Below are 57,671 nucleotides of genomic sequence, written 5' to 3' on the forward strand. Positions count from 1 at the left end.
ACCCTCTATGTTGCCAACACTGCGGGCAACTCGATCAGCGCGATTTCCCTGAGCGACCCCCAACATCCTGTCACGCAGATCGGATTGACCGACCCGCCGGGGGCCTTGGCAACCATCTCTTTGCCAACCGGCCTGGCTGTTTCGCTCGATGGCAAAACCCTGTACGTGGCAAGTTGGGATGGTGAAATTGACTCCATATCCCTCAGCAGCGGGAGTGGTGGCGCTATTGACGGTGTTGTCAAGCCGCTAGCCGTTAACCCAACCCTTGGCCCGACTCCCACATCCATCGACCTCCCTGCAAACTTCCCGCTGGACAATCCAGACGGCATCGCCCTTTCTCCTGATGGCAAGTCGCTTTTCGTTGCCAATCGCGCCAATGGGAACGTTCTCCAAATCTCGACGGATCCCTCGGCCTCACAAAATGTCCTCATCGCAGCGTATGAGTACCCTTTAGGTGAGACCAACAATCCTGTGAGCGTCTATGCGGATGCCAAATGCAACTGCGTCTACGCGAGCAGTTCAAACGGCGTCTTTGGCGAGTGGCCCATCGTAAGCAGCGCGCAGAGCCCCACCTCATCGTTCAGCCAGATCCTGCCCAACAGCTTCAGTTACCCGAGCGGTATCACGAGTGCGGGTGGGTACATTTACGTGGCCGACTATCAAGCCGAAACCATCAGCAAGATCGACACGGCGACCGGTTCGATCGTCTCGACGGTTAGCGTAAGCCCTGACCAACCGTTCTACCTGGCGCAGGACGGCACCAATCTCTATTTCACGGACGGGAATAACGGCGCCGTGAACGCAATCCCACTGCCGTAACCTTGAATCCGCGCTTGAATTTGTCGAGCGTGGATCGGGGCCCGCGGCGTGCGAAGCGGAGAGCACACACAAGCGCAGCCGGGAATCAATCGGCACCGCGAGTCTTGCCGACACTGCCATCTGCGTAGCGCCGCCGAAGGCCTAGTCTGTTGGGGTACGCCCAATCGCGCTGACGCAGCCCTGCCACGTCAGCGTAAAGCGGACGCCCTGCGCCGCCTATGCCTTTGGCCGGGGTTTTTGCACCCACGACCAAGAGCGCTAATGTGCAGGTCTTTCCTGGACGGTACGTCATGCCCGCTCAAGATCATGCGTCGGACGGCCAAAGGCGAAGGACAAGTCGAATGGCCGGTCAACGTCGACGTTCAGCCAGTCCGCTCTGATGTTCAGCGTGAAGTGCGGCCTTCATCACGATCCATTCTCCGTGCCGGCATTCAAAAACCCAGCAAGGGACCCCGTTTCTGGGGCAGGGCTCAGTGCGTGCCCCTAATGGTCCGGGTGTCTCGGGTGTGCTCTGCTATACTTTTCGCTTACAGTTCGATTCAAATTTGTGGTTTCGGAATTTCATCCGTGCGCGCACAGATGGCACCGGCCACCTTGGACGGGCTAGAGCGATCGTGCAAACAAGGCAGTGTGATGTGGAACTCTTCCACCTCCGCAACTCGCCGGCTCACGCAGCATCCTTGGGGGGATGGAAGCAGTCATTTTTTTGCAATTTTCGGAGAACACCCCCATGAAGCATTCGCGCCGCCGTTTTATCCAGCATTCCCTGCTTAGCCTTCCCGCCATTGGCGCGTTGGCGTCTTGTGGCGGCGGAGGTGGATCGACAGCATTGAACGGATTGCCGTCCTCATCCACGCAGAACAATACGGCGTTGCCGAGCGAACTAAAGAATTATGGCAAAACACTGGTTCCCTACTCTCCACTGGCGAAGCAGCCGAAGCTGAAATATTTTGCCGACCCCGACTTCGGCACCAGAATGCTCCGTATCACGGATGCCAAGGCAGACTGGAATTCGCAGATCGCCATACCTGTCTATCCCACGACCCAGGCGTGGAATGCTGACGAGACGCTTTTGATTCTTTATGTTTCTCAGCCTTTAAGTTCAAGCGGTGTTGCGGGAAGTTGGGGACTATTCGATGGAAAGTCGTACGCGTTCATCCAATTCCTTCCAATCAACCCAGCTGACGTTGAGCAATTCTATTGGTCCACGACCAACCCACAGGTTCTTTTTTACGTCAACAATGGGCAACCCAATGGCACTTGGGTCAACCAACTCACCCAGGCCAATATAGTTCCAAGTGCGAAGGCATCCAATGGCACGATCACAGCAGTGCAGGTCACTCAGACCGTGATCCACGACTTCGCCAACGATTTCAAAAGTGGTGGGTTGTTGGCAGGTGCGGTTTCGGGCGCAGGGACGATCACCGTGGTTTCAGGCGGCGAAGACCCGTTTGCGATGAGTGAAGACAATGATCTCATCGGCCTTGGTGCCTATCTGAATAAGAATGGTCCTACCGGTTCAGCAGCTTACGCCGCATTCAGCTACAGAATTTCAAGCAACACCATAGGGGCTCCCTTCACCGTAGAGGCCGACGTGCCTCAAGCACTTCCCTCGGGGCGTGGAAGTTATTTTTATAAGGACACAAGTGGGGTCCAAGTCCTTGACGCGGTGACGAACAAGGTGCTGCTCACCCTTCCATTCGACGGAAGCCAGCACAGCGACTTGCTTCGCAACGCGGCAGGCGATGACATTATTGTGGGGGTGCAGTTCGATGTGCCGTCGGGGGGCGCGACCGGAACCCTAGTATGGACCAATCTCACAAAAGGTGGAACAGTCAATACCCTTATAGGGCCTGCGGCGGGTGACCCCTACCCCCCGGGTGGCACGTTGGTTAGTGGCCGCGCCTACAAGAACCCAGGTTGGCTAGCCGCGGGAATCGTCGGATGCCCAAGCGGATCAACTGGCAACTGCAATGGGCCAAATCCGTCCGTCGTGGGAAGCCCGATGACCTATCTCGACCAAGAAGTCCTTGTTGCCAATGTCGATAACGGCGGCATCTTCCGTGTGGCCCATCACCGCTCAACTGGCAATTACAGCAATGCGTCGAACTCCAATTACTGGGCGCAGCCAAACGTGACCATCAGCCCTAGCGGTACACGCGTTCTGTTCCAAAGCGATTGGGGCAGCGCAAACCCAAGCAGCCCAGTCATCAATCCGAATGCCATTGTGGATACTTATGTGATCGAATTGCCAACCTATAAGGGGTAGCCGCAATCAAGCTGTTGGATGTCCCGCCACGCATTTTTTCGTGATGGCACGCGAGGATTGGCAACGCAATGTCGAACAAAGCGGGGTCAATTCTCATTATGGCTCAAGGCGCAGAAGGAATGGTAGGAAACGGTTTGGCGCACATGAGTCATCCCGCACGATGCCGCACACAAAGGGGCTCGCGTAGAGTTGCAGATTAAGGCATCGACCTTAAGCGAAGCGAAGTTCAGAGGTGATCGTCATGTTTACCGCGTGTCAGGGACGCTGATGTAGCCTCACTCGTGTTTTGATCATGGGCGTCCGGCCCGGCTCAACAGTTGTAACGGCTGACGGCAACGCGGCACCTGAGCGCGCTCGCTCTACCTCTAGATCGCCAAATTTGAAATTCGTGTTCTCCGGATTTCTCATGCCGCTTCGCTCTGCCGCGAGAACGCTGCATGCGTACTTCCGATGCCTCTGCATTTGGCAAGGCCCTTTCTGTCCACTTGGCAGCCAATCTGCTCAAGGTCTTGGCTGCATGGTGAGCAGCACACAGCCCCGGCGCGCACCGAACTCGGAGCAATCCGTTCGCCAGGCATATCGGGCATCGAACGACGATGGTTGACTCGACCGCGTTTACACATCGACATTGTGTTCCATCAGCTTGTTCAGCAAGCGTTACCCGTTGGATCTCTTTACTCGCGATGATCAGTGTTCGGGGAGCCCTTCGGCCTCCCGCTGCTGCACATACCACGGCATTGACTCATGCAAACCCTGACGCACGCTGTGGGTTGGAGCGTAGCCCAAGCGCATGCGGGCCTTCGTGATGTCGGCCAGCGAATGTCGAACATCACCCTTGCGAAAGTCACGGTATCGGGGTGGAAGGACGGCAAGGCCCGGTATCAAGCCCTGCAGTTCTTGGCCGAGTAACGTGTGGAGCTCATTAAGAGTGATTTGCTCGCCGAATGCGACGTTGAACACATCATGGCACTCCTTCTCGGCTGGAACGAGGGCAGCGCGCAAATTAGCTTGCACCACATTGGTGACATAGCAAAAATCACGGGTCGTGTCGCCGTCGCCATTAATGAAACAGGACTCGCCGCGCGCGATGCGGCTCGCCCAATTGGGAATGACAGCAGCATAGGCACCATTCGGATCTTGCCGAGGTCCGAATACATTGAAATAACGCAGACCCACGGTCTGCATCCGGTAGGTGCGCGTAAACACACCGGCATACAGCTCGTCCAGATATTTGGTGACGGCATAAGGCGAAAGCGGATTGCCAATGCGATCTTCAACTTTGGGCAAACCTGGATGATCACCGTAGGTGGAGCTGGACGCAGCAAACACAAATCGAGCGCAGCGGGCGTCGCGCGCGGCGACGAGCATATTGAGAAAACCCGTGGCATTAACTGCGTGAGTGCGCAGTGGGTCTTCGATCGAACGCGGCACTGAACCGAGTGCCGCCTGATGCAGCACAATATCCACGCCCTCGCACGCATCGCGGCAGCTTTGCGGGTCGACGATGTCGCCCTCGATAAAGCGATGGCGTGCCCATGCGGTTTGACCCACAATGCGGCGCACCTCATCCAGATTGCATTGGTAACCCGTGGCGAAGTTATCGAGGCTCACGACCTCCTGCCCAGCGCGCAGCAAGTGTTCGAGAAGGTGCGAACCAATGAAACCCGCGGACCCAGTGATGAGCCACCGCCTGGGCGTAGCTAAGGATTCCCGTAGATCGAAGGCCGGCGGGATTTCGGGCAGAGCGAATTCGCGCATGTCCATGGCCCTCAGAGCCGCCACACGTACAGACCGTGGCTGCGCAATTGACCTGCGTCGAACGCAGCCTTGACATCCATGAACACACCTCGCGGTTCGAGCTTGTCTAGAAATTCCTGCAATGGTTTCTGCCGGTAGGGGTCGTGAGCTACCGCAGCGACGATGGCGGCTGCGCGCGGCAGCTTTTCCCAGGGAACGAGGTCGATGCCATACTCGTGCTGGGCTTCGTCCGGCGCTGCCATGGGATCATGCACGAAAACTTCCACACCGTACGAGCGAAGCTCATGGATGACGTCAATGACTTTGGAGTTGCGCAGATCAGGGCAGTTTTCCTTGAAAGTCAGCCCCAGCACAATGACCTTGGCACCCCGAATCGGATACCCGGCCTGACTCATTTGCTTGACAGTTTGCTCAGCAATGTACGTCCCCATGCTGTCGTTGATGCGTCGTCCAGCCAGGATGACCTGAGGGTGGTACCCGACCGTGTCAGCCTTGTGCGTGAGGTAGTAGGGATCGACGCCGATGCAGTGCCCACCGACCAGCCCAGGGCGGAAAGGCATGAAGTTCCATTTCGTGCCCGCCGCCTGGAGCACCTCGGTGGTGTCGATGCCAATGCGGTGGAAGATCAGCGACAGTTCATTCATAAGCGCAATATTCAGGTCACGCTGCGTATTCTCAATGACCTTGGCAGCCTCAGCCACCTTAATGCTTGACGCTCTGTGCACCCCGGCCGCAATCACATTGCCGTACATCGTCGCGACGTGCTCCAACGTCTCGGGCGAGTCACCCGAGACGACCTTGACGATGCGCGTGAGCGTGTGCTCCCGGTCGCCGGGATTGATGCGCTCCGGCGAGTAACCGACGAAAAAACCCTGCTTCCAGCGCAGGCCGGAATAACGTTCGATGATCGGAACACATACGTCCTCGGTGGCCCCCGGGTAAACGGTGGACTCGAACACGACCGTTGCGCCCTTTTTCAGATTGCGCCCAACCGCTTCACTGGCCGATTCCAGCGGCGATAGATCCGGGTTATGCGCGGCATCCACCGGCGTGGGTACGGCGACGATAACAAAGTCGGCTTCACGCAATTGACTGGCATCGCATGTGGGTTCGAGCAGCTTGGACGCCTGAAGCTCGCTACTTGGTACCTCACCGGTCGGATCGATGCACTTGAGATAGGCATCGATCTTGTGTTTTGACAAATCAAATCCGATCGTGCGGTATTTTTTGCCAAACTCAACGGCGAGCGGCAAACCAACATAACCCAGACCCACGACTGCAACGACGGTCATACATCACCTTAAGAATTTGTTGAACGCACTAAACCCGGGCTCGCCCGCTTTGCATGAACCTCATATGGTGGCGCACCCATTCAGCGTGCACCTTCGCCGAGAATTACCACGCGCACTGTCTCCAGGATGATCTGCACATCGAGAAGAAGCGAGTGATTCTTGACGTAATACAGATCGAACTGCAGCTTGCGCCGCGCCTCGGCAAGCGATGCCCCATAGGAAAAGCGTACCTGCGCCCATCCGCTCACACCAGGCTTGACGCTGTGGCGAATTGCGTAATAGGGTATCGCTTCGGTAAGCTGCTCGACAAAGGACGGCCGTTCTGGCCTCGGCCCGACGAGGCTCATCTCACCTTTGAGTACGTTGATGAGCTGCGGGAGTTCGTCGATTCGGGTTTTGCGGATGAAGCGCCCCACGCGTGTGATGCGATTGTCATTCGCCTGCGCCCAGCGCGCAACGCCGTCCATCTCAGCATCCTTGCGCATGCTTCGGAATTTCAGCACCATAAACGGCTTGCCGAACCGACCCACGCGCTCCTGCCGGAAGACCACCGGCGCGCCATCTTCGAGCCAAATGGCCAACGTCGCCAGCAACATGACCGGCCATAACATCAGCAAGAGCGAGAGCGAGACCATGATGTCGAACAGGCGCTTGACCGTCGTCCGCACGACCCCCTGCGAAAATCCATGGCCGTAGATCATCCAACTAGCCTTCAGGCTGTCAAGCGGCACCTCGCCCTTCAGTCGCTCACTGAAAGTGGCCAGCGAATGCACAGGGATCCCCTGTGTGCGGCATTCAAGCAATTGGCGGAGCGGGATTGCACCCCCGCGCTGTTCGCGCACCGCCACAACGATCTCGTCAATGCCAAGTTGCCTTACGAGATCGTCGAGCGGGCTCTCCCGACGGAATAGCGGGGCGGGTAATGTGCCTGCGGGCTCGGGGTCGTGGCCTGAAGGGTAGAAGCCCGCAACCCGATAGACACCTGAAGCCTGGCTCGCGATGTCAACCGCCACGCTGATGGCATCCGGTCCGCTGCCCACCACCAGTACTGCGCGGGTCCATAGTTGTCGGGCCTTTCCTCCCAGAACCGGCTGCCGAACGAGCACAAGAAGCACGAACTGGTAGCAGTACGCCAAGCCAAGAAAGCGAAGCGCGTAGCGGTGGGGGAAAAAAAGCTTGAAATAGATGAAGAACAAGGGGCCGACGCTGACCATGCTGGCAATTAGCGCGCAAAGCAAAAGCATGCGCAGCGAATTCACGCGATCACGCTGGTAAGCACCAAACGTGATGTAGAGCAGCAGCATCACCCCAGCGAAAATCGCCGAAGGCAAGACCGTCAACTGCACACCGGGAAGATTCGGATCGTGTAGCCCGGCGGCCAGCGTGAGCGTGACGCCGGCCAATACACCAGAGAATGTCAACACGATGAGATCAGTCGACAACTCCAGCAACGTCCGGGTCGGGACATACTGGTCAAATACGCGGATCATGACGTGAGTCCCCCATTGACAACCTGTCGGTGTGCGAAAGCCTCGCTCAGGCGGATCCCGCCGTTGGTGCGGCTGCCCGATCGGTTTCTCCGCCAATAAGCCGCGGGAATACCGCGATGCACTATTTCAGCTTCACATCCGGCATTTCACGGATGCTGATCTGTGCATGATGTTTCCACAGAGCCCCAGCCCTCGTAACCCCCTGATAGAGGGTGATCGGCGCCCGATCACGTGTCATAGACTGCACCGACAATTAGGCATCCTCCGTCGCTCATCAGTGCCAGCCCGTTGCGTTTTCCTCTTTATTGGAGAAGTTCATGTGCACCACTTCCCTCCCCCGGCACGCAGGCCGACTGCCACGACTGTTTGCGGCATTCATGGCTTTTCTTCTGTCGGCTTGCGCGAGCAATAACTTTCCGCCGGCACCCAGCCAAGTCGCCACATCGGACTACCACTACATCATTGGCTCGGGCGACACCCTGCACATCACCGTATGGCAGAACCCTGACCTGTCGTCCACGGTACAGGTGCGCCCCGACGGTCGCATTTCCTCGCCATTAGTCAGTGGCATGCAAGCCGCCGGTCTTACGCCTGATCAACTCGCCACCGAGATCTCCAAGCACATCGCCAAGTACGTGCGCGACCCCGTTGTCACGGTTGTCGTGAGCAATTTCCACGGCGCATTAAGCCAGCAAGTAAGCATCGTCGGTGCCGCTGCCAAACCCCAGAGCATTCCCTACCGTGACCGGATGACGCTGCTTGATGCGATGATCGTCGCTGGCGGCCTCAGCCCTTACGCCAACGGCAACGCCGCCGTGCTGATTCGGAACGGCAAGTCCTATAGCGTGCGCCTCGATGGCTTGCTGCGTCGCGGCAACATGGCTGATAACGTGCCGTTGTTGCCCGGCGACACGATCGTGATCCCGCAAGGGTGGTTCTGACGGATCGCGGCGCCTATCGTGTTTGAATAGGGCTCAAAACTCCGAAGACCCAGGGGAAACCTCGCCATGAACTATCGTCGCGCGACGCTCCCGAGCGCCATCCTCATCGCATGCGCAGCTGCACCCGTTGTGCATGCCCAAGCCCTTCCGGCCTTGCCGGTCTTGCCGGCCAACACCGCTTCTGGCGCCGAGCCGCAAGCCGTTGAAGCGCCACCCACCACCTATCTCGCTCCATCAGTGGCGGTACTGGGCATGTCCACTAGCAATGCAAATTTTGGCAACGGTAGCCCACCGCGCAGCGATACGATCCTCAATATCGTGCCGCGCCTGGTGGTCGCATCGGACCACGCGCATTGGCATCTGCGCGGCGATTTCAGCTTGTACGGCCTGTATTACCTGCGCGGCACCCTGGGCAACGAGATCCTGCCCAGTGGCAGCGTAAATCTCCGAAGCGAGCTCGTCGATCGATTCGTGTACTTTGATGCCGGCATTCAGTCACAGCAGAACGTCATCAACCCTTACGTCGGCCAGTTCAGTGGCCCCTCGTCGAACCAGTACACGACCACACAATATCGCGTCAGTCCCTACATCGACAGGCTCATCACCCCAGACTTGCGCTTCATCGCGCGGAGCGACGACACCTGGACCAAAACCAACAACATCCCAATCAATACCGGCATTTACGGCGGGCGCTATACGGTACAGACCGTCAGCCTCGACCAAAGACCCGTGCGCTTGGGCTATACGCTGCTGGCAAGGCAGACCGAGACGACCTACGACAATGAGGCCGAAGCATCACTGAAGGAATCCTCCTTCCGCGCCATTGGCAACTATGCGCTGTCCGACCGATTGATCCTTGGGTTGATCGGCGGTTACGAGAAGGTGCAAGCCTTCCTCGCATCAGAAAGCAAGCCAATCTACGGCGTGCGCGGTCATTGGCAACCCAACGCTTTCGGCCGCGTCGACGCCACGCTGGAGCACCGCTACTTCGGCACCGGCTGGAATTTGCAGGCGGTGGGCGGCTCGCCATTATTGAACCTAAGCGCGAATTGGACGCGCGGGCCAACAACCTACTTGGCCGCGCTGGCCAATGGCGCGAATCCCGGTGGCAACATCGCGAGCTTGGTCGACGGCATGTTGTTGTCGCAATACCCTGACCCTGTGAGCCGTGCGCAGGCGGTGCAAAACCTGCTTAACAGTAGCGGCCTGCCAGCCAGTCTTGCGACGAGCAATAATTTCTTCACGGCTTCAGCAAACCTGCAAAATGCCCTGAGCCTTACGGCGCTCATGCTCCGCGAGCGCAACACATATGCGTTGACGCTCTACCGCGTCAAGACGGAGGATCTATTTTTGCCCGGGCAGGCTCTCCTACAAGCCATCCAGACACTTTCAACCGACAACATTCAAACTGGAGCCGCGCTCAATTTTGGCCGCAGGCTCACGCCAATCGACAACGTCAACTTCACGGTCGTGCGCGCGAATAATTCGGGCTTCGGACCGAATCAAGGACAAAGCTCGCGGCAGACCAGCTTCATGATCCAGCTTGACCACGGATTCTCCCCGCACACCACTGGCGTCATCGGCCTTCGTCGCCAATTTCTCGTGTCCACCGCCGTCCCCAACACCAACGAATCCGCCATTTACATCGGCGCGATCCACCGGTTTTAGATGCAGTACAGCCATGTACGAGCAGTTCTTTGGCCTCTCTGCGCCCCCATTCCAGATTAACCCCGACCCAAGCTTTTATTTCGAGAGTAGAGGCCACGGTAGCGCGCATCAGTACCTTCGCTTTGGCGCGTTCCAGGGCGAGGGTTTCATCGTTCTCACTGGAGACATCGGGGCTGGCAAAACCACTTTGTTGCGGGCGCTTCTGGCGGAGCTTGACCCAGCCAAAGTGGTGGCAGCGCAGATCGTCAGCACACAGCTTGAGGCCGGGGAACTGCTATCCGCCGTGGCCCTGGCTTTTGGCATTCCCTGCGACGGAATGAGCAAGGCTAAGCTTCTGGTCACGCTCGAGGCCTTTCTGGCATCCCTAGCGACGACCCATCGCCGCGCCCTGCTCATTATCGATGAGGCACAGAATCTGGGGCCGGCTGCGATCGAGGAATTGCGCATGCTCTCGAACTTTCAGTTCGGGAGCCGCGCGCTTCTGCAGAGCTTCTTGGTTGGCCAACCTGAGTTGCGAGATATCCTGCGCTTACCCCAAATGGAGCAGTTGCGCCAGCGCGTGATCGCAAGTTGTCACCTCGGCCCCATGGATGCCGATGAAACTCGCGCTTATATCGAACACCGTCTGCGCCACGTCGGCTGGGCGAATCGCCCCGCATTCAACGATGAGGCCTTCGAAACCGTGCACCACTGGTCGGCAGGCGTGCCGCGGCGCATTAACATGCTCTGCAGTCGCCTGTTGCTTTCTGCGTTCCTTGAAAACAGCGAGCTCATTGATGCCGAGCGCGTCGAACGTGTTGCAGCCGAAATCCGCGGCGAACTCACCGGCGCAGCGCAGCCCTCAACAGCGGGTGGTTCTAATGCGCCCACACACACGACCGCGCACGCCACGATCACTGATCCGGCCACACCGCCCGACCCGAGGCTCAAGCGCGAATCAGGCAGCCGCAAACCGGAAAAATCCTCTGCCGAGGCGACATTCCATGAAACACTGAATGCATCGCCACCTGAACACGTTTCGCATGCCGCCTATCTCGATCTTCAGCTTGCGGGCGATTTACCCCTCACCTCAAACCCACCCAGCGCAGGGCCGCTGCTATGCGTGGCTGCATCGCGCGCCGCTCTAATCGCGATAAGCGCCTTGATACGCGCCTTCGCAGCGCGCGAAGACCTGCCGCCAGTCAAACTGGTGCAAATCCTAGGTCCCGATGCGCTGACCGACGCGGAGATCGTAGCAAGCGACGCCGCTGATCTCGGCCTTCCGGACACCGGATTTATTCTCGACCTCCAAGCATCCAGCCAGGCTGGGCGCTTGGCTGAGGTCATGGCCACCTTCGCCGGCCTGCTGAACGCGCATGCCCCGAGCGCTGTGGTGATCTGCGACGAAGCTGGCGTGAGTGTCGTCTGCGCCTTGACCGCAAGCCAATGCCGCGTCCCAGTGGTGCGCATCGACGCCGGCTTCCGTCATGGCGAACGCAGCGATCTCCGCGAAACGAACCGGGTTTTGCTGGACAACATCGCGAGCCTGTTATGTGTCAGCGAGCATCCGGCGCTGACCCACCTTCAATCCGAGGGGATTCCAGACAGCCGTATGCACCTGACCGGAAATCCCTCCATCGACGCGCTGCTCCAATGTCTCCCACGTAGCGTCGATCCGGCCCGAACCCTGAGAAAATTCGGTGCCTCGCCAGACGTTTTGGCGCAGCCAAAAGGCTACGCCCTAGTCTGGATTGAACAGGCGGCGCAGGAGCAGGATGACCCCACACTGGCTGAGCGCAACTCTGCCCTGCATCGCCTCAGCAGCACTATCACCCTCGTCTGGCCCATGCGCCATATGCTAGGAGCCACGCTGCCACGACATCGCTCCCGCGGGGAGCCCGCCATGGTGGTTTTGCCCGAACTTAGCTATCTGGAACTTCTCGGCCTGCTACGGGAGGCCGTCTGCGTGCTGACCGACAGCGGTTGGATGCAGGATCACGCTACGGCGATTGGCGTTCCCTGTCTCACTCTGGCCCATGGCACGGAGCGACAGGCATCCGTACAAGATGGCACCAATGTGCTCGTGGGCTCGAGCCTGCGCCACATGTTCCAAGAAATTTCCGAAATTCTCGACAGCGGTGGAAAGCGCGCGCACCTCCCCGAGACGTGGGACGGACACGCGGCGGAACGGATCGCCTGGCACCTTTCCAACTGGCTATTTGCACAACGTGACGGCGCGTTCCGGGCCTATCTTGAACATGCCTAGACCGCCTGCGATTCCCCAAAAAAAGATCTTCCCCCGCATTCGCAGGTTTACCCGATTGCCTGGCTCCCGCATGATTCGTCGCTGCCTCGCACCCGCGCCGACTGAAAGCACCCTATGAACGACCTGCTTCGCCCGCTGTTCAATCTTTTTCCCGCCATGTGGGAGAAGCGCTGGTGGGGGCTTGCTGTGGCATGGGGCTTTGCGCTTCTCGGCGCGGTCGGCGTTGCAACCTACAAAGAACGCTACATGGCATCGGCCACGGTTTATGTTGACGTCCAGAGCACGCTGCGCCCCTTGCTCGAAGGCCTGACTGTCCAGCCAAACATCAGCGAACAAGTCAACATGCTCGCGCGCACCTTGTTGTCGCGTCCCAACATCAACACCATCATCAATGAAAACCACCTCCTCACCCCAGGAGCGGATGCGCTCAAACGCGAGCGACTCATCCAACAACTGACCAAGGCCATCGAGCTCAAGATCAACGGACGCGATAACCTCTACTCCGTCAGTTTCACCAGCAACAACCCCAATCAAACCCTAGGCGTGGTGCGCAGCGTTCTCCGCCTGTTCGTTACCAAAGGCATCGACAGCAACCGCAAGGATTCTGACCAAGCCGTGCAGTTTATCGACAGCCAGCTTGCCATCTACGACAGCAAGTTGCGTGATGCCGAAAACAAACTCAAACAGTTCAAGACCGCCAACCCGGGGTACTCCGGCCAAGCAACGACTGACTATTACACCAGGCAAGCGCAACTGCAAGACCAACTCACCTTGCTGCAAGGCCAACTGAGCTCAGCGGCAAGTTCGCGCGACGCCCTCCGCCGCCAGCTTGCTGACGTCAAGCCTACCCTGGCGCCACAGTTGCTGCCCGGCACCAACATCGTCGTTGGTGGCCAGACGCCCGACATCGACATGCGCATCGCCGCTCAGCGCAAGCGCCTGGACGATCTGCTACAGCGCTACACAGACGCCTACCCAGACGTGATCGCGACTCGCCAGACCCTAGCTCGTCTAGAGCGGGAAAAGCAACAGCAGGCGAAGGAAGCCCCACCGGCAGCGCCGAGCATCTCGTCGCAGTATTCTGAGGCCACCAATCCCGTTTATCAGCAGTTACGAATCAGCTTGGCGCAAGCCGATGCAAACGTGGCGGCGCTGCAGTCGCAAATGGGGGACGTACAGGCGCGTTTGGCGCAGCTTCGCACTCAGGCCACACAGATGCCAAAGCTCGATGAGCAATACAGTCAACTCAACCGCGATTACAACGTGCTCAATGATAATTACCAGAAGCTCGTCCAGCGCCGGGAAGCCGCACTGCTGTCGCGCAACCAAGACGACAGCCGCAAGCTTGACTATTTCCGTATCGTGGACCCACCTCGACTAGCCCCCACCGCGCTATTCCCGCGACGCACCTTCCTGATCGCTCTCGTACTGTTGCTGGCCATAGCACTTGGCATGCTCACAACCTACCTGCTTGTGCTGTTGGTGCCCACTTACCGCAATGCCAGGCAATTGCGTGAAACCACCGACCGACCCGTTCTTGGCTCGATTACCCTCGTTCCCACACGTTTGTTCCTTGCACAGGATCGGCGCAACCAGCATTTGTTCATGCTCGGCTCTGGATTGTTGGTCGTTGTGTTCGTGAGTTGGACGATTGTCAACATGCTTCACCTGATCCCTTGAGGAACACGCCGTGAGCACCATCGAACAAGCCAGCAAGCGCCTCGAACAACTCCGAAAGGCCGGGGTTGAGATGCCATGGGCGCACGACGCCGAATCGGCTGCACTCAGCCCCACTCACCCCGCGTCGTTGGCCGGGGTGCTACAGGACATCCCAACCCCCACGGCGCCGCTGGCACCAGCCAAGCACCGCATCGAGATCGATCTGGCGGGTCTGGAGCAGGCTGGTTACCTCATTCCAGGCTCACCACGTTCGCGTTTGCAGGATGAGTTTCGTGGGGTCAAGCGCCCGCTATTGGCAAACGTTCAAGGAAGAAAAACCGCCGACCCCGTGGAGCGCGGCAACCTCATCATGATCACAAGCAGTCTGCCTGGTGAGGGCAAGACCTTTACATCGATCAACCTGGCGATGAGCATGGCCATGGAGATGAACCACAGCGTGCTGCTGGTTGATGCTGACGCCACACGCATGTCAGCGGCCCGCCGCCTCGGTCTGCAAGACACGCGCCGGGGCCTGATTGATCTTCTACTCGATTCCACCCTGGACCTGTCCGACGTCGAGCTTTCCACCAATGTGGACAAGCTGACGTTCCTGCCTGCAGGCACGCAAGACGACCGCGCCACCGAGATTTTCAGCAGCCAGGCCATGAGAGACTTTCTCGATCGCATGGCCGCCCACCAGCAAGATCGCATCGTCATCTTCGATGCACCGCCCCTTCTGGCCTCAGCAGAGGCGCGTGTGATAGCCCCGCAGATGGGACAGATCGTTCTGGTCGTGCATGCGGGAAAGACTCATCAAGGGTCGGTGCAACAAGCGCTATCCATCCTTGAGGAAAGCGGCATCGTCATGACTCTCCTCAATCAGTCCCGCACACCCTCAGCATCTTCGCCCTATGGGTATTACGCATACTGAGTTCAAGGTTTGAGTACCGAACTTTGTGTCCCGCGTTCGCGCTTCTGAAGCAGCTGTCGCGGACCGGTCGTGACGTTCTTCTGGCTTGCCGCACGGTGCATGTGGCCACCAAAAATCCCTTGTCTTTACCCTATTCAAGGGGCACAAATCTGCGTCCCGAGACCCTAGACTGACGCTCATCGCCTCCGCACGCCTGTTTTTCTGCAACTGAATCCTTGCAGACTGGCTGGGTGTCGAGAGATGCGAATCGAACGTTAGCCTGGGCATCGCATGCGATGTGAAGCGGTGATGCCAGCGCTCTGGGGGAATATGGTCATGACCGCGCAGCAAAATACGATTGCAGAATCTACGCGAACCGTGCATGACGCATTCGCGCAGACTGCAGCGCGGCATGATGACGGGGTGGCGCTAGTGTATGGCGCGCATACGGTGCGCTATGGGCAACTTCAGGCCAATGCTGATGCGCTTGCGAACCGCCTGCGTGAATGCGGTGTCCACCCCGGCGAGGTCGTCGGCGTAGCGCTTCCGCGCTCATTCGACGCCATCAGCAGCATGTTGGCGATCTTGCAATGTGGTTGCGCCTACCTTCCACTTGATCCGACATATCCCGCCGCGCGCACGGTTCATATGCTGCACACGGCGCAGGCGCGGCTCGTCGTCGCAACCACCGTACACGCCCAGACCTTTGGCGCACATGCTGCCGTGCTTCAGCTCGACACCTCTGCACAGGCGGACCCGCGCCTGTCGGCACCCGCTGGCGTGGGCAGCATGCCTCTTGCCTACGTCATGTTCACCTCGGGTTCCACCGGCGTGCCCAAGGGAATCGGCATTCCGCACGCGGCAATCCTGCGCCTGGTACTTGAGCCCAACTTCATGCATCTTGGGCCTCGCACGCGCATGCTGCATGCCGCGCCACTCGGGTTCGACGCTTCGACGCTGGAAATCTGGGGCCCTCTTCTCAATGGTGGCTGCTGCGTTCTGCATGATGAAACTCTGCCCACACCCGCCGGGTTGGCGCGCACCATCCGCACCCACGCCGTCGATTCGGCTTGGCTGACAGCCGCCCTCTTCAACGCCGTTGTTGACGACAGTCCAGCGCAGCTGCGCGGCCTGCGCCAACTACTCACCGGCGGTGAGGCCCTGTCCGTACCCCATGTTCGCAAAGCCCTCGCTGCGCTGCCTGACACCCAAATCATCAACGGGTACGGCCCGACGGAATGCACAACGTTTGCCACCACGTACGCTATCCCGCGCGAGCTACCGGCCGATGCCCGCAGCGTCCCGATCGGCAAGCCGGTCAATGCCACCACCGTGCACGTGCTGGATGCGCAATTGCAACCACTGCCAACCGGCGACGTTGGCGAGCTCTACGTCGGCGGGGTTGGTCTTGGCGTGGGCTATCTCGGCCGCCCCGACCTCACTGCCGAGCGCTTCGTGCAAGCCCCTCCTTCCACCGAGCCGGGCGCGCGCCTTTATCGCACCGGGGACCTTGCGCGCGTCCTTCCGGACGGCAACCTTGATTACATCGGCCGCGCCGATTCGCAAATCAAGATTCGCGGATTTCGCGTCGAGCCGGGCGAAATCGAGATACGAATGCTGGAACACCCAGAGATCAGATCTTGCGCAGTTATCGCGCGCAAGGATCCGTCGGGCCGCGCGCGGCTTCTGGCGTACCTCGTGGCCAAAACCGACGCCGTGCCCGCAGCCTCGCTGCGCGCGCATCTGGCGGCGCGCCTGCCCGACTACATGGTCCCCGCGGCGTTCACCTGGTTGGATGCCCTGCCAATCACGCCCAACGGCAAGCTCGATACACGCGCGCTAGCCGATCCACCGGGCACGCGCCCTGAACTGGCGCAACCCTACCAAGCCCCGCGCGATCAAACGGAAGCGCGCATATGCGAGGCCTTTGCGCAGGCACTGGGCGTCGAACCTGTGGGGCGTTTGGACAATTTTTTCGACCTTGGCGGTGACTCGCTGCGTGTGCTCAAAGTTCTGGCCTTGCTCGCGCAGCAGGGCGTTACGCTCGAGACCAACGCCTTTTTCAGCCAGCCCACACCCCAAGGGCTGGCACGCGTAGTCTCTGGGGCGGGTGACACTGCGACAATCGACATGCGCCGCCTGGCGCGCACCCGCCCGCTTGGTCATGGCGCTGCTCAGACCGGCACCGATCCCATCGCCATCATCGCGTCCGCCGGCCGATTTCCAGGCGCCGCCAATGTCGAGGCCCTATGGACGATGCTGTGTGAAGGCCGCGACGGCATCACACATTTTGCCGATGTTGAACTTGACCCGGCGATCCCCTCCGCTTTGAAACTCGACCCCGACTACATCAAAGCCCGGGGTGTGATCGAGGGCATCGAGCAGTTCGATGCCGCATTCTTCGGCATCTCCCCGCGCGAGGCTGCATTGATGGACCCGCAGCAGCGGGTTTTCCTCGAACTGTGTTGGGAATGTTTGGAGCGCGCTGGGCATGCGCCCGATGCCACACATGGCCCCGTGGGTGTGTTCGCTGGCATGCACAACGCCACTTATTTCCAGAACCACCTGCAGTACCGGCGAGATCTCATCGAGGGTCTGGGCGCCTTCCAAGTCATGCTCGGCAACGAAAAGGACTACGTCGCCAACCGCGTGGCTAATCGGCTCAACCTGACTGGGCCGGCTGTGGCTGTCAACACCGCGTGCTCCACATCGCTGGTGGCCATCGCGCAAGCAGTGCTTGCGTTGCGCGCCAGACAGTGCGATATGGCGCTGGCTGGCGGCAGTTCAATCGCGTGCCCGCCACGCAGCGGTTATCTCTACCAGGAGGGCGCGATGCTGTCGCCCGACGGCCGGACTCGAAGCTTCGACGCCGAGGCGCAAGGCACGGTATTTTCTGACGGCGCCGCCGTTGTTCTGCTCAAGCGCCTGGCCGACGCACAGGCTGACGGCGATACGCTGCTGGCCGTGATCCGCGGCGTTGCCGTGAACAACGATGGACGCGACAAGGCCAGCTTCACCGCACCCAGCATCGATGGCCAAGCCGCGGTGATCGAGGCTGCGCTGCGCGACGCGCAGGTGGAGGCCCGCAGCATCAGCTATGTGGAGACACACGGCACCGCTACACCGATGGGCGACCCCGTGGAAGTGGCAGCACTCACCCGCGCCTTCCGCGAGCATACCGAAGACACGGGATTTTGCCGCATCGGGTCTCTCAAGAGCAACGTGGGCCACATGGTCATCGCTGCAGGCGCAGGAAGCGTCATCAAGACAGCATTGGCGCTGGCCAACGGACAACTGCCGCCCAGCATCCATTACGCCACGCCCAACCCGCGCATCGACTTTGCCCATAGCCCGTTTAGCGTCTGCAGCGGGCTAATGCCTTGGCCTCGCGGCGAGCACCCGCGCCGCGCGGGCGTCAGCGGTTTTGGCGTCGGCGGCACCAATGCCCATGTGGTGATGGAAGAGGCACCCCTGCGTGCGGCGTCATCCGCTGCGGTCGGTCCGCAACTGCTGATGCTCTCTGCCAAGACATCCACCGCGCTCGACGCCATGGCCGCACAACTCGCCGCGCATTTCCAGGGCCATCCCGATGTCAACCTAGCCGACGCCGCCCACACCTTGCAAGTCGGACGCAGCGTCTTCGCGCACCGCCTGTGCGTCGTGGCGTCGAGCGTGAGCGAAGCTGTAACCGCCTTGCAAATCCCGAGTCATGCGATGCGGGTGAAGAGGCAGGTCGCCAGCAGCGCACCGCCACAGATTTGGATGTTCTCCGGCCAAGGTGCGCAATACCCCGGCATGGGCAGCGGCCTATATGTGAGCGATACCGCCTTTCGCGTTGCGTTCGATGCGGCACTGCAGGCTCTTGCACTGCATCTCCCCTTCGATCTACGGGCACAAATGCTGAATGGCGCGTCACTCGCGCAAACCGCCACCACGCAGCCTGCACTGTTCGCCCTTGAATATGCATTGGCACAAAGCTGGCTAGCACGGGGCGCCAAACCGGCGGCGCTCATCGGCCACAGCGTAGGCGAATTCGTCTGCGCCGTACTCGCCGGAGTGATGACCCTTGGCGACGCCGCGCGGTTGGTAGCCAGGCGCGGCGCCGTAATGCAGGCCCAACCGCCTGGCAGCATGCTGTCGGTACGCCTACCCCTGGCGGAGATGCTCGCACGTCTTCCCAAAACGCTCGCCATTGCTGCGGAAAACGCGCCAGCCGCCTGCGTTGCTGCCGGCCCCACGCCCGACGTGCAGGCATGGCAGGCCGAACTGGTGGCTTCTGGGGTGCAGTGTCGTCTGCTGGAGACCTCTCACGCCTTCCATTCACAGATGATGGATGGCGCGCTCGATGACTTCGCCGTCGCGGCAGGAACAGCCACTCTTCTGCCCCCCACCACGCCCATCGCATCGACTCGCACGGGAGCCTGGATGCGCGAGGAGGACGCCACGAGCGCCGACTACTGGGTCCGCCACCTGCGTGAACCGGTGCGCTTCTCGCCGGCCGTGCGCGCAGCGCTGGCCCGCCACCCGGGGGCACTGTTTCTGGAAATTGGCCCGCGCACCACCCTCACCGGCTTGGTGCGTCAACATGGTCCTGCCGGCACTGTTTTTGCGCTCCCGAGCCTTGGCGACGCACCGGACCGCGAATCCGCGCAGATGCTCCTGGCGCAAGGTGCGCTATGGACAGCGGGCATCGACCTGCCGACCCCCGCAGCCAACCCGTCCACTGGTCGTCATCGCATCCAGCTGCCAACCTACGCCTTCGAGCGCAAGCGCTTCTGGGTTGATGCGCCGATCGCAGGCTCCGATGCGGGACCTGAAGCCCTACGGGCCACGCCTGTGACTCCAGCTGCCATGGCGGAAGACGCCTCGACCAGCAAGGATGCCGCTCAACCATCCGCCCCCGGCGCCGCCGTGCTGGCCTTCATTCCTCACGCCCATCCAACCGTCATGTCCACGACCCAGCCCGATACCGCCGCCGGTCCTACATCCGCTCATCGCACAGGCCAGATCATCTCCCGCCTGCGAAATGTGTTTGAGGATGTCTCGGGTGCCGACTTGAGCCAAGCCGACGCCTCGGCAGCGTTCGTCGAACTTGGCATCGACTCCCTCACGCTGACGCAAGTCACCCTCCAGGTGAAGAGAGAATTTGGCGTCCCCGTGACCTTCCGCCAGCTGATGGAATCCTTGAGCAGCATGGACCAGCTCGCCGTGTACATTGATGCGCAGCTGCCGCCAGAGCCCGCCGTGCCAGCTCCAGGACTGGAGGCCGCAGTTGTGCAGAATATCGCCGCTTCGCCCCAGCCTGCGGGGTTCGCAGCCATGCAACCCGCCATGGCAATATCACCGGTCCACACGGGCGTGCAAACCACTGCTGTGCAGCAACTCATCCAGCAGCAGATGCAACTCATGGCACAGCAGTTGGCGCTTCTTGGCGGCATGCCAACCCTCATCACGCAAGGGCCTGCCGGCGCGCCCGCAGCTAAGGAAACCGTGGCGCCGCAAGCCGCTCTTACGGCAGTACCGGCATCGCGCCCTGGCGTACCTGTAGCTACCGACACCGCTGCCGCGCCCGACGATGTCGACACCCAGCGCTACGACGTCAAGAAAGCATTCGGCGCGATTGCCCGCATCCACACCCAGACAAATCCCCTGACCGAACGACAGCGCGCTCGCTTGGCCGCCTTCATGCGCCGCTATGTGGAGCGCACAGGCAAGAGCCGCGCATACACGACGCAGCACCGCGATCATTTGGCCGATCCGCGCGTGGTCAACGGCTTTCGGCCAATGATCAAGGACATCGTCTATCAAATCGTCATCGAGCGCAGCAAGGGCTCGCATCTGTGGGATCTGGACGGCAACCAGTACGTCGATGTGCTCAATGGATTTGGCATGAGCCTGTTCGGCTGGCAGCCCGACTTCGTGGTCGACGCCGTGCGCAAACAACTCGACGCCGGTTACGACATCGGCCCACAGCACCCGCTGTCGGGCCCAGTGGCGGATCTGATGTGCGAACTCACGGGATTTGACCGGGCCGGCCTTTGCAACACGGGTTCCGAGGCTGTGATGGCTGCCGTGCGAATCGCCCGTACGGTCACCGGCCGCAGCACCGTGGTGCTGTTCACCGGTTCCTACCACGGCACCTTCGATGAGGTGGTGGTACGCGCGGGACGAAACGCCAAGGGCATCCCCGGTGCGCCCGGCATCATGCGCGGCATGTTCGGCGACGTGCGCGTGCTTGACTATGGCACTCCCGAGTCGCTTGCGTTCATCCGAGACCACGCCGCTGATCTTGCCGCCGTGCTCGTCGAGCCCGTGCAAAGCCGCCGACCTGAGTTCCGGCCGGTCGACTTTCTCAAGGAGGTTCGAGCCATTACCGAACAGAGTGGTACATGCCTGATCTTCGACGAAGTCATCACCGGCTTCCGCTCGGCGCTCGGCGGCACCCAGGCGCTGTTTGGCATTCGGGCCGACCTTGCCACTTACGGCAAGGTGATCGGCGGCGGCATGCCCATCGGCGTGGTCGCCGGCAAGCGCGCATTCATGGACGCCCTCGACGGCGGGTCTTGGCAATACGGCGACGACTCCATCCCCAGCGTGGGCGTCACCTATTTTGCTGGCACTTTTGTACGCCATCCCCTGGCCCTCGCAGCTGCGCACGCCAGTCTGCTGTACCTGAAGGAACAAGGCCCGGCACTGCAAGAGAAGCTCAACACAGCCACCACTGCATTGGCCGAGGAACTCAGTGCCTTCTGCCGCGAAGTCGGTGCGCCGCTCGAAATCCGCCATTTTGCTTCGCTCTGGCGCGTGGCTTGGCTCGAAGATCATCCGCTGCAAGACCTGCTGTTCGCCATGATGCGCAGCCGCGGCGTGCACATCCTCGACAACTTCCCGTGCTTTCTCACCACCGCGCACAGCGAAGCCGACATTCGCCTCATCGCCTCCGCGTTCAAGGATTCGGTGCGGGAGTTGCAGGAATCCGAATTTCTGCCGCGCCGCGTGTCCCCCGTGAGCGTAGCGTTCGAAGCGAGCAAACCTCCTGTGCCTGGCGCGCGCTTGGGCCGTGACCCCATGGGCAAGGCCGCGTGGTACGTGCCAGACCCTGCCAACCCCGCGCAATACCTGAAGGTGGGAGCCTGAAGCCCATGTCCAGCCAACCCATGCACCCCAGCGCCACCCCGGTCGATTACGACCCGTTTGCTGCCACGCCACTAGCTCGCGTCGTACCGAGCACCGAAGCACAACGCGAGATTTGGCTTGCCTGTCAACTCGGAACCGAAGCCAGCCTGGCTTACAACGAGTCTGTGCGCGTCGACCTGCGGGGCCCCCTTGACTGGCCAGGGCTGCGCGCCGCGCTGCAAGCACTCACCGGCCGCCACGACGCGCTGCGCGCCACCTTCAGCGCAGACGGTCAGGAAATGCTCATCGCCGAAACCGTGCAAATCGACCTACCCGCGCACGATCTCTCTGAGCTGTCGAATGCGGAGAAGGACGAGTCGCTGCAAGCTCACATCCACGCTGACGTCGACAGCCCGTTCGACCTCGAACACGGCCCCCTGCTGCGCGCTCAGCTCGTGCAGCTGGCCGATGAGCACGCCGTGCTCGTACTCACTGCGCACCACATCGTGTGCGACGGATGGAGCTTCGGCGTGCTCCTCGAGGAACTCCCGGTTCTGCTGGCGCAGGCCAATTCAGACGGATCGCCCCGAATCCTGCCGCCTGCGGAAAGCTACGCCACATACGCAGTCGAGAAAACTCGCGAGGACCAAAATCGCCATCTCGAGGCCGACGTGCAATACTGGATCGCCGAGCTGACTCCGACGCCCCCCTCCTTAGAGCTCCCCACCGACGCCGCGCGCCCGCAACAGCGCAGTTTTGCCTCTCGCCGCGAGGACTTTCGCATCGATGAGCATGAAACAATTGCGCTGCGCCAGCTTGCTGCCAGCCAGGGGCTGAGCCTTTTTGCGCTCCTGTTCGGGATGTATGGCGCCATGGTTGCACGCTTGTCTGGCCAGAGCGACGTAGTCGTCGGCGTTTCCAGCGCGGACCAAGCGGCGACCGGCTTACGGAATTTGGTCGGCCACTGCGTCAATCTGCTGCCGCTTCGCCTGCACGTCGATGTCGAACATAGTTTTGCTGGGTATGCGCAGCAGGTACGCGGCAAGGTTCTCGATGCACAGGAACACCAGAGCGCTGGCTTCGGTCGTTTATTGCAGCACCTGCACGTTCCGCGCGATCCTTCCCGCTTGCCGCTGGTGTCGGTTTTGTTCAATCTTGACACGCGCATCGATCCCTCCGGATTCGCTCCCACTGGTCTGCGCTCGCAGATCGCGTCCAACCCGCGCAGCGCAGAAAACTTCGAACTCTATCTCAACGTCACCCAAGAGAAAGACCATCTTCTTCTAGAGTGCCAATACAAAACGGCACTCTTCGAGCAGGCGACGATTGCGCGCTGGCTCCAGCTGTACCACAGCGCGCTGCAGGGCGCTGTTGCCAGACCTGGCAGCAGTCTGGCCGAGTTGCTTGGACCGCCCGATGACGAACTGCGCCTTCTTGCGGCATGGAATGCTACTCGGCGCGCCTATCCTCAACACTTGCGTCTGAGCGACGTGCTTGTGCAAGGTATGAGGCAAAACCCGCAAGCCACCGCGTTGGTGTTCGAAGGTCAGGCTTTGACTCATGGCCAGTTGCTCGCACGCGCAAGCTTTCTGGCGCGGAAGCTGCGCACCCATGGCGCAGGTCCCGGTGTACTCGTTGGGGTATGTGCGCCGCGTGGAATCGAACTGACCGTCGCCCTCCTCGGGGTATGCTTAAGCGGTGCCGCTTATGTGCCGCTCGAGCCCTCTCTACCCACCTCCCGGCTTGCTGACATGGTGGCCGACGCAAAGCTCGGCCTGCTGCTGGCACACACGCCAGATCGCGACCGACACGCCGCCGCGTTTGGTCCCGATTTGCCCACGATTTCCCTCGACGTGGCGCTTCCAGGACTCGATGTCGGCTCGGAAGAGATTGATCTGCTCGGCGTACCCGATGATCCGGCCTACGTGCTGTTCACGTCGGGTTCAACCGGGCGCCCCAAGGGTGCTATCAACAGTCATCGTGGGATCGTTAACCGGCTACTCTGGATGCAGGAGGCTTATGCCCTAGAGCCGGGCGAGCGCGTGTTGCAAAAGACACCGTTCAGTTTCGACGTGTCGGTATGGGAATTCTTTTGGCCGCTGATGGTCGGCGCCACCTTGGTCGTGGCCAAACCCGACGGCCATCGCGACAGCGCCTATCTGGTCGAGCTCGTCCAACGCCAACGCATCGACGTGCTGCACTTCGTGCCGTCGATGCTGCATTTTTTCCTTGACGAGCCTGCGGCGACGCAATGTACATCAGTGCGGCGAGTGGTGTGCTCTGGCGAGGCGCTGCCGCGCGAACTGGTCGAACGTTTTTTTGCGGTGTTGCCCCAAGCCCGGCTAGCCAACCTCTACGGACCGACCGAAGCTGCAGTGGACGTGAGCAGCTGGGAATGTCGCCCTGACGCCTCTGCGCAGCGCGTACCCATCGGCGCGCCGATCGCCAACACCCAGTTGCACGTCCTCGACGCTGGGCTGCGCCCGTTGCCGATCGGCGTGGCTGGCGAAATGTATATCGGCGGCGTACAGGTGGGGCTGGGGTACGTGTCGCAGGCCGATCTCACCACCGAGCGCTTCCTGCCTGATCCGTTCAACCCCGGCGGACGACTTTACAAAACCGGTGACATGGCCCGTTGGCGCAGCGATGGCGCGCTGGACTACCTCGGCCGCATCGACGATCAGATCAAGCTTCGCGGGTACCGTATCGAGCTCGGCGAGATCGAAATCCGATTGCTTGCGTTGCCTAGCGTGAGTCAGGCCGTTGCTGTAGCACGGGAAGATCAACCTGGCGACATGCGCATCGTTGCCTACGTGACAGGAGCTTCGTCCCTAGAAGGCAACGCGCTGCGCCAGGCGCTTCGTGCCCAGTTACCAGACTACATGGTGCCGGCCTGCGTCCTGCCCCTGCCAGCCATTCCGTTGCTGAGCAACGGCAAGGTGAATCGTCGCGCCTTGCCTGCGCCGAGTCGCGCTGTGGGACAGTCCGATCAGCGTGTGGACGCGCGCAATCCGATCGAGAAAGCCACTATTGCCGCGATGGAAAACGTGCTGAAGCTACCGGGGATGAGCGTGCACGACGACTTTTTCGCTCTCGGTGGACACTCTCTGCTGGCAGCGCGGCTCATCGCCCAGATCAACCGCGAATTCGATCTCAACCTGCCCCTGCGCGCAGTATTCCAGGCACCCACCGCCGAACAGCTGGCGGCGGTGGTGGAGCACGAACGAGCCCAAGGCGCGAGTAGGCGTCGGACCATCGCGCATGATCCGGCCCGCATCACGGCGCCACTGTCAGCGCAGCAGGAGCGCATCGCATTCATGGAGGAGCTTCAACCGGGGCGCGTCACCTACAACGCGCCCTCAGCGCATCGGCTGCGCGGGTCACTCGACGTGGCCGCGTTCGAGGCAGCATTGCGTGCGATGGTGCAGAGGCAACCAGTGCTGCGCACGGTCATCCGCCGATCGAGCGAAGGCCATGAACAGGTTGTGTTGCCGGTGGTTGACCTGACCTTACCGCTCATTGATCTTAGCGGTGTGCCCGACACGCAGCGCGAATCCGAGCTTATGCGCCGCATGCAGGCCATCGTCGATCAGCCCATCGACATCCACGAAGCTCCGCTATTTCGAGTGGCGTTGTTCAAGCTCGCGGCCGAGGAGCATGCCTTCTTGTTTATGCCTCACCACATCATTTGGGACGGCTGGTCGTTCGATTTGCTGTATGTAGAGATGGCTACGCTCTATCCGGCCTGCAGTGCCGGCCGACCTGAAGCGTCGCTATTGCCACCGCTAGCCGTGACCTATGCCGACTATGCCGCATGGCAGCGCCAGTGGATGCAAGCCGATGACTTCGGCTCGCTCATGCAGACCTGGAAAACGCGCATCGCCGGCGCACCCGTCCCTCATGCGCCAAACACCGACAAGCCCCGCAGCGCGCGCATGAGCGGCGAAGGCGCAACCGAGTGGGTGCGCATTGATCGCGAAATGACCGAGCGCGTGCGGTCCATCGCGCGTGAGAACGACGTCACGCTCAACATGGCGATGCTGGGCCTGTATGCCGCAATGATGGCGCAGATCGCCGAGAGTCCCAGCGTTGTCATCGGCGTGCCCACACGCGCCCGCAGCATTGCCGAAGTCGAACCCGTGATGGGCTTTTTCAACAACCTGCTCCCGCTGCAATTGCAACCTGACCCGAACCAAACGTTCCCCGGATTCATGCGCGCAGTCAAACGCGAGCTGCTGGACCTCAGCACCTTCCAGGACGTACCGTTCGAGTGTCTCATGGCTGAACCCGAAGTCAAGGCTCGCTCTCAACAGTCGGGCCTCTACCAAGCGCTGTTCTCGTTTCAAGACGCGCGCGATCGCAATCGCAGCTGGGGTGGCATCAAGCAGAGCAGCATTCTGATATTTCAGAAAGGAGCCACCGAGGACCTTGGCCTGTGGTTAATGGAGGTGCCGCACGGCTTGGAAGGCGGCATCACCTACAACGCCGACATCTACACCGCACAAACGGCTTCAGCGATGCGCGAGCGCTATCTTGAGCTCGTCGTCCGCCTTGCCGATCGGCCTCAAGCCGCCTTGGCCGAACTGCTCGATCCCCAAGCGTCGCGCGTACACGCCGTGTTGCGGCGTCTCGCACACGTTGTGCAACCGAGCGCGCCCGCCGTGGCGCTTGCTGTTGCTCAGACCTGCTCCACACTGGAGGAGTCCCGGTTCCCACTGGGGTCAACTGAGCAGATCATCCGCGACGTCTGGGCTTCGGTGCTGGGCCTGCCGCTTGATCAAGTGGTCACCCAGGACAATTTCTTTGATCTCGGCGGCGATTCACTCAGCGCCATGCGGGCTGTGCAGCACATGTTCGAACGCACTGGCAAGCGAGCCAACGCCCGCATTCTGATTTTCCAGAATCTGGAACAGATTGCTCGGCATTATGACGGAATGGCCCTCGATGCCTCTACCAAGCCCAGCCTGTTGCGCCGCTTGTTTGGCAGCGGCCGCGATGCTGGCTGATCTTCCTCCTGATAATCACACCTGACTGATCGGATGCCATCATGCTGTCCATATCCACACTCGGGTTTCCTGCCCGCAGCTTGGCGCCGGCACTAGAGCTGCCGACGAAGTTTGACGCCGGCAGCAAGGCGTTGCGCCACGCCTTGCCGCTTGGGCGCGACGTGCATGTCTGGTTTCTCGACTTGCACGACATGGGACCAAACGCCACCAGCCTGCTCGACGTTGCCGAGATGAGTCGCGCACAACGGTTCGTCTACGAGCACGATTGGCGCCGCTACGTCGCCGCGCATGCTTGGCTGCGCCGTATCCTCGCCAGCTACACCGGGGTCGATGCGCGGCACCTGCGTTTTGTCACCGGCCCCCACGGCAAACCGCAGCTGGCGCCAACCTTTTACACCGACACCCCGCTGCCAACCTTTAGCCTCAGCCACAGCAAGGACTGGGCGCTGGTGGCGGTCGCTGCTGGAGTCGACGTTGGCGTCGACATTGAGGCGGTGCGCGCGGATCTGCCGGGCGCCGACCTTGCCGCCGCCGTGCTCACCGACGGCGAAAAGGCCGAGCTCGATGCCATCCCGACCGTCGATCACGCTGCTGCGTTTGTCGGTTGCTGGGCGCGTAAGGAATCGTGTCTCAAGGCGCTGGGCATCGGGCTGGGCCTGGAGCCGCGCGCACTCTATGCCGGGGTGCATGCTCAGCGCTGCTGCGTACGCCCCAAAGGCGAGGGTGCGGCAGGCCACGTGGACGTGGCGCCGCTGCCAGCGCCGCCAGGCTTTGCGGCAGCGCTCGCAGCGGTGGATGGCTTTGCCAATGTGCACCACCTCGACGACGCAGCCAGGCTGGCTGCGTTGCGTCTGGAGAGCGTGTGTTGAACGAAGCGTTTACCCCCTTGCGTTTTTCCCATATGGGGCGCGAACTTTTCGGCCTGCATCTGCATCCTCGTGTCCGGGCGCGCAGTCACGCCGTGCTGCTTTGCAACCCGTTTGGCCAGGAAGCGATTCGCGCGCATCGCCTGTACCGAGCGCTTGGCGACCGCTTGGCCACCGCCGGCTACGACGTGTTGCGCTTCGACTACTTCGGAAGTGGTGATTCGGCTGGCGAGGACACGGACTTCGACCTGATGGGCGCCATATCCGACACAGCCGCTGCGGCAGATGTGTTGATTCAGCGCAGCCGGACCAGTGTGCTTTCGCTGATTGGGCTGCGGCTCGGCGCCAATGTGGCCTTGGCCGCGAGCGAGCGCTGCGCACAACGCCCGGCGTTGGTCGCGATGATCGAACCTGTCATATCCGGTCCACGGTATCTAACAGAGCTGCGCGATGCCAATCAACGTGCGCTTGCACGAACTTTTGGAGCGCGTTGGCGTATTGACTCCCGACTGCGCGCTTTCAACCTGCCGGATACCGACGCGGAAGCGCTGGGTTTCGCGCTGACCCCGATCTGTCGCTCGCAAATTGCAGCTTTGGACTTGTCACGGATCTCGCCCGGTTGTTGCAACAGGGTTCTGGTCCTCGCGCGTGAGCTCGAAGCTATCGATGCGCTGCTGCCTTCCCGTGATCTGGCTCAGCTTCCTGTGCTCGATGTGCTGGCTTCCCAAATCGATATCGACTGGGCCACCAACAGCGCCTTTAACACCGCCATCGTCCCCACACAATGGATCACCTGTTTGCAGACGGCACTCGAGAGTCCAGCACATGCGTGAAATTACCCACGCCTTCGGACCGGATTGCGGTCTGATTGGCACATTGACACTACCGCAAGGCAGGCCTTCACGCATGGGTCTGGTGCTATTTAATTCGGGCGTTGTGCATCGCGTGGGGCCGCACCGTATCAACGTCAAGTTGGCGCGGCAGCTGGCTGAGCGCGGCGTGGCGAGCATCCGATTCGACCTGCACGGCATGGGCGACAGCGCGCGTGCCAAAGGAGCACTCGCGTACGATGCCCAGGTGGTATGCGATCTGCAGGATGCGATGAGTCTTCTGGAGCAACACGCAGGAACGCAACGCTTTGTGCTTCTCGGTTTTTGCTCAGGCGCCCAGCAAAGCTACTTGGCGGCCGAAAAAGACCATCGCGTCGACACCATCGTGCTGTATGACGCATTCGCTTTCCACACAATGCGAAGCCGATTGCGTTTTCTCTGGCTGCGCATGCGCAGCCAAGGATCGGGCCTAACGGCTCTCGCATCGTATGCGCGAAAGGGAGTCACCGCGCTTGCTGATTTGCCGGCCTCCATTGCGGCGCGCCTCCGGTCCAGGGGCGCCGCGGACCTAGGTGGCGGGGACCAGCCCATCGATAAGGCTGCGTTCGCCCGAGGTTTGAGATTGCTAACCCAAAAAGGGGTAACTGTCGCCGTGGTACACGCCGGGGACGATTTCAGCCAAGTCAACTACGTTCGACAAATTCGAGATGCCTTTGGCCGCGCCTGGCCCGGCAATGGGGCGACGACTGTCTTCTTGGAGTTCGTTGACCATATAGCCACATCCACGCCCGCCCAGCGATGCTTTATGGACGCCCTATGCAACATCGTCCTCAACGCAGCCCTACGCAAGGTTGACGCGCCAACCCATCGCACCGGCATGCCTGACGCGGAGCTTGGCAGCACGAACACCGCCTCAACATGATGAGCCTCAAAATCCTTTTCTGGGCGAACACCGCGTTCATCGCCTACACCTACGCTGGCTACCCAATGCTGGTGTGGCTGCTGTCACGCCTGCGGCGGCAAGTCTACTGCCCGCCTCTGGACGCAAGCGCATTGCCGCAGGTCGCGGTGGTGATGGCCGCCTACAACGAAGCGCAGCGCATCCGCGAAAAAATTGACAACCTCCGTGCACTCGATTACCCGGCGGACAGGCTCGACATCTTGGTCGTCTCGGACGGCTCCACTGACGGTACCGCGCAGCTCTTACAGGCCTTGCCTGGGGTACGCACAATAGCGTGCTTGCAACGTCGTGGTAAGGCACATGCGCTGAATCTGGCAATGGCTGCGGTGCATGCCCCGTTTACTGTATTCTGCGACGTGCGGCAGGTGATCGCTCCAGACGCATTACGTCACCTGATGTCGGATTTCTGCTTGCCCAATATCGGCGCAGTGAGCGGTGAGCTAATTCACCGGCCAAGCGGTACACATGCCGGCCAGACCATCGGCCTGTACTGGCGCTACGAAAAATGGATCCGCAAGGCGGAGAGCCGACTGCACTCAACGGTTGGAGCCACGGGAGCTCTCTATGCGATTCGCACCGCCGACTTCGCCCCGCTCGGTGACAACACCATCCTCGACGACTTCGAGGTCCCCATGGGCACGGTGCGCTGCGGCAAGCGCGTACTGCTCGACCCGCGAGCGCAGGTCTACGACGTGCTACAGACTGAGTCGACCGCTGAACAGAGGCGCAAGATCCGGACGCTCACGGGGAACTTCCAAACTTTCGTCCGCCACCCCTGGTTGTTCGTGCCTTGGGCCAATCCAGCTTGGTTTCAGTTCATGTCGCACAAGGTCTTCCGCCTGCTCGTGCCTTATGCCATGCTCCTTGCACTGCTTTGCAGCGCCGTGCTTGCATCTCCGGTGTACCGCGTGGCACTGGCGCTTCAACTTGCCTTTTACGCGTTGGCAGCCTTGGCTCACTGGGCTCCTTCTACGCGGCGTTACAAGTTCGTGAGTCTTGCGCAGGTCTTCGTCGACATGAATGCCGCTGCCGTGATCGCCGCCATGCAGTTTGCGCGCGGCCGCGCCGATGCTCGCTGGGAGAAGATGTGAGCCGAATAAGCATCTTGATGTACCACGCACTGTGGGAAAGCGAGGCTGAACTGCAGGCAATAGCCCCGGAGGATCGGCCCTATGCCATTTCGATATCGGAGTTTGGCGCGCAGCTCCACGCGTTGCGTGAGAATGGCATTGCCGTACTCGATCCGAAGTGTCTCGAAAACGGCGCATCCGAACGGGGCGGGGTAATCCTGACGTTCGATGACGGACACGCGAGTAACGCAGTGCATGCGCTACCTGCCCTCCAAGCGCTGAATATGCCCGCGGCATTTTTCGTGACGACCGGTTTCGTCGGAACCAAGGCCGGCTTTTGTACTTGGGCGCAAATTCGCTCGCTCGCTGATGCTGGCATGACGGTGGGTGGACACGGTCATAGCCACCGATTTCTTAGCGGCCTTGACTACGCAGCCCAGCGCGATGAACTGTTCGGCTCGCACAGCTTGCTGGAACGGGAACTCGGGCGGCCGGTGCGGCAAATGTCGTTCCCTGGCGGTCGTTGTGATGCCGCCAGCCGCAAGACAGCCAGAGAAGCCGGATTTTCGGTACTGTATGCCTCGAAGGTCGGCACGATTGCAGCCGCCAAGGCAGCCGAGGCGGCCGCCCCCCTGCCCCGTATTGCAGTGCGCCCAGGCATGGCGCACCCCACGTTCGTGGCCTATGCGCGCGGAAACATGCCGCGTATGGTTCGGGCTCGAGCAGCTTCACATCTGAAGGATATGGCAAAGCGACTGATGGGCAATGAACGCTATCACCAACTCTACACGCGGCTCAAAGGCTGAACGCCGCAGACCTCCTCCGGTTGCCGGGGAGGCTACGCCTGCCGAGAATCCTAACTGGGGCGGCGCGCCGCTCCACTCCACGCTTTGGATTCTGACGATTCCGGCGCTCTACGCCATCGGCATCGTCGTTTTCCACGCCCAGCCCGGCAAGATCGGGCTCTACGGATTCGCGCTCGTGTTCGGCTTGGTGCTGCTCGCGCAACTGCGCAAGGGCCCGGAGGTTTTGCTGGCCGTCCTCATCTTCTATATGCCGCTCAGCCGTTTGTTCGCAGCCCGCATCGCACCTGGTCTAAACGGCACGAACTCACTCGAACTGCTGCTGATCGCGACCTGGATTGCCTCCGCGTACAAGAACAAGATCAAGCTGTTTCACCCTTATGCATTTTCGCGCCTCGTGGGAATCTGGCTGCTGCTGACCATCATTTCCGTGCTCACAGCGGTGGCGGCGATCGGCTTTCACCCCTTCGTGTGGAACTACACGGAGGCACTGCGGGGTTTTCTCGATCAATTCATCGTTTTTTTCCTTGTCGTCAACCTGATTCGCGACAAAAACATGGCGCGGCGGATGATCGTCTACATGATGTTCGCCAGCAGCGTCGTTTTTGTCTACGGCATCCACGAGTGGTTTGGCACACGCGGCCTCAGCACCATTGAGAAATCGCGCCTGCTCGGCCCGGTTGGCCAACCCAATGAGTTTGCCGCGCAACTAATCTACGCCTTCGCGCCCTTCTTGGCGTACGGGGCCTACTACTTTCCGCGCTGGAAGTCGCTTCGCCTTGCGCCCGTATTTCTGATCGGACTAAAAGTACTCCTTGGGGCTTTCTCGCGAGGCGCCTATTTGGCGTTTGCGATGGAGCTGATGTCGGTGTCTTTCGTCAAAAGCAAGAAGTTCTTTCTCTTCGTATTGCTCGTGCTCGGATCGATCTATTTCTTTCTCCCTCAGTACGTCCCAGCTTCATTGAGGGCGCGGGTGGAGCAGACGTATGAAGACCACACCCAAGGCGCAGAGATCGACAAAAGCGCAGACTCACGTTTCATCCTCTGGGACGCAGCCATTCAGATGACTGAGGATAATCCGATTCTCGGCAAGGGCTTCGACCAGTTCCATCGCCTTGTACCAAGCTATGTGTCCGGTTATTACGACGGCGTGACGGGTGGGGCGACCGACAACCAGAATATGTTCCTCTACGCCGCATCAAACATGGGCGTACCCAGCTTGCTCACGCTCCTGGCGCTTATTTTCGCCTTGGCTTGGCGCGGCTGGAAGCTCTACCGCGACAAAGCGCGACCAGACATCGATCGCATCGTCGGCCTCGGTGCTGTGACCATCGTTGCTGGGTTGATCGGCGTGAACATGTTTGGAACTCACATAATCGACACGGCGGTGGACAGCTTCCTGTGGGTGTATTTGGCAGTTGTTGCACATCTCTTACAGCCGGATCAACTCGTTCGCACTCCTTCCCCCGCCAACCACCATGGCGCGCACCGTCGCTGATTCCCCGCTGGTCGTACATATGATCGACGAGCTTCCGCGCGACGGCGCCGAAATGCTTCTCCTCGACCTTATGCGCATGCGCCACCCGCATTTGCGTTATGAGGTCGTATGCCTCATCCGCGGCGGCCCGCTGCAGCCAGAGTTCGAACACATTGGCGTTCCTGTAACAGTGTTTGGTAGGCGCGCCAAGCTCGACCCGGTGCTCGTTTGGCGCCTCGCGCGGTGGCTAAGACGTAAGCACGCGTCGATTGTGCATACGCATCTGTTCACAGCCGACACTTACGGCCGCTTGGCTGCACGGTTGGCGGGCGTGCCGGTGGTCTATTCCACGGCGCACAACATCGTCAATCCCTGGAAAGGTGCTCTACACAAGAGCATTGACCGCGCCTTCGCGCGCCTGAGCACTGGCGTGATTGGATGCAGCGAGGAAGTCGCACAAGCCCTGCGTCACCGCGACGGCATCGCGACTGACCGGGTGCTGGCTATCTCCAACGGTATTGAGCTCGCCAAGTTCTCAGAGATTTCAGGCGCGGGCGTGCGCACCGAATTCGGCTTGCCGGAAGACCGCAAGCTCATCGGCGTAGTTGGCCGCCTGCATCCCCAAAAGGGTCATGACGATCTTCTGCAGGCGCTCGCCGGGATGGAGGCAGCGCGCTCCGGTCGGCTTGCCTGCCTGGTCATCGGCACCGGCGAACTCGATCAGACGCTACGGGCCAAGGTAACTGCCCTCGGGCTAGACGGCTGCGTGATCTTCACTGGCATGCGCACCGACGTGCCACGCTTGATTGCTGCGGTCGATGCCATCGTTATGCCATCACGGTGGGAAGGCCTGCCCATTGCCCTGCTCGAATCGATGGCAAGCGCCAAGCCAGTGCTTTGCACGCGTGTTGGTGGAATTCCGGACGTCGTGCGCGACGGCGACAACGGTCTCTTGGTCGAAGCTGGGGACGTACAGGCTTTGCAAGCTAGGCTAACTTGGTTGCTGGACCACCCGAACGAAGGTACCGCGCTCGGCATCCAGGCGCGTGACACCGTGCTCGCGCGCTTTGACGTGAGGCGAACTGCCGCCGCCTACAACCGCTTGCATTGCCAGGCACTTGGGCTACCGGTGGACGACTGTCCGCCGGCTTCTGCTCCGCTGGCTTGAATGGGAGTGCTAGGGATGCGTCGCCTGCTCGCACAAATCATTCTGCCCTATGCGCGACTGTGCACTTGGGTACAGCCGGGTCTGCGCATCCTTATGTACCACCGTGTCGCCACGCTCCCACACTATGACCAACTCACCGTCTCACCTGCGCGGTTCGCACGGCAGATGGAGAAACTCGCATGTGAATGCCGCGTCGTGAGCTTGGCCGACGGCCTGCGTGCAATACACGAGAGCCAGCTGCGCCAGCCGTTGGTGGCGGTCACCTTTGATGATGGGTATCGCGATAACCTCACTGAGGCGCTGCCGATTCTGCGTCGCTATGCTGTACCGGCGACCATCTTCGTGACCACCCGATTTTGCGACCAGGCCGAAAGCCATCCACGCTACGGACCATCGCCGCAGCGCCTTCATTTGGACTGGGATGAAGTGGCGGTTCTGGCCGCGACGCCCGGAGTCACGATCGGCTCGCACACGCTTCACCACCCATATCTGCCCACGCTACCCGAGGCACAGGCGCGCGAGGAAATTTCGCAGAGTCGCACCATAATAGAAAGCCGGATCGGCCAGCCCGTGGCGTTTTTTTGCTATCCGTCGGGTGACCTAGGCCCGCGCGAGCTTCGCCTCGTACATGAGTCTGGCTATGCAGCAGCTGTAAGCGTGGCGCCAGGCGTTAATTACCGCTCGACCGACCCAATGAAGCTGCGTCGCACTGAAATCACTGACCGTGACGACGATGAAGCATTCGCCCTTAAGATTGCTGGCGCTTTCGACCCCATCCACCGCCTGCTGCACGCTAGGCGCACCTGGAACTTTGCACGTGGCTATGGCCGGCCCGGCGCCCAGACGACCGCAAGACCATGAAGATCCTCTATTTGATGACTGAGCCATTTGGCATCGGAGGCGTGCAAACCGATATCCTGACCCTAACTGAAGACTTGAGCGCCAAAGGCCACACTGTGTACGTCGCGACTACAGATGGCGTGCTATTACAAGAACTCATCGGCAAAGGCGCGCGCCACGTGAATATCGATTTCCGTTTTCGCAAGCTATCGGAGTTTCTCGCCGCAGCACGCAAGCTACGCCGGGTTGCGCGCACAGAAAGCATCGAACTCATTGCCCCGCAGTCCGTGCGCTCGTCGATTGCCGCTTTTTTTGCGCTGCGGCTTGTGCCATATCGCTACAGCGTCGCGAGCACAGGCAAACGCCCGCCCATCGTCACCACGATCCACAACATCCACAACCCAGCGAATTTTCAATGGGCCGGGAAGATCCTGCGCCGTTGTGCGGATTTCGTCATCTTTGAATCACATTACGAGCGAAACCGCCTGCTGCAAAACGGCCTACAGGCCGAGCGTTCCGCTGTGATCCACAGCGGTATTGACCTAGGAAAGTTGTCTAGGCCAACGCAGGCGCAGGAACTCGCGGTGCAATATGGCCTGGATCCCAGCCGCCAGTTCATCTATGGCATCGTCGCGCGCCTCTCGGAGGAGAAGGGGCACTGCTATTTGGTCGAAGCGTTCGCACGCGTCGCGCGGCGCCGACCCGAAGCCAGGCTGGTGATTATCGGCGACGGTCCTCTTCTGGATGTTGTGCGGCAGCAAGTCAACGCGCTTGAACTGGACTCGCGCGTCGTGTTTACTGGAATTCAGCGCGACATCGCTTCGCACTTGGCAATGCTAGACGTGTTCGTGTTGTCATCCACGCGCGAATCGTTTCCGTTGTCAGCGCGCGAGGCGATGGCCGCCGGCCGCGCAGTGATCGCGCCCCGGATCGGTGGTTGCCCCGAAGTGGTCGACGATGGCGTCACCGGCCTTTTGTTTCAAGCGGCCAATACCGATGATCTGGAAGCGAAGATGCTCCTTCTCGCCGACCGCCAGACGAGCACGATGATGGGCCGTGCGGGGCGTGAGCGGGCGCGTCGCTTGTTCTCCCGTGAATCGTGGGTGGACGGCGATGAGCGAGTCTATCTCCAATGGGCTGGTGCTGCCGCCAGCGATTGAGGAATGCCTGGCTTACCCACCCCTTTTCTTCGCATCCGGCTCGCTGCATTTGAAAACCTCGTTTGAGCTTCTTCTTTCGCCGGTGGGGCTGTTTGCCATCGCGCTGCTCGCGCTCACGATGGAGACACTACGTCGAGCGCAAAGCTGGTGGCTGCGGATCTTTGCGGCATCACTGACGGTTGCCTTTTTTGCCGTGAGCACCCCCCTTGGAGCAAATCTAATGCTCGGCGCGCTCGAGAGCCACGCGCGCCTCGAGGAAAGTCATTGTGCCCCCCCCCGCCGGGAAGCATCATCATCCTTCTTGCGGGCGGCATTCGGGGTGATCCCGATCGCCTGGACGATTTCTCGGCACTCTCGGAAGCAAGCTTGTATCGGCTCTTTTCGGCCGTGCGTCTGGCCGATCAGACTCCGAATAGCACCTTACTGATCTCCGGAGGCGGGGGCAGAGTGATCCATGAAGCGAATCTCATGGGAGCATTGGCCGAGCAGCTCGGCTTTCCGCGGCAGCGCGTTGAGCTCGACACACGCTCCCACACTACATTTGAGTCTGCTTTGAATGTCGCCTCCGCTGTCGAAAAATACCCGCAACGCCAGCGCTATCTGGTGACCTCCGCCGACCATATGCCACGCGCACTCATGGCATTCCGCCATGCTGGTTTGAACGTTTGTGCACGGCCCGTCGACTTTGAAGCTCTCCCTCTGAAGCCAGCCGAGATGCTCACGCCGCAAATTAGTGCGCTCAGCAAGTCGACACGTGCCATGCATGAAGCGCTCGGCATGCTTTACTACGATCTCGTGAAATTTCAGTAATTGGCTCCAATAAATGAAGCCGGGGTTTTTCCATTTCAGGCGGTCATTCAGCGAAAGCTGACGTGAGTTTCGAGCGATTCATGTGTGCCCACGAATTGACTTTCGCACGCCGTTTTAGCATGCCTTTGGAGTTGCGTCATCCGAGGTGGTGGATGCGCAACGGCGAACCGATTTTTGCCTAGTGCTGGAGGTTGAACCGTGAGGAAGGGTTGGCCGCAAAGAGACGCCAAGGGGTCCGCCTGGCGATGGTATTCATCGAGCGGCACTCCTTCATGGGTGCCTGAGAGTGCAACCCTGCTAGTGTCGTGTTTGATTCTTAATGGAACTTACGTGCAGTACCAGTCTCCAATGCTGTACTTGGGTTTGCATTGGAGAGAGCGATTGCGAGTTGCCCCGATGATTGTGTTGACGGATGAACAGGAGAGCGAGTTGACCCGGCTCGCGCGCTCAAAGCGCACCAGCGTCAGGCTGGTGCAGCGTGCGCGCATCGTGTTGCTGGCTGCGCAGGGCCTGCAGAACAAGGACATCGCCGAGCAACTTGGCATCGGACGCGTGCAGGTCGCGCGCTGGCGCGAGCGGTATGTGGAGTCGGGGCTGCGAGGCATTGAGCGCGACCTGCCGCGCGGCGCGCCGCCGGTGAAAGTGGACGTGGCCAAGCTGGTGGAACTGACCACGCAAACCACGCCCGAGGCCGCCACGCACTGGAGCACACGCAAGATGGGCGAGGTCCTGGGCGTCAGCGCCAGCACCGTCATGCGGCATTGGCAGGCGCACGGGCTCAAGCCTCATATCGTGCGCGGCTTCAAGGTCTCGCGCGACTCGAAGTTTGTCGAGAAGCTCGAGGACATCGTGGGCCTGTACGTGTCCCCACCCGAGCACGCGCTGGTGCTGTGCTGCGACGAGAAGAGCCAGGTCCAGGCGTTGGATCGCACGCAGCCGGGTCTGCCGCTGAAGAAGGGGCGCGCTCAGACGATGACGCACGACTACAAGCGCCACGGCACGACGACGCTGTTCGCGGCGCTCAACGTGCTCGACGGCCAAGTCATCGCCCAGTGCCAGCAGCGCCATCGCCACGCCGAGTGGCTGAAGTTCCTGCGCCAGATCGACCGCGAAACGCCCAAGGACAGGACGCTGCATCTGATTGCCGACAACTACGCCACGCACAAGCATCCCGTCGTGCAGGAGTGGCTGGCCAAGCACCCGCGGTTCAACATGCACTTCACGCCCACCTCGGCGTCGTGGTTGAACATGGTCGAACGGTTCTTCCGCGACATCACCGTCAATCGCTTGCGCCGCGGCGTATTCACCAGCGTGCCAGAGTTGGTCACCGCCATCGACGAGTACATCGCCCATCACAACATCAAACCGAAGCCATTCATCTGGACCAAGAGCGCCGCCGACATCCTGCAGAAGGTCATTCGCGCCAACAGTCGCTTAAGTTCCAAACAGAATGGAACACTACACTAGACACCGACTGGTTTAGGCGATGGGATGGACGTTCTTTCCCCGGTTTAGGGGTAGGCAGGCCCGACCGAGCAACTTACGCTTAACGGCGAAAAGGGCTAAAACATTTCTGAGAATATTTCGCATGATCCAGTCTCACGCGGATTACAAGGCCTATTTGGATGCCGATCGCCTATCTCTTGGCAAGAATCACACATTGCGCGACCGGTTCCTCGACGAGATATGGCTTTTTCAGCGGCGGCTGCGTAGGGTTGAGTACCTGACCAACTGCCGCAAGAATCGGCTCCGCCGACTTGTTGCGGTATACCAGTACCGTCAGCTTGGCATCCGGCTTGGCTTTTCGATACCGATTAACGTATTTGGGCCCGGCCTTGCGCTTTTGCACTATGGAACGATCGTCATCAACGCACAGACACGTGTCGGCGCGAACTGTCGCGTCCACGCCGGTGTCAACATTGGTGCACAACTGGGGCCCGACGGCGGGGTGCCGCGCATCGGGGACAACTGCTACCTTGGCCCTGGTGCAAAATTGTTTGGCGCCATCGTCATTGGGGATAACACGGTGATTGGTGCAAACGCCGTGGTCAACAAGAGCTTCCCGAGCGGAAATGTCACGCTGGGCGGAGTTCCGGCTCGGATCATTTCGGAAAAATCGGCCGCTGGCCTGTTCGTACTGGGCTACAAGAAAGCACAATGATCCTGCCATCGTCTAGGCACCCTTTCTTTTCGCCCTCGCTCGCAATCGAACTCCCGATGCTCACAATGATGATTCGCGATTCGTTTTTTGCCTTATGAAGGCCGCCCACTCCATTGCAGCAGTGAATCCGGTTGAGCTTTCCGCTGAATGTGTCAGGACGACTCGGGTTCTGATGGTTGTGGACGGACGATACCCAGCAACTGGCGGTGCCGAACTTCAAGCACGGTTGCTGAGTTCAGCCCTTGCCGCATCCGGGCACTCAGTACGCGTGCTGGCGCCGCGTCTCGACTCCTCGCAACCCTTGGACGGCTACATTGATGGAATAAGGGTTCAGCGCTTGGCCTATCCACACATCAAGGCACTTGGCGCGATTTGGTTGAATCTGCGATTTGCCGCTTGGTTGATTTGGCATCAACACGAATTTGACGCGATCCACATTCACATGATGCACAATCTCGCCGGTGCAGCGGGATGGTTCAAACGCTGGCTCCGCCCGAAAATCGTGGTTAAGGTGTCTGGCGCTGCAGAATTCCAAGGCGGCATTCTCGACCCCGCATTGCGTCACAAGCCCGTACACCGGATACTGCTCGCCGGGAGCCGCCGCTTGGACGCCTTCCAATGCATCAGCCAATACACGCGAGAGGTCATGCTCCGCGCCGGCTACGCCTCGCAACGCCTGCATCTCATTCCCAACGCGGTGGATTGCGCCCGCTTTTTTCCATCACCCGCAGAGGTCGAACCGATCCGCGCTGTATTCGTGGGGCGCCATGTACGCGTCAAAGGGCTGGATATCCTATTGCGGGCCTGGGTCAGGGTAAGGCGGCACGAAAACGCAAGGCTGGTGCTAGCAGGAGACGGGCCGGAGCGCGCGCATCTCATGGCCCTTGCTCAAGAGCTTGGCGTTGCGGATAGCGTGGATTTTCCGGGGCTAGTGGAGGACATTCCAGCCCTGCTCGCCGGCGCTGCCATCTATGTCCAGTCCTCCCACCATGAGGGCCTGCCGAATGCCGTGTTGGAGGCCATGGCCGCCGGCCTGCCAGTCGTGGCAACACGCATAAGCGGGCATGAGGACATCGTTGCCCACGGGCATAGCGGCATCCTCGTTCCGCCAGCCGACCCAGCCGCATTAGCCGATGCGATGCAGCGTTTGATCGACGCGCCATTGCAAAGGCGACTCTTCGGGGCCGCCGGTCGCGATTTCGTCGCTCGGCACTACGCCATTCCCGTGATCACGGCGCAATTGTTGCGCCTGTACCAAGCCCCATCCCCCGACGGCCGCGCCTCAGGGCGTGTGCTCGCCGCACCGTGATGCAGGGCAAGCTGGAGCCCGCGGCGTTGGTACCCGACAAGGAAGGGGGCGGGGCGCTCAGGCGACTGGCGCGCCATACCTCAATCTACTCCATCGGCAGCCTGCTGGTCACGTTTGCAAGCATCATCTCGTTCCCTGTCTTCACACGCATTTTCACAGTGTCCGAGTACGGCACGATGGGCTTGGTGACATCCACCATCTTGTTTCTAGTGGGCGTCGGCAAGCTTGGCCTCCAGCACTCGGTCGTGCGCTTTTACAGCGAGGTTGAAGCTGGCACGCGTCACAACACAGCCGTACAGTTCTTCTCGACCGTTCTGTTCAGCATGCTGGCAACCGGCGCCATCGTCAGTGTGCTGGGCGCACTGCTTGTCAAGTTGATGCCAACGCACTGGTGGGGTGAAACGCAGACACAGCATCTTGTCGTCTTTGCTGCTCCGCTGATTCTTATTCGCGTGGTCGATAGCGCGATGTATAACATGTTGCGGGCACAGCAAAAAAGTGCCCTTTACAGTACTTATTTCACTGTGCGGAAGTATTTGGGTCTAGCCCTTATTCTTCTGGTGCTGTTCTTCGTTTCACGCAGTCTCGAAGGATTTTTTGCCGCATCCATAGTCAGCGAAGGCTTAGCCGTTTTTGTGATCATCACCTATTACTGGCGCCAGCACGTTTTCGACGTCCGGAAAATTTCAAAGCCGCTTCTATTTTCCATGCTGATGTATGGATTGCCCTTGTTTGCGAGCGAGCTTTCCGGGCTCCTTCTCAACATAGGCGGGCGTTACATAATTAACTATCGACTCGGCCCTGAACCCCTTGGGTCCTTTTCAGCAGCATATAACTTCAGCGATTATCTGCAAGGCATTCTCACCGCTTCGTTTGCTCAAGCGATCATCCCCATTTATTTTCGTCTATGGGAACAAAAAGGCCCTGAGAAGACGGCAGCATTTCTTCAGGATTCACTTCGATATTATATGGCGATCTCCATCCCGATCGTGGCTGGGATCGGCGCTGTAGGACCTGAACTCGTCCGCTTATTGGCTTCCGCAAAGTATAATGTGAGTGCGCCCCTCATTACATTCGTGACCGCAGGTATGCTGATCTCGGGCGGGACGCCGTTATTTAGTGCTGGCGTCTATATCAAGAAGCAGACAAAGATCGTAATGTACTCCGTACTGGCGGCTGCCGTATGCAACATTGCGTTGACTATCGCATTGACCCAAGGCTATGGGATCGAAGGCGCTGCCGTTGCGACCCTAGTCAGCCTCACACTTTACGCGGCATCCACTGCATACTTTGGGAGACGAACCGTGCAAGTACGGATGCCTTGGCGGGATCTGGCCAGCTTCTCTGCACTGTCTCTACTCATGTACGGCGTGATCACGAGGATCGAGTTGCCGAGTTTGGCGCTCCGCATTTCGGCACAAATCGCATGCGGTGCCGTCCTCTATGTGGGATTGCTGCTGTTGATCGATCGCCCCATGCGCGGATTGGCGCAAAAAGGGTTGAGCCACCTGCGGCGCTCGTGAAACAGGGTTGGGCCGGAGCTTGCTCACGACCCTTACCCATATCGTCCAACATTAGGCGACAGCTCTGGCACGCAGTTCATCTACCACGCAGCGGCTTTGGACTCCTAGGCTCGACGTGCCCCAGCGGCGATTCTGAAGGCTCCTTTTATGGCGTGCGTCCTACTCGAATTCGCTAGGCCGAGGTCTTGAATCTTAAATCCGCACGGCTCCCAATTCACGACGCCCCCTTCGTGATCAAACACGCCATGCCACTTCAATGCCACATATGCAACTACCATCACGCGATCACCCTAGGCCGCCCCAGCCTGCGCGCAAATGACGTGCCTTATTGAGAAGCCCGGTCGGTAGCACAATTCGGATTAACACACGTAACGTTTTGCGCGTGAATACCCTGTAGAAAAACCCGCTTACAAGCAGAAGCTTCAAAGCAGCCACGCGATCCTCGTCTGATAAAGCGTATGCAGCGCTGAGGGTCAGCGCGCCAAGATGGCGACGCACTTTGCCCGGTGCGCCCTCGCGCAGCTTGGGATCACGCGCGTGGATCATCTCTGCCACACGCAATGAATCGACAGCGGTCTTTGGCTTCGCTGATATTTGAGATGCCGATAGACGGTACTTCAGCAAGGGGCGATCAATATAGCCAACAGGACCTAAACGCGCGACTCGCACGAACCATTCCCACTCGCACACAATTTTGACCTGTGGATCAAAATACCCTGCCCGCTTCAATGTAGCGCGAGGAAACATGACGGTCGGCGGATGGATAAAATTCCCTAAAGCGAGATCTTCATATACGGCGCCGCGCATGGTTTGCACCTGCATGGGCTGTGATATTTGTGGCTCAAAACAGCTACCGATATCAATCATCTCATGCACCGAATACCGTGCACTTGCCCCCCCATGAGCAGCGCTACATCGGGTATAATACTCGCCACAATATGAAGCGCCAAGCATCCCGCGTTCGTCAAATCCACTGAAATCGGAACTGCACAGTAAAATATCTGGATTCGATTTGAGGTATTTTAATTGCACTGCGATACGTTCTGGCTCGCAGATATCGTCCGCGTCGAGCAGGGCGATGAACTCTCCCCATGCAGCCTCAACTCCCCTGTTGCGGGCCACGGCAATTCCCGAATTTGGCTGCCGAATCGGTCGAATTGCCGAACCGAAACTCTGTAGAACCTCCCAGGTCCCATCGGTCGATCCGTCATCCACAACCACAATGTCCAGTCGTCGGTGTGTCTGTCCAAAGACGCTAGCGAGGGTCTCGGCGATCGTCTCCCGCGCGTTATATGCTGGTATGACCACGCTAACGGTGGTTTCGTCGAGGTTTAGACTGTTAGGCATGATGGCATAACCTTCCCACTTTGATGCGACGAGGGAAGCTTGTCCGTACCATCACGCTGATCGGAATACGGCCTTTTCCCCTTGCGCCGGATGCCGAGGGAAACGGAAGTTAGCCACGCCTTCAGCCTATAAAGTGCTGCCGTAGGCCTTCGTCGGTATGCCCTGACCCAGACCGTGTTACGCGTGAGCCGTAAATAGTGGCGCTTATGATGGTAATCGCCCTTAAGCATGTCGAAAATCTCGCAGCCCTCTTCAATCGCTTGCTGGATAGAGTAGCCGACCACCAACTCGCCAGGACTCCACGCTGCCATAGATGGATCGAATCCGCTCTGAAAATAGTAAAATGTGTTCCCCAGTCTATAGCCATAGAGCATGGCGATGCTTCGTCCGCCAATTTGAAGCTCGGCTAACCTGAGGCGCCCCAAGGCCAACAATGCGTGCATCAATTCCCTGTGAAAGCCGAGGTATTGAGGGGAATTGAAACTCGGGTGATCGGTGCGCCCTTCCCAACGGAGTCTGTGCAGAGACGCGAGGCGCTCAAAAGCCGCATCAATTTCAGATGGATCCGCCCAAACGATAAACGTGGAACCTGTTTGTTGCTCGAATTTGCGTCGCAAGCGACGTAACGCGGCACGCCTGTGATAGCCTAAATTTGCCAGAAACTCATCCCACGTCGCGGGCAATTTTCCATATGTAATGCTCGATGGTTCGCCGACGTTCAACATGGAAGGCCGATTCTTGTAGGCACAAATCAGTGCCTTTGTGAAGGGCGCATCCGGTTGGAGGTCAACAAGATCCAACAGATCCCAGCCAGCGATCTCATCAATGATGTGGTCGGCAAAGGCCTTGGCCACGGAATCGCGCGACCCGTCAAGCAGCATCGGATTGAGATCATCTGGCGCGGTGTCTCCCCCAGCGCCAATTTGCCTTAATTTGCGTACACGCCATAACCCGCGTAGCCAATGTGTTTCCTGATAAAGAGGAAAAATCCCTATCGTTTTCCCCTCTTCTTTGGCCAACAGAATACGTAGCTCTCGTCCTGTCCCGTAATGCTTCCACCACAGGCGTTGCCAGTCCCAGGTCATGAAAATGCTTGTGTCCGGCGAGGCCTTTTCAAGCTCGCGCCACTGTTCGAGCAGAGAATCAAACTGTTCGATTGTTGTCAAACATTCGATTAACATAAATTTTGGCCTACGAATTCCATATGTGCGGCATTCTGGCCTCAAGCCACGCGCTCCGTCGCATGTCAGGCTGAGGGTCGATATTGACGCCAGGCGAACAAAGGAAGGCTCGCAGAAATCGGTATCCGCGGCATCGCAAAGGGATTTGTATCTTCCACGACAAAACCTTCCTCTGTCGTCACGGCTGCTCGATATACCTGTTCAACAACTTCACGTACACGCGCGTCGGTCGAACCGTTGGGGTAACAGAAGAGATCGATGTCGCGATCTAGCCTCCACGCCAAAATATCTTTGCTGGCCTGCAATTCATGCTGAATTTGGGCATCGGTCAGAGTGGGCAAGATTGGGTGCGACAAAGTATGCGAACCGATGGTAATCAATTTACGGTCCAGCACTGCAATCTCACCCCAAGTCAGCAGATCATAGGCCTCCCGCTCTTCTGGAGTCGGATTGAAGGACGTTGTTGAATCCCGTAAATTTGCCGCGGTCACTTCGCGAACCTGAATTGGCAGAGTTTTCATCCAATCGATGATGCGTTCGACTTCTGAAGAAGGCGCGCCGTTGGCAAGTGCCCATTCCTCACATTGCTGGGAGGAAAGTCGGTGCAAGCGGGCTCTTGCTTCATGATTCCAAAGCCACTGATTCCCACTGATCAGTTCGGGGCAGACGAAGAAGGTGGCTGGAATATTGAATTCCTGCAATATTGGATAGGCTATTTGTATTTGATTACGCAAGCCATCATCAAAGGTTATCGCCACATCTCCTTCAAAACTCGGCGGTGTGCCTGCGGCCAAAGCGCGCACCATTGAGTCCAGCGATTGGATGCGGAAGTTCTGCTTCAACCAGGCCATCGCACGCCTGAAATCAGAAGCTCGCAGATCTCTTCCTCCCACGCCATGCAGCATGATCACCCGGCGCACAGGGCGTCGCTTCGCCAACCAAGCGGAAAGACCCGTTGTGAGGGCAACATTTTGGATTGACTGCTTGAGCCTGCTCTCTACTTTCGTCATGTACATAATCCCGCTCCCGCGGCGGGCGTTCTCCGAACGTTGAGGCTGCCCAAATGTTAAGGACGCGGATTGAAAGGCAAGGATCGGGTCGGCTCCTTGAAAGGCAATAGACCACGGGCGCAAGATACCCAATGCCCCAGCATTTGCGCACCCCTAAGTCAAGGGAGAACGCGGCTCCATGCTGGCGCCTCAGAGGTGCGATTTCCTCCAGGTGGCAAGCCCTTCTGCGACTGGGGGGCCGCACTCTAGCGGTGCGAACTGACTAACCCGCGCCAGCAGCATGGCATGGCCGTAGCTGAAGAACCGGTAGCGCTCGCGCACGACTTGCGCACGCATAGGCCGCCTGAATGCGTCGAGCACGGCAAAGACGGCAACCAGCATGAGCAGAGTTGAACGCGGCAAATGGGAATTCGTAATCAGCAGGTCAATCCAGGCGAAACGGTGGCCCGGGGTGATGAAAATGGCCGTCTAGGCACGGTCTAGCGTTAACTGTGCATGCGGGGCAGCCCCATGGGCATGTCTCGCGAATAGGTTCGCTCGTGCCCCTGTCGGCGCCCCAGGCATTGAAGGCTGGGAATACCGAATGCTAAGGCGAGCCAGCAGCACGCTTCACCCAAAGCCGGCCAGCCAACAGCCTGGTAGGCGGGTTCGAAACGTGCTTGATTGACAAGGCTTACAGTATCCAGCGGGCCAACACCGCATAGCGGCCTGTACCGAGCACGGACCGGACGAGACAAAGATCCGCCGCGTGCCAGAGAATCGGTGCAAAGCATTCCGGGGGGAGGCTGGCTTGGGCGGCGCGCGCCAAAGTTACGTGAGGCTTGAAGGGGCGCACGTCGCAGGGGACGCCTGCCTTCTGCGCCTCCCGCGCCAGCGCCACGCGCAACGCTGTAAGTTCCCCGGGCACATGGCTTGGAGCAAGATGGGCAATACCGCCTTGCGGCCAGATCTCAGCATGATCCAGCTGCAATCTGAAAGGCTGCGCTTCGCAAGCGATTCTGGCGCCAAAAGCCATCACATCCTGCAGGCGCGCCTTGGGCACGCCATCCATAAAGAGCACAGTGAGATGCAGTTTGTCCGGAACAGTTGATCTCGCAGGCGGTGCAAAACGCCACAGCAATGCGTGCTGCGCAATCTTTGCGCGCAGTGCCGGCGGCGGCCACAGCGCAAAAAACAGCCGCAGTGCTGCATCGTACGGCGCCGCGCCGAGGTGGAAATCGAGCCTTTGCGATCTCGCGAGCATGGTGGGTCTCCAGTCAGCCATCGAGCCACGCCAACAGGGTAGAACGGCGCACCCATCGTTGTCGAGAATCTCCGCTGGGGCATAGACCGGCGTTGCACCGGCTTATTGATTCGGCCCTCAAACAGTGTCATGCGGCGTATTTGACAAACGGATCTTGAAAGAAGGTTTTGACACGCTCGGGCTTGTTGGTCAGGGCGGTCATGTGCTCAACGGCGGCGGCCTGCAACTTCGCCTTGGTTCTCACTGGAACCTTGGTTCGGATCACATGCTTGAGGTCCGCGTTCAGGCGCTCCTCCGGATTGAGCTCAGGGCTGTAGCTGGGCAGATAGAACACCTCCATCTGCTCGGCGTGCTGCGCCAGCCACGCCTTCACCGGCTTGCAATGATGCACCCCCAGGTTGTCCAGAATCAGGAAGATCTTCTTGCCCGTGTCTTTGACCAGGGACTCGAAGAACTCGATCAACCGCTCATGGTTGAACGCGCCGTCGATGATCATCCAGCGCGCCTTGCCCTGGTTGGTGACGGTGGCAATCATGGAGAGCTTTTGACGTGTGCCGCCCACCGCCATGGCCACCGGCGTCTGCCCCTTGGGCGCAAAGCTGCGGCCCCGCACATCGGTGTTGACCAGCGCCGTCTCGTCGCCCCAGTGAATCTCTGCGCCCTCGGCCTTGGCGCGCTGCGCAATCTGCGGGTACTGCGTGTCCAGCCATTCCTTGACCGCTGCAGGTGACTGTTCATAGGTCCGCTTGATCGGCTTTTGCGGCGTGAAGCCCCAGCGCGCCAGGTATTTGCCCACTGAGCGCACATGCAGCTTGATGCCGTATTCGCGCTCGATCAACTGCATGACGGCGGCTCGGCTCCATAGTGCGAAGTCCATCTTCAACTGCTCCGGGCGGTGGTCGCAGATGAGGCGCTGTATGGCTTGTTCCTGCTCCATCGACAGGGCGCGGTCTTCGCCACTGCGCCGACCGCGTGTGTGCGGCGCCAGACCCGCCAATCCCTGCGATTCAAAGCGCGCGATCGTCTTGCTCACTGCCGTGTAGCTCAACCCGATCTCCTGGGCAATCTGCGTGCGCGTTCGCCCTCGTTTGTGCGCGCGGATGACTTGCCGGCGCCGCTCGTGCTGCTCGGCTGGGCTGAGTTTTCTTGCATCGTCTTTTTCCATGAATCTGAGATGCGGAAAAACTCAATAAGTTCAATCTATTTGTGGGCCGTATCTATAGGCTCGTTGCTGCCGACCATGCTTTGCCATGAACCGCATCGAGCTCCCGTTCGCACGCAGCCGCCGCCTCACGGCTGGCGCCCGGAGCAGAGCGGGATTCGTCGGCATGAAATCGCGCCCTCCAGCACAATCGCCGGATGGACTTCATCATTCTGTTGCTCGGTGGCGCGGTGCTGGGGCTGGTTGGCGTGCTGGTGCGCTTGGCCGGCCATGTGGGCGTCGGGCCGTTCGGCAGTGCCTTCTGGCGCATGGCGCTGGCCACGCCGGTGCTCGTTGGCTGGGCGCTTTCGGCTTCACGGAGTGCGCGGCGGAAGCGCTTGCAGGCGGAGGCACTGCCGCACGCGCAGACGGTTGCCGCGCAGCCTGTTAGCGGGAGTGCGCCGCGCATCGCATTGAGCGCTCGTGGCGGGCCGCCGCAACCGCTCGCCAGCTGGCCTCAGGGCTGGCTGCTCGCCTTCGCCGCGGTCATGTTCGCCGGCGACCTCATCCTGTTTCACCTTGGCCTTTTCTGGAGCACAGTGGCGAACGCGACGATGGAGTCCAACCTCGCACCGATCGTCATCACCCTGGCATTCTGGACGATCACGCGGGTGGCGCCACGGGGCCTGTTCTTGCTGGGTCTGGCCGCCTCGCTCGCCGGCGCCCTGCTGATGATCGGGCCACATTTTGACCACAGCCGCGCCCTGCTTGGTGATGTGTGCGGCATATTCTCGGCCGTGTTCTACGCGGGTTATCAGATCGGCGTGCAGCAGGCCCGGCAAAAGCTGGACACCCTGCATCTGATGGCTTGGGTGACGGCTGGCGCCGCGCTGGCGCTGTGGCCCTTCGCACTGGCTGAAGCACGCCTGTGGCCCACCGCGCCAATCGGCTGGGTTTGGCTTGTTCTACTTGCGCTTGTGGTGCAAATCGGCGGGCAGGTGGTCATCGCCTACGCCGTCAAGCACCTGAGCCCCGCCCTGTCGTCGATCGGGCTGCTGGTTCAACCGGCGACCTCGGCCGTGTATGCGTGGCTTTTGCTCGGCGAGGGGCTGGGCGCATGGCAGCTCGTGGGTGCCGGACTTTTGCTCGCCGGCATTTATCTCGCGCGGCGTGGCCTCTAGGGTGCTTCTTTTTCCCTTACCCAGGTCTGCGTGCGACCGAGCAGCGGAATCCCGATATAGCCGCGCACCTTGAGGCGCGCACCAACCTCGATCAACCAAGCCTTGCAGTGATACGTCTTGCCGTTGTCGGGATCGACGATCTCGCCGCCGCCGTAGCTTCCCGTGCCGTCCTTGCGCAAGCCGGTGAGGATGGTCATGCCGATGATTTTCTGGTCTTTGAGCGCACCGCGGCACGCGGTGCATACGCGGTTGGGGTCGGCACCGGGCACCAGCGCCTTGATCACCGTGCCGCTGTAACTGCCGTCCGCTTGTTCGACGATGCGGATCAGCGCCTTGGGCTTTCCGGTCTTGTCGTCGATGGTCTTCCAGTCGCTGGCAAGGGTCATGCTCTGGGCCCAGCACGCCGCCGTGCCTCCGACCAGGCACAGTGCGAGCACAAAGCGCATGGCGTGGATCACCCAACCCGAAGGAACGCGTGTGAAATTCGACATCGCTTTTCTTAAGAATTGGTTGCAAGCTCATCGAGCGCTGTTGCCGATGGCGAGGACGTCGGGGAGAGGCTCGCATCCAGCACTTCGCGCGCATCGAACACGAAACAGCCACCGGTGTAGTGCGCAGCACCGACTTGCTCGAAATACTTGAGAATGCCGCCATCGAGCTGGTAGACGCGCTCGAAACCCGCTTCCTGCATCAGCAAGGCTGCCTTCTCGCAACGGATGCCGCCCGTGCAGTAGGTCACCACGGTGTGACCGGCGAAACGCTCCGCCTGCGCCTCCACTGCCGGGGCGAAGTCGCTGAAGCGATGAATGCGGAAATCCACGCAAGCGTCAAACCCGCCGAGGTCGCGTTCAAAGGCATTTCGCGTGTCGAGCATCACCACTGGGCGCCCCTCATCGTCCTGCCCCGCGCCTAACCAGCGCTTCAGGGTCTCGGGTGCCACGGCGGGCGCGCGATGGCTGGATGCCGGGCGGATCTGCGGACGGTTCAGGGTGATGATCTCGCGCTTGATCTTCACCTTCATTCGGCGAAACGGCGGGGCCGCGGACCACGACTCCTTGGGCGTCAGATCGGCGAAGCGCGCATCGGCGCGCAGCTCGGCGACCATCGCGCGCACGGACGCACTTCCGCCCGCCAGGAACAGGTTGATGCCCTCGGAGGCGAGCAATACGGTTCCCCTGAGTTGCAGCGCGTTGCACCGTTGCGCGATACGCTCGCGCAGAGCCGGCAAGTCGTCAAGAGCGACGAACTTGTAGGCCGAGACGTTGAGCACCGGCGGTGCCTCAGAGTCCGTGATTGGGTTTCGTGTGGCGAGCATGGGCGAAGTTTATGACGCCGCCTGGCCCGCTGCCTCGCCCGTGCCCGAGGAGAGGACCGCCATCGCGCGGCTTGTGCAATGATGCACGCTGCACGCTTCTCCAACACGACCCATGCCCGCACCCGACACCGCCCGCCCCAACCAGTTCGCCCTGCTCGGCCAGCGCCGCTTCGCCCCGTTTTTCTGGACCCAGTTTTCGGGTGCCGGCAACGATAACCTCTTCAAATTCGGGTTCACGGTGATGGTGACCTACCGCGCCGAGGCTGCATCCGCCTTGTCGGCCGGCTTGATGGTCAACCTCATTGCTGCCCTGTACATCCTGCCCTTCGTGCTCTTCTCGGCCACCAGCGGCCAACTGGCCGACAAGTTCGACAAGGCCTCCCTGATGCGCAAGGTCAAGGCATTGGAGATTGCAATCATGCTGCTCGCAGCGTGGGGTTTCATGGCTGGCAACGTACCCGCGCTGCTCGCCTGCGCTTTCGGCATGGGTCTGCATTCAACGCTTTTCGGTCCAGCGAAATACGCCTATCTGCCCCAGCACTTGAATGCGGCCGAACTCACAGGGGGCAATGGCATGACGGAAATGGGCACGTTCGTTGCCATCCTCCTCGGCAATCTCGCAGGCGGCCTGCTCATGGCCTTCGAGCAGGGACCGCTGTTGGCTGGCGCCGCCTGCCTCGCCGTGGCACTTGTGGGCTGGGCCGTGGCACGGTTCATTCCCCCCACTCCACCGGTGGAACCCTCGCTGCGCATCAACTGGAACCCATTGACCGAGACAGCGCGCAATCTCAAGCTGGCCGCCACCGACCGCACAGTCCTCCAGGCCCTGCTGGCCATCTCCTGGATGTGGTTCTACGGCGTGGCCTTTCTTACCCAGTTTCCCGTGTTCGCCAAACATGTTCTAGGCGGCAACGAAGCGGTGGCCTCCTTATTGCTTGTCGTGTTTTCGATTGGCATCGGCTTCGGGTCACTGGCCTGCGAGTGGCTGGCACGTGGGCGCGTGGAAATTGGCCTGGTGCCCCTGGGGGCTCTAGGCATGACAGCTTTCGGAGTGGATCTGTATCTTTCTACGCGTGGTCTTCCCCACATCGTGACACTGCAGGGCGCCGCGGCTTTCGTGCGAGACCAGGCGCATTGGCGCGTGATGCTTGATTTGTTCTTACTTTCCGCCAGCGCCGGCATTTACAGCGTTCCACTGTACGCACTGATTCAGATGCATACCCCCATCACCCATCGCTCGCGCGTGATTGCGGCAAACAACATCATCAATGCCCTGTACATGATCGTGTGCTCGGGCTATTGCGCTGCGCTGCTTGCCGCCGGTGTCGGGGTGCCCATGCTGCTGCTGAGCGTGGCCCTGCTCAATGTCCTGGCCACGGCCTTTTTGCTGTGGCGCCAACCGCTGTACGGACGACACTTCCTCGCTTGGATCCGTGGGCGGGCAATGGCCACCTGAATGCATCGTTCAACCGACGCCGCGCGCACGCTCGGCGTGAAACTGCTGTGTAAAGGCATCGAAGCTGCCGGCGTCAAGCGCCTGCCGCATGGCTCGCATGACCTGCAAGTAATAGTGCAGGTTGTGTGTGGTGGCAAGCATGCTGAACAGCATTTCGCCGCAGCGATCGAGATGATGAAGGTACGCGCGCGAAAACTGCTTACAGGTGGCGCAGGCACAGGTTTCATCGATGGGACGCTCATCGAACTTGAAGCGGGCATTGCGGATGCGCAGATCCCCGAAACGGGTGAACAGGTGACCGTTGCGGGCGTTGCGCGTGGGCATGACGCAGTCGAACAAGTCAATGCCGGCGGCAACACCCTCGACCAGATCCTCCGGCGTGCCCACTCCCATCAGATACCGCGGCTTGTGCGCGGGCAGGCGCGGCGCGGTGTGGCGCAACAGGCGCAGCATGTCCTCCTTGGGTTCGCCCACACTCAGACCGCCAATGGCATAGCCGGGCAGATCAAGGGCGATCAGGCCCTCCAGCGATGCATCGCGTAGCGGCTCGAACATGCCACCTTGCACGATGCCAAATAAGGCGTTGGGGTTTTCCAGCCGTGCAAACTCGGTCTTGCAGCGCGCCGCCCACCGCAGTGAAAGTTCCATGGATGCCCGTGCCTCGGCCTCCGTCGTGATATGGGTTTCGCCGCGGCGAATGACGTCATATGGCGTGCATTCGTCAAACTGCATGACGATGTCGGAATTCAGCACCGTCTGGATTTGCATGCTCACCTCGGGGGTGAGGAAGAGTTTGTCGCCATTGACCGGCGAGGCAAATCGAACCCCCTCCTCGTTGATTTTGCGCATCGCCCCAAGGCTCCACACTTGGAACCCTCCACTGTCAGTGAGGATGGGTTTGTCCCAACCAATAAGACGATGCAGCCCGCCGAAATGCCTAACCACATCCAGCCCGGGACGCAACCAGAGGTGAAAAGTGTTCCCGAGGATGATCTGCGCACCAACGGCCTTCAGCCCGTCAGGCGTGATGCCCTTGACCGTGCCGTAGGTTCCGACCGGCATGAACTGCGGCGTATCGACGGCGCCGTGGTTGAGCGTGAGCAGACCACGGCGGGCATGGCCCTGAGTACGGTGAATTGCAAATTCGAACATGGGCCCATTGTTTCAGAATGCCGCCGCTTGCCCGGCAAGGAGGGCGATTCCCGCGGCCCTCAGGTGTGGCATTGCGCAACCCCTGAGTCGCTTCGGTGGTTTCCTGCTGCTCGCCACATGACGGCACCACGCACGCCACGGACGATCCGGGCGTGTCCCGCCCCTGCATACAGGTTCAATAGACGGCATCAACCAAGTCAATTCCAAACATGGCCTTGTCACGGACCTGATCAACGCAGGTATTTCGACGTCTAGCGCAATCAAGGCGCGCCATAATTGACGCTGTTCGATTGCCCGTATGCATCGTGGGACCAGGTGTTGGTGGCGGCCCGGTGGGCGAATAGACCTCCAGGCTGGCAAGGGCCTCAAGGCACGCATGCATGCCTTCGCGGATCGCGCATGGGTGGCGCAGGGCGCGCTCGCGAATACGAGCCGCAGCCACCACCCATGCCGCATGATCGACCATCAGCGCTATTGTCAACCGGGATTGGCACTCACACGAGGCAGGACGGGACGGTCAACGCTCCCGCGACGGCGCTGTGGGCACCTTGCGACTGATCGGCGCCTTGCCGTGAGGCGCATCCTCCTCCATCCCAATGTCGATGGCGCGGCGCTGCTTGCCACGATGCACTTTGCTCAACCGCGCTGCAGCAGCATGGCGTCCCCATAGCTGAAAAACCGGTACCGCTCGCGCACGGCATGCGCATAGGCCGCCTGGATGCGCTCGAGCCCGGCAAAGGCGGCGACAAGCATGAGCAGGGTCGAACGCGGCAGATGAAAGTTCGTGATCAGCAGGTCAATCCAGGCGAAACGGTGGCCCGGGGTGATGAAAATGTCCGTCTCGCCTTGCAGCGTTGGCCACGTCCCATCCCCCGCTGGCTCGAGTTGTGCCAGGCGCGCTGCGGTCTCGAGTGTGCGCACGGTCGTGGTGCCCACGGCGACGATGCGCCCACCGGCGGCGCGGGTATGGGCAATGGCCTGCAGCGTGGAGCCAGGCACGGTGTAGCGTTCGCTGTGCATGCGGTGCAGCGCGATGTCGTCCACCTTCACCGGCTGAAAGGTCCCGGCACCAACATGCAGGGTGACATGCGCCCGCTTCACGCCCCGCGCTTCGAGCGCCTCCAACAGCGCTTCATCGAAATGCAGTGCCGCAGTCGGCGCCGCCACCGAGCCCGGCGCTCGCGCGAACACCGTCTGGTAGCGACGCGCGTCGTCGGCATCATCTGCGTGGCGAATGTAGGGTGGCAACGGCACATGCCCGTGTGCCTCCATCAGCGCGTGGGGATCCCCGGAAAACCGCAGCCGGAACAAGGCGCCCTGCGCATCCGGCCAGCGCCCGAGCACCTCGGCCTCAAAGCCGCCTTGCATGCGCAGCACCGTTCCTGGAGCCGGCTTTTTGCTCACGCGCATGTGAGCGATCACTTCACCTTCAGACTCGACTCTCTCGACAAGAAGCTCCACCGCCCCGCCACTCGGCTTGCTGCCAAACAGGCGTGCCTTGATGACCTTGGTGTCATTGAACACCAGCAGGTCACCGGGCTGCAGCAGTTCGGGCAGTTCACGAAACAGGCGATCCGTCAACACTGCGCTGCGGGCATCGAGCAGACGGCTGGCGCTGCGCTCGGCAGCTGGGTGCTGGGCGATCAGCCCGGGAGGAAGCTCGAAATCAAAGTCGACAAGTCGAACCATGGGGAAACACAAGGAAAACGCTGGAATCTGAATGCCAAGCCCGCATTGTCGAGCCAATCGACCCAGCGCGCCCCCTTGGGGTCTGGTCGCCATTATTTGGTAGGAGGCCCGCGCGCATGACGCTGCCTACAGTGCCCATCGGGCAAGTCCCGCCATCGTCCGAGCTGCCCCGGGGAACAGGCCCCGTATCCCCGGGGCTGTGCGAGATCTGGCGCATGCCTATAGTGATTAAGCTTGGTGCAAGGGTAGCCCATGGACTCGACGGCCGCTCGCTATCGTTTCTGATCTGTGGAAAGTGACATGAATGTCTTTGATTCGCAACACGAACCACGAACATTGCCCGCCCTGCTGGAAATCGCGGCAAAGCGCGCCACCTTGAGTGGTTTGGCCCTGCTCGCGCCGGGTTCCGAGTCTTTGGACTATGCCGGGCTGCTTGAGCAGATCCATGCCAATGCCCGTTTTTTGCATGATTTCGGGGCGGCTCCAGAAAGCCGTATCGCGCTGGTCCTGCCCAACGGACCCCACATGGCACTGGCTTGCCTCAGTGTCTTGAGCTGCTGCGCCTGCGCACCGCTGAACCCTGCCTACCAGGCTGAGGAATTTCGCTTCTATCTCGACGATACGAAGGCGCAAGCTGTGATCGTTGAGCGTGGCGTGGACAGCGCCGTGCGATCGGTCGCCCGGGACCTCGGGCTTTCGGTCATCGAGATCGACCCGGCAACGGTTGCGGGGCAATTCACCACGGTTTCGCGGGCAGGCATGGCGGCGCTGCCTGGCGCGGCAAGCGCTCGGCCCGTGCGATCTGAAGATGTGGCCCTCATTTTGCACACGAGCGGCACCACTGGGCGACCGAAAATTGTTCCACTGAGCCAGGCGAACCTCGCAGCTTCGGCATTCACGATCGCCTCTTGGCTGCAATTGACGCCGGCTGACCGCTGCTTGAATGTCATGCCGCTTTTCCATATCCATGGTCTCGTCGGTGTCCTTCTTGCCTCGCTCAGTGCGGGCGCCAGCGTGGTGTGTACGTCCGGGTTTGAGCCGGAGGCATTCTTCCCATGGATGCATGCGTTTGCGCCCAGTTGGTACAGCGCGGTTCCAACCATTCATCAAACCATCATCGCGCAAGCTGGCGCCACCAATCCAGGCACGATGCCCCGATTGCGTTTCGTGCGCTCGTCGTCAGCGAGCCTTCCACCGCGAACCTTTGACGCGCTGCAGGCTCTATTCGAAGCGCCCGTCATCGAGGCTTATGGCATGACCGAAGCATCGCACCAGCTTGCCAGCAACCCGCTGCCACCCGCAATGCGCAAGCCTGGCGCCGTGGGCCTTCCAACCGGAACACAGATTGCGATCATGGATGCCGAGGGCAGCCTTGTCGTGTCCGGTGAACTTGGAGAAATCGTGGTGCGTGGGCCCGGCGTGACAGCGGGCTATGAACGCAACCCAGGTGCCAATGACAGGGCTTTCGTTGAGGGGTGGTTCCGCACCGGCGACCAAGGCCGGTTTGATGCCGACGGCTATCTGGTCATCACGGACCGGCTCAAGGATATCGTGAATCGGGGCGGCGAAAAGGTGTCGCCACGCGAGGTCGACGAGGTTCTTCTCGAGCACCCCGAAGTGATGCAAGCAGTCGCTTTCGCGGTTCCGCATCCCACCCTGGGCGAGGATCTGGCCGCCGCCGTCGTCCCGCGACTCCAAAGCACAGTCGACGAACAAACGCTACGCGCCTATGCCTTTGGTCGGATGGCTGAACACAAAGTGCCCTCGCGCATCCTTGTGGTTTCCGCCATTCCAAAGGGGCCGACAGGCAAGATGCAACGTGCTGCATTGCCATCGCACTTCGCCGCGATGCTGCGCGTTGCGTTCGAAGCGCCCCGGGCTGGACTTGAAGCCGACCTTGCGACCCTCTTTGAGCAAACGCTCCAGTGCACCGCCATCGGCCGCCATGACAATTTCTTCGGCCGCGGTGGTGACTCTCTACAGGGGATGCGCCTGATGCACAAGGTCAATGCCCGGTTTTCGACCACCATGCCAGCCACAACGCTGTTTCATCACCCAACGCCGGCACAACTGGCAACAGCCCTGTCCGCGGCGCGAAGCGCTCAGGACGAGGGGTTGGCAGCCATCCTGGACGAGGTCAATGGCCTGACCGATGAAGAGGTGCAACAGCTTCTGCGCCAGCAGCCGTAGGAGCCGGGATTGCGGAGCCCATGGTTTGGCCAATCGGACTCCGGCGCCAGCCCATTTCTACCGAATGTGCTGGTCACCAGATGAATAACGGGCGCTGGTGGGTTGCCCACTGTTACAGACCGTCGGGGTGCGGTGACCGAGATCAACCAGCGACATCGCGCAGATTGTCGCCACAGCGGATTTCCTCAATCTGTGGCTTCGACGCAATCAGGCGCAATAGATCGCTCCGAAAGCCTGCCTCGCCGGCTGGCGAAGCCAACAGCGACCTCAACGCCATGAACAGGATCGTGTACCGCAGCTATCGTCTCATGCATCCTGAGCCCCGTGATGGCTGGACTCGTGCGCTGCCATCCCGCTCCCCCGTTTGGGCCGCTGTGTTCCCGCCCGGTCTTCTTCAACTGATTGATCATCATTTCCAGGCATGTCCATCATGAACACGTCACCGTTCACGGGTGCCGCCCCTGAAACCAGTGCGCCCTTGCTTGAGGCGCGGCGACGGCTTTTGGCACAAAGGCTGCTCGACAAGCGCCTTGCCGGATTCGCGGACGAAACCCCCGGCCTGGCGGGCCCAGCGCCAGCCCTCTTACGCTTGTCATACGCGCAGGAGGCTTTGTG

General features: G+C 60.4%; 40 protein-coding genes and 1 pseudogene (2 of these 41 running past the window's edge). 28 read left to right on the forward strand and 13 right to left on the reverse strand.

Annotation, left to right across the window (positions count from 1 at the left end; genetic code table 11):
- Together CD04_RS0117830 and CD04_RS0117835 are read left to right on the forward strand one after the other, a co-directional pair.
- Positions 1-819, forward strand: partial view of a hypothetical protein gene (locus CD04_RS0117830; RefSeq protein WP_031409241.1) — the 3' portion only. The gene continues 258 nt to the left of window position 1, outside the view; only the last 819 of its 1,077 coding nucleotides appear in the window; the start codon falls outside the window, past its left edge; the stop codon is at positions 817-819.
- Positions 820-1,507: 688 nt separating this feature from the next.
- Complete coding sequence (locus CD04_RS0117835) at positions 1,508-3,088, forward strand: hypothetical protein (protein ID WP_051849392.1); 1,581 nt, start codon at positions 1,508-1,510, stop codon at positions 3,086-3,088.
- A gap of 687 nt (positions 3,089-3,775) precedes the next feature.
- Here CD04_RS0117835 and CD04_RS0117840 read toward each other — a convergent pair.
- The 3 genes from CD04_RS0117840 to CD04_RS0117850 all read right to left on the reverse strand — a co-directional run bounded on the left by CD04_RS0117840 (position 3,776) and on the right by CD04_RS0117850 (position 7,628).
- Entirely contained in the window at positions 3,776-4,846 is a 1,071-nt protein-coding gene (locus CD04_RS0117840) for an SDR family oxidoreductase (protein WP_031409245.1), read from the reverse strand.
- Positions 4,847-4,857: 11 nt separating this feature from the next.
- Positions 4,858-6,138, reverse strand: coding sequence for a nucleotide sugar dehydrogenase (locus tag CD04_RS0117845; RefSeq protein ID WP_031409247.1), 1,281 nt, complete (start codon positions 6,136-6,138; stop codon positions 4,858-4,860).
- 80 nt (positions 6,139-6,218) lie between these two features.
- Entirely contained in the window at positions 6,219-7,628 is a 1,410-nt protein-coding gene (locus CD04_RS0117850; RefSeq protein WP_031409250.1) for a TIGR03013 family XrtA/PEP-CTERM system glycosyltransferase, read from the reverse strand.
- A gap of 317 nt (positions 7,629-7,945) precedes the next feature.
- On the opposite strand from CD04_RS0117850, the gene CD04_RS0117855 reads away from it, so the two are divergent.
- The 22 genes from CD04_RS0117855 (at position 7,946) to CD04_RS0117955 (ending at position 42,151) form a co-directional block, all read left to right on the forward strand.
- On the forward strand, positions 7,946-8,569 hold the full coding sequence (locus tag CD04_RS0117855) for an XrtA/PEP-CTERM system exopolysaccharide export protein (RefSeq protein WP_031409252.1): 624 nt from the start codon (positions 7,946-7,948) through the stop codon (positions 8,567-8,569).
- 66 nt (positions 8,570-8,635) lie between these two features.
- Positions 8,636-10,237, forward strand: a complete 1,602-nt coding sequence (locus CD04_RS0117860; protein WP_051849394.1) for a TIGR03016 family PEP-CTERM system-associated outer membrane protein — start codon at positions 8,636-8,638, stop codon at positions 10,235-10,237.
- Between the two features lie 13 nt (positions 10,238-10,250).
- On the forward strand, positions 10,251-12,482 hold the full coding sequence (locus tag CD04_RS24240) for an XrtA/PEP-CTERM system-associated ATPase (protein ID WP_038168542.1): 2,232 nt from the start codon (positions 10,251-10,253) through the stop codon (positions 12,480-12,482).
- Positions 12,483-12,596: 114 nt separating this feature from the next.
- The gene (locus CD04_RS0117870; RefSeq protein ID WP_031409257.1) at positions 12,597-14,162 is read left to right on the forward strand and encodes an XrtA system polysaccharide chain length determinant; all 1,566 of its coding nucleotides are present in this window, start codon (positions 12,597-12,599) and stop codon (positions 14,160-14,162) included.
- A gap of 10 nt (positions 14,163-14,172) precedes the next feature.
- A complete protein-coding gene (locus tag CD04_RS0117875) occupies positions 14,173-15,072 on the forward strand; it encodes an XrtA-associated tyrosine autokinase (RefSeq protein ID WP_031409259.1) in 900 nt (299 codons plus the stop codon).
- Positions 15,073-15,429: 357 nt separating this feature from the next.
- A complete protein-coding gene (locus CD04_RS0117880; protein WP_038168836.1) occupies positions 15,430-22,188 on the forward strand; it encodes a type I polyketide synthase in 6,759 nt (2,252 codons plus the stop codon).
- A 5-nt stretch (positions 22,189-22,193) separates the two neighbouring features.
- On the forward strand, positions 22,194-27,173 hold the full coding sequence (locus CD04_RS0117885; protein WP_081858073.1) for a non-ribosomal peptide synthetase: 4,980 nt from the start codon (positions 22,194-22,196) through the stop codon (positions 27,171-27,173).
- Positions 27,174-27,214: 41 nt separating this feature from the next.
- On the forward strand, positions 27,215-28,042 hold the full coding sequence (locus tag CD04_RS0117890) for a 4'-phosphopantetheinyl transferase superfamily protein (protein ID WP_051849396.1): 828 nt from the start codon (positions 27,215-27,217) through the stop codon (positions 28,040-28,042).
- A complete protein-coding gene (locus CD04_RS0117895; RefSeq protein WP_156030329.1) occupies positions 28,039-28,872 on the forward strand; it encodes a serine aminopeptidase domain-containing protein in 834 nt (277 codons plus the stop codon). The genes CD04_RS0117890 and CD04_RS0117895 overlap by 4 nt, the downstream gene beginning before the upstream one ends.
- A complete protein-coding gene (locus CD04_RS22780) occupies positions 28,865-29,791 on the forward strand; it encodes an alpha/beta fold hydrolase (protein ID WP_197033157.1) in 927 nt (308 codons plus the stop codon). Before CD04_RS0117895 ends, CD04_RS22780 begins: the two co-directional genes overlap by 8 nt.
- Positions 29,788-30,921 (forward strand): glycosyltransferase family 2 protein, encoded by a 1,134-nt coding sequence (locus CD04_RS0117905; RefSeq protein ID WP_231480685.1) that lies wholly within the window; start codon positions 29,788-29,790, stop codon positions 30,919-30,921. The genes CD04_RS22780 and CD04_RS0117905 overlap by 4 nt, the downstream gene beginning before the upstream one ends.
- On the forward strand, positions 30,918-31,706 hold the full coding sequence (locus CD04_RS0117910) for a polysaccharide deacetylase family protein (protein WP_031409273.1): 789 nt from the start codon (positions 30,918-30,920) through the stop codon (positions 31,704-31,706). Before CD04_RS0117905 ends, CD04_RS0117910 begins: the two co-directional genes overlap by 4 nt.
- Entirely contained in the window at positions 31,666-33,201 is a 1,536-nt protein-coding gene (locus CD04_RS0117915; protein WP_081858075.1) for an O-antigen ligase, read from the forward strand. The genes CD04_RS0117910 and CD04_RS0117915 overlap by 41 nt, the downstream gene beginning before the upstream one ends.
- The gene (locus CD04_RS0117920) at positions 33,182-34,348 is read left to right on the forward strand and encodes a glycosyltransferase (protein WP_231480686.1); all 1,167 of its coding nucleotides are present in this window, start codon (positions 33,182-33,184) and stop codon (positions 34,346-34,348) included. Before CD04_RS0117915 ends, CD04_RS0117920 begins: the two co-directional genes overlap by 20 nt.
- Before the next feature lie 15 nt (positions 34,349-34,363).
- Positions 34,364-35,209 (forward strand): polysaccharide deacetylase family protein, encoded by an 846-nt coding sequence (locus CD04_RS0117925; protein ID WP_031409280.1) that lies wholly within the window; start codon positions 34,364-34,366, stop codon positions 35,207-35,209.
- The gene (locus CD04_RS0117930) at positions 35,206-36,348 is read left to right on the forward strand and encodes a glycosyltransferase (RefSeq protein ID WP_031409282.1); all 1,143 of its coding nucleotides are present in this window, start codon (positions 35,206-35,208) and stop codon (positions 36,346-36,348) included. Before CD04_RS0117925 ends, CD04_RS0117930 begins: the two co-directional genes overlap by 4 nt.
- Entirely contained in the window at positions 36,302-36,775 is a 474-nt protein-coding gene (locus CD04_RS24890; protein WP_231480736.1) for a hypothetical protein, read from the forward strand. Before CD04_RS0117930 ends, CD04_RS24890 begins: the two co-directional genes overlap by 47 nt.
- A complete protein-coding gene (locus CD04_RS24895; protein WP_231480726.1) occupies positions 36,682-37,158 on the forward strand; it encodes a YdcF family protein in 477 nt (158 codons plus the stop codon). The genes CD04_RS24890 and CD04_RS24895 overlap by 94 nt, the downstream gene beginning before the upstream one ends.
- A 396-nt stretch (positions 37,159-37,554) precedes the next feature.
- Positions 37,555-38,625 carry an IS630 family transposase gene (locus tag CD04_RS0117940; protein WP_031409284.1) on the forward strand — a complete coding sequence of 357 codons (1,071 nt, stop codon included), beginning with the start codon at positions 37,555-37,557 and terminating at the stop codon, positions 38,623-38,625.
- Between the two features lie 154 nt (positions 38,626-38,779).
- Positions 38,780-39,319 (forward strand): serine O-acetyltransferase, encoded by a 540-nt coding sequence (locus tag CD04_RS0117945; RefSeq protein WP_231480687.1) that lies wholly within the window; start codon positions 38,780-38,782, stop codon positions 39,317-39,319.
- Between the two features lie 172 nt (positions 39,320-39,491).
- Positions 39,492-40,628, forward strand: coding sequence for a glycosyltransferase family 4 protein (locus CD04_RS0117950; protein WP_038168547.1), 1,137 nt, complete (start codon positions 39,492-39,494; stop codon positions 40,626-40,628).
- A complete protein-coding gene (locus tag CD04_RS0117955; protein ID WP_031409289.1) occupies positions 40,628-42,151 on the forward strand; it encodes an oligosaccharide flippase family protein in 1,524 nt (507 codons plus the stop codon). Before CD04_RS0117950 ends, CD04_RS0117955 begins: the two co-directional genes overlap by 1 nt.
- A 285-nt stretch (positions 42,152-42,436) precedes the next feature.
- On the opposite strand, the gene CD04_RS0117960 is transcribed toward CD04_RS0117955, so the two are convergent.
- The 6 genes and pseudogenes from CD04_RS0117960 to CD04_RS0117985 all read right to left on the reverse strand — a co-directional run bounded on the left by CD04_RS0117960 (position 42,437) and on the right by CD04_RS0117985 (position 48,097).
- Positions 42,437-43,498 (reverse strand): glycosyltransferase family 2 protein, encoded by a 1,062-nt coding sequence (locus tag CD04_RS0117960; protein ID WP_031409290.1) that lies wholly within the window; start codon positions 43,496-43,498, stop codon positions 42,437-42,439.
- Positions 43,483-44,664, reverse strand: coding sequence for a GNAT family N-acetyltransferase (locus CD04_RS0117965; RefSeq protein WP_197033158.1), 1,182 nt, complete (start codon positions 44,662-44,664; stop codon positions 43,483-43,485). The genes CD04_RS0117960 and CD04_RS0117965 overlap by 16 nt, the downstream gene beginning before the upstream one ends.
- An 80-nt stretch (positions 44,665-44,744) precedes the next feature.
- On the reverse strand, positions 44,745-45,695 hold the full coding sequence (locus CD04_RS0117970) for a polysaccharide deacetylase family protein (protein WP_031409292.1): 951 nt from the start codon (positions 45,693-45,695) through the stop codon (positions 44,745-44,747).
- A 183-nt stretch (positions 45,696-45,878) separates the two neighbouring features.
- Positions 45,879-46,157, reverse strand: a pseudogene (locus CD04_RS0117975) (S-adenosylmethionine:tRNA ribosyltransferase-isomerase); the annotation flags it as partial.
- Between the two features lie 205 nt (positions 46,158-46,362).
- Entirely contained in the window at positions 46,363-46,932 is a 570-nt protein-coding gene (gene thpR / locus CD04_RS22215) for an RNA 2',3'-cyclic phosphodiesterase (protein ID WP_051849516.1), read from the reverse strand.
- A gap of 127 nt (positions 46,933-47,059) precedes the next feature.
- Complete coding sequence (locus tag CD04_RS0117985; RefSeq protein WP_031409297.1) at positions 47,060-48,097, reverse strand: IS630 family transposase; 1,038 nt, start codon at positions 48,095-48,097, stop codon at positions 47,060-47,062.
- A gap of 194 nt (positions 48,098-48,291) precedes the next feature.
- Here CD04_RS0117985 and CD04_RS0117990 point away from each other — a divergent pair, with 194 nt between their 5' ends.
- The gene (locus CD04_RS0117990; protein ID WP_031409299.1) at positions 48,292-49,254 is read left to right on the forward strand and encodes a DMT family transporter; all 963 of its coding nucleotides are present in this window, start codon (positions 48,292-48,294) and stop codon (positions 49,252-49,254) included.
- On the opposite strand, the gene CD04_RS0117995 is transcribed toward CD04_RS0117990, so the two are convergent.
- Both CD04_RS0117995 and CD04_RS0118000 read right to left on the reverse strand, forming a co-directional pair.
- Complete coding sequence (locus CD04_RS0117995) at positions 49,251-49,745, reverse strand: DUF2147 domain-containing protein (protein ID WP_231480688.1); 495 nt, start codon at positions 49,743-49,745, stop codon at positions 49,251-49,253. The two genes, CD04_RS0117990 and CD04_RS0117995, sit on opposite strands and share 4 nt — an antisense overlap.
- An 8-nt stretch (positions 49,746-49,753) precedes the next feature.
- Positions 49,754-50,569 (reverse strand): sulfurtransferase, encoded by an 816-nt coding sequence (locus CD04_RS0118000; protein WP_051849400.1) that lies wholly within the window; start codon positions 50,567-50,569, stop codon positions 49,754-49,756.
- 112 nt (positions 50,570-50,681) lie between these two features.
- Here CD04_RS0118000 and CD04_RS0118010 point away from each other — a divergent pair, with 112 nt between their 5' ends.
- The gene (locus CD04_RS0118010) at positions 50,682-52,025 is read left to right on the forward strand and encodes an MFS transporter (protein ID WP_031409304.1); all 1,344 of its coding nucleotides are present in this window, start codon (positions 50,682-50,684) and stop codon (positions 52,023-52,025) included.
- Between the two features lie 9 nt (positions 52,026-52,034).
- Here CD04_RS0118010 and tgt read toward each other — a convergent pair whose 3' ends face one another.
- Together tgt and queA are read right to left on the reverse strand one after the other, a co-directional pair.
- Positions 52,035-53,177 carry a tRNA guanosine(34) transglycosylase Tgt gene (gene tgt, locus CD04_RS0118015; protein WP_031409306.1) on the reverse strand — a complete coding sequence of 381 codons (1,143 nt, stop codon included), beginning with the start codon at positions 53,175-53,177 and terminating at the stop codon, positions 52,035-52,037.
- Between the two features lie 636 nt (positions 53,178-53,813).
- Positions 53,814-54,866, reverse strand: a complete 1,053-nt coding sequence (gene queA / locus CD04_RS0118030; RefSeq protein ID WP_031409311.1) for a tRNA preQ1(34) S-adenosylmethionine ribosyltransferase-isomerase QueA — start codon at positions 54,864-54,866, stop codon at positions 53,814-53,816.
- A 300-nt stretch (positions 54,867-55,166) separates the two neighbouring features.
- Between queA and CD04_RS0118035 the strand changes: the two genes are divergently transcribed.
- Complete coding sequence (locus tag CD04_RS0118035; protein ID WP_038168549.1) at positions 55,167-57,056, forward strand: AMP-binding protein; 1,890 nt, start codon at positions 55,167-55,169, stop codon at positions 57,054-57,056.
- A 430-nt stretch (positions 57,057-57,486) separates the two neighbouring features.
- Positions 57,487-57,671, forward strand: the beginning of a protein-coding gene (locus CD04_RS0118045) for a non-ribosomal peptide synthetase (RefSeq protein WP_197033159.1). Its footprint extends 6,349 nt past the window's final position; 185 of the gene's 6,534 nt are visible here — the first part of the coding sequence; its start codon is at positions 57,487-57,489; the stop codon falls past the right edge of the window.

The sequence above is a fragment of the Thiomonas sp. FB-Cd genome, from assembly GCF_000733775.1.
GTDB lineage: Bacteria > Pseudomonadota > Gammaproteobacteria > Burkholderiales > Burkholderiaceae_C > Thiomonas_A.

What these genes read in the sequence shown, in the direction of transcription:
- CD04_RS0118035 (WP_038168549.1), top strand. Translation starts at nt 55,167, where the DNA reads ATGAATGTCTTTGATTCGCAACACGAACCACGAACATTGCCCGCCCTG.
- CD04_RS0117955 (WP_031409289.1), top strand. Translation starts at nt 40,628, where the DNA reads ATGCAGGGCAAGCTGGAGCCCGCGGCGTTGGTACCCGACAAGGAAGGG.
- CD04_RS0117930 (WP_031409282.1), top strand. Translation starts at nt 35,206, where the DNA reads ATGAAGATCCTCTATTTGATGACTGAGCCATTTGGCATCGGAGGCGTG.
- CD04_RS0117860 (WP_051849394.1), top strand. Translation starts at nt 8,636, where the DNA reads ATGAACTATCGTCGCGCGACGCTCCCGAGCGCCATCCTCATCGCATGC.
- CD04_RS0117870 (WP_031409257.1), top strand. Translation starts at nt 12,597, where the DNA reads ATGAACGACCTGCTTCGCCCGCTGTTCAATCTTTTTCCCGCCATGTGG.
- CD04_RS0117925 (WP_031409280.1), top strand. Translation starts at nt 34,364, where the DNA reads ATGCGTCGCCTGCTCGCACAAATCATTCTGCCCTATGCGCGACTGTGC.
- CD04_RS0117855 (WP_031409252.1), top strand. Translation starts at nt 7,946, where the DNA reads ATGTGCACCACTTCCCTCCCCCGGCACGCAGGCCGACTGCCACGACTG.
- CD04_RS0117850 (WP_031409250.1), bottom strand. Translation starts at nt 7,628, where the DNA reads ATGATCCGCGTATTTGACCAGTATGTCCCGACCCGGACGTTGCTGGAG.
- CD04_RS0117940 (WP_031409284.1), top strand. Translation starts at nt 37,555, where the DNA reads ATGATTGTGTTGACGGATGAACAGGAGAGCGAGTTGACCCGGCTCGCG.
- CD04_RS24240 (WP_038168542.1), top strand. Translation starts at nt 10,251, where the DNA reads ATGTACGAGCAGTTCTTTGGCCTCTCTGCGCCCCCATTCCAGATTAAC.
- queA (WP_031409311.1), bottom strand. Translation starts at nt 54,866, where the DNA reads ATGGTTCGACTTGTCGACTTTGATTTCGAGCTTCCTCCCGGGCTGATC.
- CD04_RS0117845 (WP_031409247.1), bottom strand. Translation starts at nt 6,138, where the DNA reads ATGACCGTCGTTGCAGTCGTGGGTCTGGGTTATGTTGGTTTGCCGCTC.
- CD04_RS0118010 (WP_031409304.1), top strand. Translation starts at nt 50,682, where the DNA reads ATGCCCGCACCCGACACCGCCCGCCCCAACCAGTTCGCCCTGCTCGGC.
- CD04_RS0117960 (WP_031409290.1), bottom strand. Translation starts at nt 43,498, where the DNA reads ATGCCTAACAGTCTAAACCTCGACGAAACCACCGTTAGCGTGGTCATA.
- CD04_RS0117970 (WP_031409292.1), bottom strand. Translation starts at nt 45,695, where the DNA reads ATGTACATGACGAAAGTAGAGAGCAGGCTCAAGCAGTCAATCCAAAAT.
- CD04_RS0117985 (WP_031409297.1), bottom strand. Translation starts at nt 48,097, where the DNA reads ATGGAAAAAGACGATGCAAGAAAACTCAGCCCAGCCGAGCAGCACGAG.
- CD04_RS24890 (WP_231480736.1), top strand. Translation starts at nt 36,302, where the DNA reads ATGAGCGAGTCTATCTCCAATGGGCTGGTGCTGCCGCCAGCGATTGAG.
- CD04_RS0117990 (WP_031409299.1), top strand. Translation starts at nt 48,292, where the DNA reads ATGGACTTCATCATTCTGTTGCTCGGTGGCGCGGTGCTGGGGCTGGTT.
- CD04_RS0117885 (WP_081858073.1), top strand. Translation starts at nt 22,194, where the DNA reads ATGTCCAGCCAACCCATGCACCCCAGCGCCACCCCGGTCGATTACGAC.
- CD04_RS0117920 (WP_231480686.1), top strand. Translation starts at nt 33,182, where the DNA reads ATGGCGCGCACCGTCGCTGATTCCCCGCTGGTCGTACATATGATCGAC.
- CD04_RS0117950 (WP_038168547.1), top strand. Translation starts at nt 39,492, where the DNA reads ATGGTTGTGGACGGACGATACCCAGCAACTGGCGGTGCCGAACTTCAA.
- CD04_RS0118000 (WP_051849400.1), bottom strand. Translation starts at nt 50,569, where the DNA reads ATGCTCGCCACACGAAACCCAATCACGGACTCTGAGGCACCGCCGGTG.
- CD04_RS0117995 (WP_231480688.1), bottom strand. Translation starts at nt 49,745, where the DNA reads ATGTCGAATTTCACACGCGTTCCTTCGGGTTGGGTGATCCACGCCATG.
- CD04_RS0117890 (WP_051849396.1), top strand. Translation starts at nt 27,215, where the DNA reads ATGCTGTCCATATCCACACTCGGGTTTCCTGCCCGCAGCTTGGCGCCG.
- CD04_RS0117835 (WP_051849392.1), top strand. Translation starts at nt 1,508, where the DNA reads ATGGAAGCAGTCATTTTTTTGCAATTTTCGGAGAACACCCCCATGAAG.
- CD04_RS22780 (WP_197033157.1), top strand. Translation starts at nt 28,865, where the DNA reads ATGCGTGAAATTACCCACGCCTTCGGACCGGATTGCGGTCTGATTGGC.
- CD04_RS0117840 (WP_031409245.1), bottom strand. Translation starts at nt 4,846, where the DNA reads ATGCGCGAATTCGCTCTGCCCGAAATCCCGCCGGCCTTCGATCTACGG.
- CD04_RS0117905 (WP_231480685.1), top strand. Translation starts at nt 29,788, where the DNA reads ATGATGAGCCTCAAAATCCTTTTCTGGGCGAACACCGCGTTCATCGCC.
- thpR (WP_051849516.1), bottom strand. Translation starts at nt 46,932, where the DNA reads ATGCTCGCGAGATCGCAAAGGCTCGATTTCCACCTCGGCGCGGCGCCG.
- CD04_RS0117915 (WP_081858075.1), top strand. Translation starts at nt 31,666, where the DNA reads ATGAACGCTATCACCAACTCTACACGCGGCTCAAAGGCTGAACGCCGC.
- tgt (WP_031409306.1), bottom strand. Translation starts at nt 53,177, where the DNA reads ATGTTCGAATTTGCAATTCACCGTACTCAGGGCCATGCCCGCCGTGGT.